Below are 57671 nucleotides of genomic sequence, written 5' to 3' on the forward strand. Positions count from 1 at the left end.
TCTCATTGATTGACGAGGCACTTAAGGCAATAGCCGTGGGCACTTCGTTTACATTATTAATCGAAACCGTGAATTCTTTTTCATAGTAAAGGCTGCCCTGATCAGTACTTCTGATGCGAACCAGATAACTGCTCTTGGTTTCAAAATCAGGACTTGGTGTTAGCTTTAAACTTGTCCCGTCAATCGTAAACGAAGCATTATCGGTGCTTCCAGTCCCGGTAACCAAAGTGTATGTAAACGTATTTGAAGCATCAGGATCAGTAGTACTTAAAGTCCCAATAGTTGAACCTGACGATTCATTCTCGTTGATGGACGAGGCACTTAAGGCAATAGCCGTGGGTGCTTCGTTTACATTATTAATTGAAACCGTAAACTCTTTATCATAGTAAAGGTTGCCCTGGTCAGTACTCCTGATGCGAACCAGATAAGTACTTTTGGTTTCAAAATCAGGGCTTGGGGTTAGCTTTAAACTTGTCCCGTCAATCGTAAATGAAGCATTATCGGTGCTCCCGGTTCCGGTAACCAAAGCATAGGTAAACGTATTTGAAGCATCAGGATCAGTAGTACTCAAAGTTCCAACTGTTGAACCTGCAGCTACATTCTCGTTGATGGATGAGGCACTTAAGGCGATAGCCGTGGGTGCTTCGTTTACATTATTAATCGAAACCGTGAATTCTTTTTCATAATAAAGGCTGCCCTGGTCAGTGGTTCTGATGCGAACCGAGTAATTGCTCTTGGTTTCATAATCAGGACTTGCTGTTAAGACCAGCTCGTTACCAGATATGCTGAAAGCTGAATTATCGGTACTTCCGGTCCCGGTAACCAGAGTATAGGTAAACGTATTTGAAGCATCAGGATCGGTAGTACTTAAGGTTCCAACTGTTGAACCTGCAGCTACATTTTCATTGATGGACGAGGCACTTAAGGCAATAGCAGTGGGTGCTTCATTGACATTGTTAATTGAAACCGTAAATTCTTTTTCATAATAAAGGTTGCCCTGGTCAGTAGTTCTGATACGAACCAAGTAACTGCTCTTGGTTTCAAAATCAGGACTTGGGGTTAGTTTTAAACTTGTCCCGTCAATCGTAAATGAGGCATTATCTGTGCTTCCGGTTCCGGTAACCAGAGTATAGGTAAACGTATTTGAAGCATCAGGATCAGTAGTGCTTAAAGTTCCAACTGTAGAACCTGCGTCGGCATTCTCGTTAATCGATGCAGCACCTAAGGCGATAGCGGTGGGTGCTTCGTTCACATTATTAATTGAAACCGTAAACTCTTTTTCATAGTAAAGGCTGCCCTGGTCAGTACTCCTGATGCGAACCAGATAACTGCTCTTGGTTTCATAATCAGGACTTGGGGTTAGTTTTAAACTTGTCCCGTCAATCGTAAATGAAGTATTATCGGTGCTTCCAGTCCCGGTAACCAGAGTATATGTAAAAGTATTTGAAGCATCAGGATCAGTAGTACTTAAGGTTCCAACTGTTGAGCCTGCGGCAACATTCTCGTTGATGGACGAGGCACTCAACGCGATAGTGGTGGGTGCTTCGTTCACATTGTTAATTGAAACCGTAAATTCTTTTTCATAGTAAAGGCTGCCCTGGTCAGTACTTCTGATGCGAACCAGATAACTGCTCTTGGTTTCATAATCAGGACTTGGGGTTAGCTTTAAACTTGTCCCGTCAATCGTAAACGAAGCATTATCTGTACTTCCGGTCCCGGTAACCAAAGTGTATGTAAACGTATTTGAAGCATCAGGATCAGTAGTACTTAAAGTTCCAACTGTAGAACCTGCTGCTACATTCTCATTGATTGACGAGGCACTCAAAGCGATAGCTGTAGGTGTTTCATTGACATTAGTAACTGAAACCGTAAACTCTTTTTCGAAATAAAGACTGCCCTGGTCAGTACTTCTGATACGAACTGAGTAGCTACTTTTTGTTTCAAAATTTGGACTTGGGGTTAGCTTTAAACTTGTCCCGTCAATCGTAAATGAAGCATTATCGGTGCTTCCAGTCCCGCTAACCAGAGTATAGGTAAACGTATTTGAGGCATCAGGATCAGTGGTGCTTAAAGTTCCAACTGTTGAACCTGCGGCAGCATTCTCATTAATGGACGCAGCACTTAAGGCTATAGCTGTAGGGGCTTGATTGGCACTACTAACTGTCCCTGTGCCACCTAAATCAATCAAGCTGCAACTATTTGTAGGTCCTCTTTGCCAACCACCATTTGTTAATCCTGCGTAACTTTTAGAAGGCGGATTAACTGACGTTACATTAGTGTTAAAAAACCAAAGTTCGTTATCACTATCCAACATCTCCCAGCGGTTATTTGTGGCATTAAATCTTAAATAAACCGAATAACTAGGGTTATCAACATACCTATAGCTATTTTTCCCATCTACCGTACCATTCAGGCTAAGTGTAAATTGATTTCCACAGTTATCATTAAATTGGATATCCTGAGCATACAGACTGGCACCGCCGATTACAAAAAAGAAGAGAAAAAAAAGTAAAGATTTACCCATGTTTTTAAAAAAAATAAATTTTATTATCCAGGAGAGGGATAATTCCCATATGCACAAATGATGAAATTGAGTCCCAGGCTAGGTTGAATATTTGAAATGAGATCGGGATCCGCTGTACCTTCTGGCTGAATACAATCACTGTTCATCTTTGTATTAATTGCTGTGGGATTCACAATCATATTCACATAATCCCTATCTGCATTTGCACGGTTTGCAAAAATACGATCCGTAGGATCCGAACTGGTACCAGCCACAGTTGATGCTTTTAACAAATGGCTATGGCCCGGCAATTGGTGATAATCTAACTTATTAGATACCGATCCGCCTGCATCAGGGAATTTTCGTGGTGTCAGATTTGGGCCATCTCCCTTACCCATAGGTATTAACCCGCCAGTAAAATCAGGGAGTTTAAACGTGCGCTTAACGGGGTCACCTCCATAGGTCATCCCTAATACGCCAAATAACGGTTGATAAACTGATGAAGATAATTCCTGTCCCTGACAGAAAAACCAGTTCAATGGTGCAAAAGTTCCAGTAAATATTCTTATTTCTCCTACGTATGCTTCCATATGCTTTTAATTTTAATAGTTAATTATTGATAATTGTGTTGATTAAGGTTTTTGTGGGTAAATGCCAGATGTAGCAATGATAAAATTTATCCCCAAATAAGGCATTAGATTAGCTATTGGATCTGAAATACCAGCTTCAGCTATTGTTTTCAGACTCATAGTCACTAGCGCAGGACTTTGACCCTGGGGATAGGTAAAATAATCTTTATCTGCATCACCGGTATCTCCAAAAATATTATTGTCGGGGTTACCTGATCCAAGCGAACCCGGTAATGTTGAAGCATTCAATTGATGGTTATGCAAAGGCATTTGTTTATATGTAAGTTTAATGGATGCCGAACCTATTGATTGGCCTTGTTTGATGTTTACATTATCATTAACCATAGGTACGCGTCCCCTTAGGTCGGGTAAAGCAAAGTTGTTGACCCCATCGCCGCCAAACTGTATACCGATCAGAGAAAAAAGATCTTTTGTGTCTTTATTAAGAGTTAACACCTGCCCGTTGCAAAAGGCCCAGCCTTTAGGAGCGTAATGAAAAGAGATCATTTTGATCTCTGCAAGAAATGGTTCCATAAAATTAAGTTTATTTGGTTAAGGCATTGAAGGATATATACCTTTCAGAGCAATGATAAATCCCATTGTAAAAAAAGGCTGTACATTGTTTACGGGTAAGTTTTTGGAATCATTGGAACTGATGGCACCTCTATTTATAGCCGCATTAATTAAAGTATCTTCAACGTATTCTTTATCAGGTTCGGTTTCTGTTCCAGTATTTGCAAAAATGGCATTGGTCGGAATGTTTGCATTACCAGCCGCATTGGTTGCATACATCTTATGACCATGGGGAGGCAGATTACTTTCTTTCAACACGTTCGTTTCTGTTCCTCCACGCTGCCCCAGATTGATATTTGGCAAAGTCGCACTACCGACTGCATGTATCGGAACCCGGCCACGCAGGTCGGGCAATGCAAAAGTAGTCTGACCATCACCACCATAATTGGTACCGATTACATTAAAGAGCATATCATATTCATAAGTTTTCAACAACTGTCCTTCACAAAAGTCCCAGTTTTCTGGTGGTCTCTGACCGGTAAACATTCTTATTTCTCCTATATAATTATCCATATATTATTTATTTTAATTGTTATACGTTCGCGTGATTATAAGACAGCACCTCTTATGAGTACAATGATTTTCATTACAATTGGTTGGTTTGCTGATCTATTAAAAGCCTGTGTTTTTACTGGTTAAACAGAATTACATGCAGCTAAAAAATATTCCTAAAAGTAGTAACAGATACGCGCTAAGTAGCAAGTCGCATCATATGCGGATGTCCTGTTTTGATGAAACAGGACATTAAACTAAATTACCGGCCCTTTAGAGACCGGCAAGCAGGTATTATTTTAAAGAAATATAAAAATCCAGAATCTTATTGCACAGATTATTGCTGTTGTCTCAAATATTCAGATGGAGATAAACCAGTGCATTTTTTGAATGCATTGAAAAAGTTACTTCTGGAGGTGAATCCTGCTTCAGTGGCAAGGCCCTCAAAAGTATACTCTTTCCAATTCTCACTTTTTAATCGCCTTTTAATAAAGTCTATCCGGTGGTCATTGATAAAGTCAGAAAAACGTTTATTGTAGGAGTGGTTAAGCAAATAAGAAAGGTGATACAATGGCATATCTAATTGTCTGGCTAAATCGCTAATGGTAAGTCCTTGTATTTTAAATGGCTCATACGTGCTAACATATTCGTCAAGCCTGGTAGTGTATTCCACAATCAATTCCTTACTAAATGGAACTTCCCGGACCAATGTCTCCGGACTAAGAGTTGCATCATTTTCAATGCCCTTCTGGTTTACATGATCAGAATATTTTCGCTTTTTAAAAAGAAATATTGCAGTTATAAAGAAGGTAAAAACACCTACTATTATGAGCAGATCATAAAACTCCATACCTGATTTCCATTATTTGAGACGTATTAATTTAATCTTATTATGTCATAAGAATAATTTCTTATCCAACATTAATAATACAGATGCAAATTAATAAATAATTAACAGAAACTAAAGATTATGCAGTTATATTTTCAACGAATTATTATATCATGAAACATAAAGAATTCTCTTGAATAATCATTATCTCTAAATCAGAATTGTTATTGATTCTATTCCATTTACTTTCCAAGATATTGTGGTTCGTTAAGTTAGATCTGTGTTCGACAACTGTAATACTAGATTACTTACTACAAGTCGTGATTCATAACTTTTTTTTGTGTCTGCTATTGCTTTGTATTTCTATATCAAAATAGCTAATCAAAGGGAATATTAATTTCTTTGAGATCTGTTCCATCTAAATTTATGGATTGAATAGTATATTCATCATCGGATTTCATGAAAAATATTCTGTTCAATTTCTTATTATAACGACGCGCAGTAAACTGTCTGCCATTAGATGGCAGAATTAACTTTTCATACTTTGAAAGCAAATCTATTGTGACTAACTCATAATACGAACTACATATAATATGATTTTGATCTATGAAAGCAGGGTCGAAATATCCAGTGGAATTTGTCAGAGTGTCGTTTTTTGTAACTAATCTATTTAATACCCCCGACCTTTTTCCATAAAAGAATATTCCTCCTTCTTTATCTCCCATATTAAATACCATAGTAAGACTATCAACATCCGTTATATGATAGATAGAATAGGCTTTCAAATTAGTCACTTTTGCTATTTTATTGTTGTGAAGATCCAGGCTATAGACATCAAATTTATGTGGTGCAGCTCTGGCAATTGGAGAATAAGCTTTAAATTCATCAGCTAGTGTATAATATATATTCTTTTTATCATTAGAAAAGATTGCTTCCATTTTTAAGCTATTGGTATCTGTCAATTGCTTTAAATTGTCACCATTTATACTAACTCTCCAAATGGAACTTTTAAAACTTTTACCCGCATACCCAATAAATACAATTTCCTCACCATCTGGCGAAAACCTTGGAGATTTACAATCTAGATCTATAGTAGTGTCTACCAGTAATTTGATATCTGTACCATCAATATTAGCTTTGTAGAGCATTATTTTTCCATTAAAAAATCTTGAAAAAACGATATGCTTTCCATCTGCAGTTATATCGAATGAATCTAATCTATTTTCTTTAGCATGTTTTTCGCTGCTATTGATACACATTGAAAAAAGTAAACAGATAATAAACAAAGTAAGTATTTTTAACTATATTCTACTTAAGAACATATATCTATCATTAATGCCTTCCAGGTAAATTTAATTTAAAGCTACTATAAGAAGATCCAATTTTCATGATTAAATTAATAGACAATTAATTACACCAGCTCATATTAATTTAATAATCAAAGCCTAATTTTAATTAGCTATTAACTCACTAACTAATTCCGCCAGATTTCCAAGTAGCATAGCCTCTTCACTCATCGGATTGTCTCCAAATGAATTTAAAAATTCATTTACTTCATTAAAATGTGGACTTACTTCATTTACCAATTTTTTCTTTTGCTTTTCACTCATTGCATCAATAAGTTCGGTTCTTTCATCGTCATCTGAAATGCCCCACTTCTTTATTAAGGGTATCAAATGCCGCAATTTTTCAGGGATGTTTTTTTTATAAAATCTGGGCTCCATTATCCCTTTAAAAAAAATCTCCTCATTACTTTCAATAGTATTGATAATATACTCCAAATCCCCGACTAAGTTTCGTTCGTAATTTAATCCGAAACAAATCACATTTCTATAAAGAAAAACACTTTCTATATTTGATAACCCTAAGCCGCTTATTTTATCAAAGAATGAAATTCTAAAATTTTCTATAAAATTTTTAACAGTATACTGTCTAGCCTCTGATATATATACTTTATAAGGATAATTTTTTAAGGTTATTGGAGTTTTATAATTAAATATTTCGTCAGGATTATTTATAGAAAATGCCCAATCTGACTCTATTTTTATGTTAATTGACAACAAATCATTATATATATCAAGTTGAACTTTATAATTTCTATAATTATTAATCACAATTTTCTTTAATGATTTCCCATTAAAATTTGCATTAAAAAGATTTTGTGATGAGACCTTCCCATTTAATCTCTTTGTAATTTCTTCTAAGCTTGTCTTCATATTTTTTTAACCGTCATACCAATAAGCCATTATATACATGACCATTAACATAGTAAGATAATTTAAACATTAATCATTTAAAAGTTAGTCAAATGGAACATTAATCTCTTTAAGGCCTGTTCCATCTACATTGATGGATCGAATAAGAAATTCGTTATCTTCTTTCATGAAAAATATTCTATTCAATTTCTTATTAAATCGAAGTGCGATAAACTGACCTCCATCAGATGACAGAATTGACTTCTCGTACTTTGAAAGCAAATGTATAGTGACTAATTTATAATTCGAATTGCATATGATATGATTTCGATCTATAAAAGCAGGTTCTGAGTATAAAGTTGAGTTTGCTAAAGTATCATTTTTAGTGACAAGTCTATTTAAAACTTCTGATCTTTTTTCATAAAAGTATATTCCTCGTTCTTTATCTCCCATATTAAAAGCCATAGTAAGGCTATCGATATCCGTTAAATAGTAGATAGAATATGCTTTCAGATTGGTAATTTTTGTTATTTTATTGCTATTAAGTTCCAGTTTATAAATATCAAATTTATGCGGAGCTGCTACACCAATTGGAGAATAAGCGGCGTATTCATCAGCTCGTGTATAATAAATATTCTTTTTATCGTTAGAAAAAATTGCTTCCATTTTTAAGCTATTGGTATCCGTTACCTGCTTTAAATTGCCGCCATCAGATTCTATTTTAATTGTTCCCTGAGAAAAAAGGAGTGGCTCATTTCTCTTTGGTAAAAAATGTGCTAAATCTTCTGCAAGCATTTTATAGTACATAAAATCATTCAATGCTCCTATCAGAAGATAGCTGACAAAACCAGATGAAAACAAAATAAAAAAACAGTAATCCAAACAGTAAATGGACTTAGACGAGATTAAATTAATAGAAGAATTAACTATCTTCTATTAATTTATCTTTGGGTAAATGGAACATTTGCCCTTAGAATTCAGAAGAGTTCTCAACTGATAAAATGGCTTTGTCCATTGCTTCTTCTTTTATTCCTGGAATATTAACCCCTTCAACGCGAAAGAGGGTTATGTCGGTCATTCCTATAAAGCCCAGCATAGCCTTTAGGTAGGTACTTACAAAATCATAAGGCTGATAAGGTCCTTCGGAGTATACCGCACCTGATGACATGGCAATATAAACCTTCTTTCCATTAACCAATCCTTGAACTCCCTGTTCATTGTAACTAAATGTCTTTCCTGCCCTTGCAATATGGTCAATCCATGCTTTAAGAGATGAATGAATACCAAAGTTATAAAGCGGTGCCCCGATCACAATGATATCTGCAGCCATCAATTGACTAATTGCCCCATCAGAATAGCGTATAGCATCCTGATCTTCAGCCGTTAATTGCTCTTGTGGCGTAAAGAAAGAACGCAGGTGTGCTGTATCAAGGTGCGGAACATTGCTTTCAATCAGGTTTGCAACCTCAACGCTACTGTTTGGATATTGATCCTGAAGTTTCGCAATAATAGCATTGGCCAGTTTTATGCTGAAAGACTCATCTCCGCGGGGACTTGAAATTAAATGAAGAATACGTTTCATAATTTTAAATGATTTAGTTGTTATGGGTTCTTAATATTTATGTACCAGCAAAACTACCTTATGGAAGTATAGAAAAGATACTAGTTACCTAAAGGAAAGCGGTATCTTAGAGGAAAGTGAGTACCTTTACGTTCATGAAATCGATTGTGGATGAGGATATTCCTACAAAGGAGGAATGCGTTTCAAAGGTTAGCTACATTAGCGATGCTTTGTATGTTCTAAATGGCAAATGGAAGCTCCCGCTGATCTTTACGCTTAGGGAAAACCCAAGACGTTTTAATGAAATGCTAAAATTAATTGAAGGCATTACACCTAAGGTGCTGGCCAAAGAACTCCGTGATCTGGAACTTAATGAATTTATTGTTAGAAAGGTCTATCCTACTACCCCGGTTACTGTCATTTATGAAACTACTGCTTATAGTGATACGCTGAAAAATGTTTTACATGAGTTGGGCGATTGGGGCGAACAGCACCGCGAGAAGATCAAGCAAAGTATTCGAGATAAGAATTCTATATCACCTATATAAATGTTGATTATTTACTACACCTCAGCTAAATTGGCACAAAGCTAGTTTAAAACTGGAAGTATCCAGTCTGCCTTTAACTTAAGGAAGAATAATTCAGAGTGGATTCCCGATGACTTCGCAATCTATTTGCGGTCTAAGACCGCAAATCCACCGGAAATAAAGCGCGAATAGGTCTTACACTTGCAATTAACAATAAGGCAACTACACAAACAGTCAAGCTTCGTTTCTGCTACATCATTCTCCGTTTTGGCTACAACAGGCCTCTGTATGGTGCTGATATTTGTATCAATCCTAACAGCATTAAAAACATAGACAATGAAAACAATTTTTATTACCGGTGCTTCAGCCGGACTCGGTAAATCCACTGCAAAATTATTCCAGGCCAATGGCTGGAAAGTTATCGCAACTATGCGTACTCCTGAAAAAGAAATAGAACTTAATCAACTTGAAAACGTAACCCTGTTACCGCTCGATGTAACCAATATCGCGCAGATCAATACAACTGTACAAGCAGCAATCAACATGGGAAACATTGATGTCGTGTTTAACAATGCAGGCTACGGGTTAATTGGTCCGCTTGAATCCTATACCGAGGCAGAAATCAGAAGTCAGTTTGAAACGAACTTTTTCGGCGTCATTTGGGTTACCCAGGCATTTATTCCCTACTTCAAAGAAAAACGAGCCGGACTGTTCATTACCACTACATCCCTATGCGGATTAACCAGCTATCCGCTTTCTTCTATATACAATGCAAGCAAGTGGGCTTTAGAGGGCTGGAGCGAGAGTATGTCATATGATTTGGCACAACATCACATCGGCATTAAGACAGTGGCTCCTGGAGGCATCAAAAGCAATTACATGAATGTGATGGAAGTAGCACAGGATAAATCGTATGATACACTGATGCAGCGGCTAACGGAAGGATTTACAGATGGGACCTTGATGGAATTCTCTGAACCAGAAACCATCGCTGATGTGGTATACCGGGCAGCTACAGACGAAAAAGACCAGGTTCGTTACCCTGCCGGAAATGATGCCGTAAGAATCTATGCCAATAGACTTGAAGTTGGTCCTGAAGCACAGCGAATTGCGACAACAAAATACCTGAACCTGCAAAGTCCGTATAGTCCGTCCATTTAAAATTGATAATTTGCATGAAAATATGAAGACAGAGGAAAAAGGCCCGTATCTATTCAACTCTATATCTGAACTGCACCAGGCATTGGGTTTACCCAAACCACTGCATCCGCTAGTGAGCCTTGTAGACTATAGCACCATCACGGTGGATACAGCTGACCTTGAAAAGGGAATGGTCTTTAATTTTTATAAGGTCTCCTATAAAAAGAACTTTAAGGGCAAGGTTAAATATGGGCAAAGCCATTACGACTTTGATGAAGGCGGATTATCCTTTGTTTCGCCAAATCAACTGATCTCTGCAGGCGATGATGAGGCCGATTATGGCGGCTTTACCCTGCTCTTTCATCCCGATTTTATCAGAAGCTATCCGTTGGGCAAGAACATAGCAAATTATGGTTTCTTCTCTTACTCGGTTTCTGAGGCATTATATCTTTCAGAAAAAGAGAAAAACATCATTACAGGTATCTTCAAAAATATAGAGATGGAACTGGAAAGTGCGATAGATCATTCCAGCCAGGATGTGATGATCTCGCAGATCGAACTGCTGTTAAATTACAGCAAGCGTTTTTACGGCAGACAGTTCATTACCCGTAAGTCGGCCAATAGCGATCTGTTAACGAAGTTTGAAGATTTACTTTCTGCATCTGTTAACTCTGAAAAAGCATTGCTAACCGGTCTGCCAACCGTCCAGGAGTTTGCAGACCAGCTTAATGTAACCCCGCATTACCTCAGTGACATGCTCCGCTCCCTTACCGGACAAAATACCAGGCAGCACATTCATAACCGGATCATCGAAAAAGCGAAAGTCATGTTGAGTACCACGAATCTTTCTATTGCGGAAGTGGCTTATCAACTCGGGTTCGAACATCCGCAATCATTCAACAAGCTCTTTAAACTCAAAACTAAATTGTCGCCAGTCGCATTCAGACAATCTTTTAATTAATTACCTTTAATACTTCTTAACTTTACTATATGTCCTATTGCAGCGCTATTGAATTCATGCCCCAAGAAAGAAAGGCTTTACATAAATCGTATCACGACAACTATTACGGATTTCCTATACATAACGACAATGAGCTATTTTGCAGGCTGGTTTTGGAAATTAACCAGGCCGGACTGAGCTGGGAAACCATTTTAAAAAAGGAAGCTACATTTAGAAAAGCGTACGACAATTTCGACATTCAAACCGTAGCTGTATATACTGAAGCCGACCGGGAACGGTTACTTGCTGATCCTGGCATTATCCGCAACCGTCTTAAGGTAAATGCAGCAATAGAAAATGCGAAGACAATCATCCAGCTGCAGAAAGAATATGGTTCTTTTGAGAAGTGGCTGGAGCTGAATCATCCTAAGACCATTGCAGAATGGGTTAAATTGTTTAAAAAGACATTTAAATTTACCGGCGGCGAGATTGTCAATGAGTTTTTAATGAGTATAGGTTATCTGAATGGTGCCCATGATGCAAGTTGTGCGGTCTATAAAAAGATACTTGATGCAGATCCGCTTTGGAACAGGAAATAGTTATTTCCTAACTTGCTTAAATAGCCATTCAGGCAATGCTTCACCAATGTATAATCCGGGAAATATTTCATGTTCAAGTTTATCGATTTCCCAATAGCGGATTTGTACAACCTTTTTAGATCTAAGTTTTTCAAAGAGCAACGAATCACTGCCAATTGGATTTTCAGGATCTTTATTTCCATGAATAAACCAGGTTGGAGTCTTAGATAAAGCATCAATATGATTAAAGTCAGGGATCCCAGATACAGAAACAGCGGCAGCAAATAGATCAGGCCGCAACCCAATTGAGTTGATCGTACTGGATGCTCCCATAGAATGACCGATCACATAGATTTTTCGGCCATTTACCGGCAGCACTTTTTTTAATGAATCGATAAGTTCAAGCGCAGTATTTAGGCATTCATCTGGTGAAGAGCTAAGCACCTTATGACCGGCGTCCGCGATATAATTGGATGATCGTACCGGAAATTGCGGAACAACAATATAGGCAGGATATTTTTCCCGGATATTATCCTTTGCCCAAAGCTTGGCCAGGATACCCAACTGGGTTACATTGTCAGTACCCACCGCATGGGATCCATGTAATACCAATACCAAAGGATAGCTGGAATTTGTGCTAACATCAACAGGGGCTAATAAGCGGTAATTTATTGCTGTATGATTAGCTCCTGTAAATTGGAAAGGCTTAAATACGTCATTACTAATATCATTGATTTGTTTTCTGTAGCTATTGATTGAATCTCTGGTAAGCTTGGTTTCTGTTTTAAAATAGGTTGATCCCTTTTCTAAATTTGCACAGCCTATAATCAGAGATGTAAAAAGAGACAGGAATAACAGCGGGATAATACTTTTCATTTTGAATGTATACGGATTATATAGATAAAGTGTAAGGATATACTTATTGCAAAAGTCAGCAAAAGTCAGCAAAATTTAACCGGATATAACCGGATAACATCAAATACTTCTAGAATATTATCCTCATATTTATAGTGCGAGACCTTTCTGGGGGAAACCATATTCAGAAAACATGCAGCATTTAAAATTACAAAATACGATTTCAACCCACAAGATTGAAGCCGTTCAAACCAGAATTCCAACAAAGCATTGCACATGCGGTTCTTGTGATCTTCCAAAGCCTAAACTTCCAATAGGTACCCGGCGTATTAAAATACAGCCAAAATATATAGCTGGTGCTAAAGGTGGCAAGCTTGTACCTGTTATTAGGTTGCAGGGCGCATGGTTACGAAAAACTGGTTTTGAATGTGATAGTTATGTGATTATTTCTAAAAAGAAAGGTCAGTTGATTATACAGATGGATAACCCCAGGTGATTTTAATCAAACAATAACATTTGCTGTTGGTTTAGATTACATGATCAATATTACTGCAATGATCGAATGCCCTAAAGGCAGCAATCATAAATATGACTATGACCCTGAGAAAAGGCAATTCACCTTAAGCAAAATTTTGCCTGCTGGATTGTCATTTCCCTTTGATTTTGGTTCTATACCAGGAACCGTTGGCGGTGATGGCGACCCCCTGGATATTATCGTTATTTCAGAGATCACCGGATTTCCCGGCTGCCTGATCAATTGCAGGATTATTGGTGTTTTGCAAGTAGAGCAAACGGAACGTGACGGTGAGACCATGCGAAACGACCGCTATATTGGTATACCAGACGTAAGCCAGTTATTTTCCGAAACCAATGATTTGTCTGATCTGCCTGAGGCGATATTAAATCAACTAGAAGCATTCTTTAAAAATTACAATGAGCAGGCCGGAAAAGAATTCAGAGTAATCAAACGATTAAATGCTAAAGAAGCAGCATCAGTAATAAAACCTTTATTGGCCAATCATAAAGTTTAAACAGCAATATTTTATCTGGAATTTTGTACCGACTTTTGAATCCTATATTCAGATACCCTATGGAAAATTCAAAACCTGCTCCACTGGTAACCGGAGTTACGGAAGGACAGCGCATTTCAATGGCAGGCAATACTTACCGGATGCTGGTAACAGGTAAAGAAACCAATGGCGAATTCGCTATAATGGAATTTTTAATCCCTCCTGGCGGCGGCCCTGGCCCTCATGCCCATCCAGATTTTCAGGAATCCTTTTATGTTACAGAAGGTGAGATCGAATTGAAATCGGAAGCTGGAACCTATATTGCAAAGAAAGGTTCAATTGTTACCATCCCTAAAGGAGGAATTGTTCATCAGTTTAAAAACAAAACAGATAAGTTCGCACAAATAATTTGTACTGTTGTACCATCTGGCCTGGAAGAATTCTTTATGGAAGCTGGTCAACCTGTCGAAAATGATGTCTTGTTTTCGCCATCTGCACCTGACGAAGAAACCATAAAAAAGATGGAAATGCTCGCAAATAAGTATGGCCAGCAATTATTTCCACCTGATTACCTTGAAAACAAATTAAGTACTCGGTAAAGCAAAAGACACGCCCTGGCACGCTGTTCTTAAGGGTAGCGTGGCATGTACTGTCATTACAAATATAGGTATTTTATTAATTAATGAAATAATTAGCACCAATCTTACTAAATAATGGCCCAGAATAAGCTCAAATATAGAACTCGAATTTTTGGAACAATAGAGTTACCAAATTATTAACTGGTAGATATTTCAGTAAATAAAATTAGATCTTTATCATTCGAAAAGAAGTAATGATACTTATATTGCTACCATAACCCAAATCAAATGGAGATCATTCCAGTCAACAGTATTAAATCAGTTTTACCAACGGATAATAATGACGAAAAACTCATGATTATTGAAGTTATCCTTATTAAAAACTATGAGGACAATAAGTCAAATCATGACGAAATTGGTAGTCATACATTATGGTTGGTGCAAAGTAACAGGGCGGAAATTTATATTTGTAACTATTACAAGCTACCTGAAAAAATGCATTATGATAGCAACCGGACCACCATGGATGATAGTCTTAAAATTTTTAGTGAAAAAAATAGGATATTATCTTATGGCTACAGAAATGGTACACTCATTGATAAACGTGTATTTATTAATGGGGAATCTGAAGAAAAAGAAAACTTAAGCATTGAAGTCACTATGACAGCGCCTCCTCCTCTTGATGCTGATTAATATAAATACTATTATTAATACAAAATTAGACTTTCATATACCCCCACTACCAAACTCCTTATATATTCTTTACAACGAAGTTATAATGACCTTATATACGCAGGCCTAATCATGGCCTGCTTAAAGTGTTAGCAGGGATGTATGCCCTCCAACCCCTAACTAATACTTAACCGATGCCCCATAGATACCGAATAAATTAACTTGTTTCTAACCGGATTGTAAGGTCGTTGAGGCACCTTTATAAGAAGGGATGCTGAAAGGTATCAATTTAAAACTTATCGGAATACGATAGTTCTTTTAAATTTAAAAATAACATTTTATTTTTGTTCTGAGGGATTAAATAAAACAGTGTAAAAACTGTTTAAACCCGCACTGTGGGAGGTGCGGGTATTTTTTTTGTCCAAAAACTATTTGATGGTATTTAATATCGGTGTACCGATTGCCTCTAAAGAATTGTGCTGAGGTTTAATCAGTTCCAGCACTGTTATCTCATTCTTACCTTTTTTAAGCCATTCCTTTGGAACATATAAGGTCTGCTGCGGACCAATAGACCAATATTTACCAAGATTATGTCCGTTAAGCCACACCACTCCTTTACCCCAATTGCTCATATCCAGGTAGGTATCTCCTACCGTGCTGATTGTAAATGATCCCTTTTGAATAACAGGACCTTCTCCTGTTGCTGTGCCAGGTATCTTGTTGGCAATAACCTTAGCAATTGAATTAAAGGGCAAGCTGTACATCTGCCAATTTTTAACTTCTACACCTGCAAATAAAACGCGTTCTGTAATTCCCTTCTTATTTTCAAGCAGGTACTTACCAAAGTTTACCCTGCCCATATTTTCTACAAAGATATCAAGTTCCACCTCTCCTTCAGGTAATTGGATTTCCAAACTGTCCTGGTTAAGTCTCCGGTCTAAAATGCCTGCCCTTTTTTGATTGATAAATATCAGCGCATAATCACGCAGCTGCTTAATTTGAAGCATCCCCCTTTTTCCACCTTTAATTTTAGTGCGGTATAGCATGTATCCATAATCCTGCTTTAGATCTTCAAAGGTTAATGGATTCTCACTCTTAACAGCATCAGGCAGGCAATTGAATACTGCAAATTTCTCAACTAACCGGAACGGCTTGATCGTAATGGTAGGCTTATCTGCTGGAATTGCCGGTAGCTGTGTTCCTTTTGGAAGGTTTTTTTGAATGACTGATCTAAACTGCCTGAATTTTTCTGTTGCATTTCCCGCTTCATTTAAAGGCGCATCGTAATCATAACTGCTCGTTTGTGGCTCATATGGCGAGATATCCTTGTAGTTTGCCCCATTCATAAAGTCGCGGGTGCTGCCGCCATGAAACATGTACATATTGATAGAGATTCCCGCAGCCAATACAGAATCCAACCTTTTCGTATACTTTTCTGCCGGAACCGTATGGTGCGGTGTTCCCCACCAATCAAACCATGCCGGGTACCATTCTGCAATAAAATAAGGGCCTTTTCCATTATGGTATTTTCCGATCAGCTGTTTAACCTTTTCCGGATTATCCTGTCCATTTATAGCCGGCAACAGTCCTTCTAAATATCCTTTTTGGAGATCGTTCTCCGGATCGCAGGTATACAGCAGCCCATCAAAACCGGCCTCAATGAACATCTCTTTGTTGATGTTTAAATACTCCTTATCTGCGGCATACGATCCATACTCGTTCTCTACCTGCACCATCAGGATATTCCCTCCATGGTTAATCTGTAATGGTGCCAGCTGTTTACCCACCTCGTTGATGTATTTCCGGTACTCTTCCAGGTACTGCTTTTCTTTACTCCTTACAATGAGCCCTTTTTCATTTTGAAGCCAGTATGGATAGCCACCAAATTCCCATTCCGCACAAACGTATGGACTTGGCCTTAAAATTACCCACAACCCTTCTTCCTGGGCTATGCGGACAAACCCGGCTATATCGTTGTTACCTGAAAAGTCGAACGTTCCTTTTTGTGGTTCATGTAAATTCCAAAACACATACGTTCCGATGGTATTCAATCCCATAGCTTTCGCCATTTTCATGCGGTCACGCCAGGCTTCTTTAGGTACTCTTGGATAATGGATCTCGCCAGATATGATCTGAAAAGGTTTTCCATCGAGCAAAAAATCTGATTCTCCCAATTTGAAGGTATGCTTTACCTGTCTGCTAAAGGCATTTAGTGAAATACACAAACACAACAGCACCATTAATTTCTTTTTCATGTTTCTTTTTTAATTATTGATCAACGGCTTTTCTAGCAAAAGGAATCCATAGTGCGTCATTTTCACGCAGTTCATCAATTCAGTTAGGTATAAAAATTTAGTTCTCTTTTTTTTATTTGAACACGCTGAGATCCCATTGGTCATGCCAGGGAATTTTTACTATATCGTCTTCAAACTGGATGGGCAGCCATAAGTACCTGCCATCTATCGCATTTTTGGGCTCCCACTTATCGGCCATAAAAATAAAGCTTCCTTTTTTCCCCGAAGCGGGAAGTACGTGTGTACTTTGTCCGCCATAGGTTAGGTCTGCTCCCGGACTTGTGCATGGATTACCCATATATTTCCAGGCCCCGAAGAGGGATGCTGCTTTAAACCAGCGGGCAGCATTGGGTGCCCATCCGGTACATCCGGAACCGATCATATAGTAAGTGCCGTCCTTTTTAAATAATGCTGGCGCTTCTGTTTGCTGCCCCACATAGATCCGTATAAACTTCCCGGTGTGATTTAAATAATCCGGACTCAACTCTGCAAGGTGCAGGGTGAAGTTTTCTTCTGATGAGAAGATGTGATATGCTTTTCCATCATCATCCACAAAAACCGTCATGTCTCTCGCCATTTGTCCGCCAGGCAGATCACGACAAAAAAAGCCATCGCTTTTATTGGCTGGCTTATCGCAGTTTACCTTTTCTTGCCCTGGTGTTCCTTCCGGGTAATAAGGCATCTTTTCCGGGTTTGGCCGATAGCTTTTAATAAATGTGTAGGGTCCGCCTGGTTTATCTGCTACTGCTACGCCTGCACGTGCTGCTGCATATCCCTTGCCTAGAAGTTCGAGGTGAAACCACATCACAAACTTCTTCGTCTTTTTATTATATACTACTTTCGGCCGTTCTAAAATACAGCCTTTGGCGATGTCACTTTTCAAATCTTCAGAAACAGACAGTGCTATGCCTTCATCTTTCCAATTGTACAGATCTTTAGAAGCGTAAACGTGTACGCCAACCTGTGCCGAGTTTCCCTTTGGCCCGGCAATTTTATGCTCACCAAACCAGTAGTAAACCCCTTTGTGTTCCATTATTCCACCACCGTGGGCATTGATGTGAACCCCATTATTGTCGTTCCATATTTTTCCGGGTGTAAAATTTGCGTATCGCTGCTGTGAAAAAACCGGGCTGACGACCAGAAAACTCAGAACAATTAAACTGCTGATAAAATGGCATTGTCTGTTCATAGGGCTGTTGAAGATATTAATGGAGAATATAGTGATTATTTTTATGACCATCTGTTTTAAGGTACAAACCGGGCCATCCGAAGACAGCCCGGCAGACTAACCAAAAGTTTTTAATTGTAGCCGGGATTTTGTGTGAGCACGGCATCTTTGTTGAGTTGGATCTCGTTTAACGGAATCGGCAGCAGCAGGTGCGTATTGGTCAACCCCGTGATCGGTTTTACCGCATCATTAGAATTCAGACGAATGGCACGTTCTACCAATGTTCCTGTACGCATGAGCGTCATGCGCCGGTTCTCTTCTCCAATCAGTTCCCTTACGCGTTCATCCAGGATAAAGTCCAACGTCATTTGCCCGGATACCACCTGATCGGCGTTGGCCCTTGTTCTAAGTGCGTTGATGGTTATTGCGGCCTCTCCCGTTTTTCCTTGCTTCACTTGTGCTTCGGCAAGCAGCAAATACGTTTCACCCAATCTCATGAGGATAAAATCTTTGATCATGGCATAGCCAAAGGTATCGTTCGGATCAAAAGCAGCCCATTTGGTGGTACTTGGGCAGATGTTCTGCAAGGTATCCGGACCTGTAAAGGGCACTGGTTTTCCATAGCGACTGGCATATGCCGGCGCCGGATCGTTATAATAGTACCTTCTGCGGATGTTGTATTTTGAATTTCGGACATCTGTTCCGCTGTACAACCGGTAAAGCACCCAATTGCTTAACCGCAGTCTGCCTATAGACCTTCCGCCTAATGAATCGGCCAATGCCATACCAGCGATATTATAATATGCTGCGCCCCATACCCTGCGTTGTTGGGGGTTGTCGGTAATCCCTCCTACTACACTGGCTGGGTTTTCCTGCTCCAGTACCCAGATGGCTTCAGTATTGCCCTGAATTCTGCGCTGGTTACCGTATTGGAACATATCGGAATAGTAATCTCCAGGCAGACTGGTTTTTACGCCATACCTGTTGCGGACCAGGCTAAATTTACCACTGTTTATAATGGCCTGTGCCTGCTGTTCGGCAAGATCGGGCTTATTCATACGCAGGTATACTTCGGCAAGCAGCTGCATCGCCATAAACTTGTTTGCCCGGCCATACATCTTTCCTTTGGTATTGGTTTTTACAGCCTCTATATCAGGAAGGTTCTCTACGGCATACTGCAGATCTGCCACAATAAAATTGTTTACATCGGCTATTGGTGCCCGGACAAAATCCGTTTTAGGACCAGTTAACGCGTGGGTAATCAGCGGTACACCGCCAAAACAGGTAGACAGGTTATTATAGGCATAAGCCCTGAAAAACTTGGCTTCTGCATTGATCAGGCTTTTTCCTTTTGCACTTAAACTGGTTACAGAAGGACTCTCAATACCGTCTACAATGATATTGGTAAGGTTTATCAGGATGTAATTCCGGTTCCAGGTTCTGGACGCGCCATTATCAGTTGGTGTTAGGGTGGCATAATTGTAATACGGTATTTCTACACCCTGCTGGTTGTTTGTAGCGTTGGCCACATCTGTTCCTACCTGCCAAACGCTTGGCCAGCCTTGCTGATCAGACCAGGAAAATATGGTGCTGACATGGTTGTACAATCCAATTAAAGACGCTTCAAAGCCAAGGGAGTCTGTTAATGTTAGCGGGGTATAGGAAGAATAGGGCTTTTCATCCAGAAAGGCCTTCTTACACGATGAAACGGAGCAGAACATTACGGAAAGCACTGCGATTATGATGGAATATTTTTTCATGATGATGATCATTTAACGTAATGAAATGTTTAAACCCAATATGAATGTGCGCGTTAAGGGATAATTATTTGTCCAGTCGCCGGAGCCCCTTGGCGAATAATTATTTTCAGGATCCCAACCCACCCAATCCGTAAACGTATGGAGGTTACGTCCGCTTGCATAAACGGTTAGGCTGCCCAGATGAAGTTTATCCAGCATGGTCTGTGAAAATACATAGCTTAAGGTCACGTCCTTGATCCGCGTATAACTTGCATTGGATGCATAGCCGTAACCCAGCGTATTGTTGTATGATAATGCCGGCCTGGTATTGCTGCTGTTTTCCGGTGTCCAATATCCAATTTCTGCTGGTGTATTCCTTCTGCCGGTTTCATCTCCATAGGTCAGATCCACATTGTTCTTTGTCATTCCCTGTGCAGTTTGGATAAAAACGCTTAGGTTCAGGTTTTTATAGTGAACTGTATTGGTTATCCCTCCCGTCCACTTAGGGGTGGTCTGTCCGAGGATCATGCGGTCGCCATCTCCGGTAATTTTTTGATCACCGTTTAGATCGGCAAACTTTAAACTTCCTGGTCTTGCCGTTGGATCTTGTGTAGATACATCTTCACCTGTTTGCCAAATTCCGGTCATTTTGTAATCATAGATGACACTGATCGGGCGACCCAAAAACCACCGGTTTCCTAAATCATCACGTCCGTCGCCATACAGATCGGTGATCTTGTTTCTATTGGTTGCAAAGACGATCATGGTTTCCCAGCGAAAATCTGTTCCATCTACATTCCGTGTGTTTAAGGTCACTTCCAACCCGCGGTTAGATGTTTTGCCAATATTGTCGTATACATTGTTGTAACCTGTTATGATTGGCAAGCTTCTTAGTAAAAGTAATCCGCTTGTTTTATTCTGGTACGCCTCTACGCTACCGCTAATCCTGCTGTTAAGTACAGCAAAGTCGAGCCCAATATTGGTTGTTTTGGTTGTTTCCCATTGTAAGGATGTATTTCCGAGGTTACCGGCAAGAACGCCGATGGTACTGATGCCGTTAAACGGAGAACGTGCTGTTCCATCTGTGGTGATGGTGCGGTACACCGGAATGGCCTCATTACCGGTTTTACCATAGGACACCCTTAGTTTTAAGTTGTTGACCAGGGAAACATTTTTCATGAAGCTTTCATTGCTGATGTTCCAGCCGATGGCTGCTGAGGGAAATACCCCATATTTAGAAGTATTGGCCCCAAAAACAGATGATCCATCCCGACGTGCAGTTAAGGTTAATAAGTAACGGCTGTCATACGAGTAGAACAACCTGCCCATTTGCGAGTTCAGGCCATAGCGGTCGCGGTAAGAACCGCTGGTTTGTGTTGCTCCGGCACCGATGTTATCGCTGCCCAGCTCATCATTGATAAAGCCACTTGCTCCTGCTGTTGTTGAACTGTATTTACGTTCCTGCGCACTATACAAAGCGGTAAAATCAAAATGATGTTTCTCTATGTCTTTAGAATACGTTAAGATATTTTCAAGTGTATAGCTGTTTGTAGATGCATTGAAATTGCTGGCTGTACCGATCATATCGTTGGCCAGCCTTCCAGTATAGCTTGCCCTTCGTTCTGGAAAAAAGGTGTATCCAGCATTGAGGCGGTATTTTAACCCGGTAAGTACACCCGGAAATTTGATCTCTGCATAACCATTGCCGTTGATGTTTGTGGTTCTGCTCAGCTGGTTTGTTGTTAAACCTAAAAGTGGGTTTACGTACAGCTGTTCCGGGTTCATGGGGTAAATGGTATAGGTTCCGTTTGCATTGTACAACTGTCCGTACGGACTCATCGCGGTTGCAAGCAATAGGTTGGCCCTGCCACCGTCATAATTGTTGCTCGTTAAAAATAAGGAGGTCCCTAAGGTTAAAAAGCTGGTTACATTTACGTCCAGGTTAGAGCGCAGACCGATCCGTTTAAACTGATAGCCTTTAATCACACCTTTTTGATCCAGGTAATCTCCGGAAATGAAATAGTTTACGTCTGGCGATCCGCCGGATACACTGAGATTATGGTCCTGAATGATGCCCTGCTGGGTGGCTTCTTTTACCCAGTCGGTCGTTGTGCCGGCTGTGTACGCTGGCAGCTCACCGATATTTGGTACCGGCCGGGTTTGCGTCTGACCAGTTTGCTTGAGGTAATCGGCATATTTCTGCACATAGGCCTCACCGTTTCGCGGTTCTAAGATATGCGCCAGTTCATCCGTACCGGCATAACCGCTGTACCGGATTACTGGTTTTCCGGAAGTTCCTCTTTTTGTGGTGATCAGGATTACCCCATTTGATCCGTTGGTACCGTAAATGGCGGTTGCACTTGCATCTTTAAGGATCTCGACCGATGCAATGTCATTGGGATTGATGTCGTTTAACGAACCACCTGTTTTACTTAAGGGCACACCATCCACAACCACATAAGGTCCAGAATTTGCATTGATTGAATTTTGTCCGCGGATCAAGGCTGCCGGCTGGCTTCCGGGAACGGAAGAAGTAGTGGTAATGTTTACCCCTGCTACTGCACCTTCAATAGATTGCAGCACATTGGTAACCGGAAGTTGTGATAACCTGGATTTGGGTACAGATACAACCGACCCTGTTACATCAGATCTTTTTTGTGATCCATACCCTACAACGACTACCTCGTTGAGGTTTTTGTCTGCATCTTCAGCCAGCATGATGTTTAACTGAGTTTGTGTACCAACAGTAATGGTTTTTGTGGTATAGCCTACAAAGCTAAAGACCAGTTTTTCTCCATTGGATGCAGCGATGCGGTATCTTCCGTTGCCATCAGAAACGGTCACTTTAGCGGTCGACTCGTTCTTTACTGTAGCGCCTGGGATGGGGATATTTTTAGCATCCAGAATAACCCCTGTCAAATCTGCTTTGTTGGTTTGTGCGTAAAGCTGGCCCGTGCTTGCGGCAGCAAACAGAAATAGAATCAATAGTGCCAACACACACCGGAGTGCTGAAAGTAATTTTTTGTTCATACGTTTTTTGTTATTTGGTTGAACAAATTAACCACAAAATTGAGGGTGACCGTGAGGGGTAATTTGGTAAATAAAGGGGGGCGAAATCGTTTTCTGGTCTATTTAATACCTGTTGTAGTATTTATGAAACGTTTTACGGTGTTTTTTTACAAAGTCTGACGGTGTTAGCCTGAAGAGCTTTTGAAATTGTTCTCTAAAATACTTGATGTCGTTCATACCTACCCTGAATGCAGCTTCGTTTATATTCAGATTGGTATTGATCAGCAGTTCTGCTGCCTTTCTTAAGCGGATAAAACGCACGAAGCCATTTACAGATTGTCCGGATGTTGATTTTATTCTTTTGTATAAATTGGAATGGCTCATTCCCAGATCAGAGGCAAGTGTTTTTACACTAAATCCATCTACCAGCAGATTGTCTTCAATGCGTGCAATGCATTTTTGTAAAAAGCCTTTATCCTCCTGTGACACCTTATGTGCGCCAGATTTCAACGTAATCTCATTATAGAAATAGGTTTGGAGGTTGGTCCGGTTCTTAATGATGCCGTTAATTTTGGCAGTGAACAACTCGCGGTCGAACGGCTTACTGATAAAATCATAGGCACCTGCTTCAATTCCCATTAAGCGCAATTCCGGACTTGGATCGGCAGTGAGCAGGATTACCGGGATGTGGTTTAATGAGGTATCCTCTTTAACTGCAATGCACAGTTCAATGCCATTGAGTCCTTCCATATTGATATCTGAGATCACAATATCAGGAAGGAGTTCTTTGCATAAGGCTAAGCCTTCGAGGCCATTTTCTGCTTTATAAATTTTAAAATGATCTTGAAAGATCTGCCGGATATAGTCGGTGATCTCTGTATTGTCGTCGATTACGAGAATAGAATTGATATCGGAAATAAGCAGTTCGAGGTTACCAAAATTATCGGTTTCCGGCACCTCTTCTTCCTGCCCTTCATAGGTCATCAGTTCATTTACATACGTGAGTTCATTCTGAGCGGGTTCATTTAAAGCAACATTGTTTTCTTCTTGTTCCAGTGGTTCCCCAACAGGCATTTCTATGAAGAAAGTAGTTCCATTGCCATTATTGGATAAGAAATTGATCTTGCCTTTATGCAGTTCTACAAAGCTTTTAACGAGATAAAGCCCTATTCCGAAACCCATTTTTAAAGACTTCTTGTTCATCACCTTATAAAACTTATCAAAAAGCTTTTCTCCAATGCCATCCGGAATACCCGGGCCACTGTCACTGACCTCAATTTTCACATCATGATCTATTATAGAGATACTAAATTTCACAAAACCACCTTTCGGCGTAAATTTTAGCGCATTTGACAGAAGGTTAAATAAAACAATCTCCAGTTTATCCTTATCTCCATAGATGATCAGTTCAACCTGTCCACATTCAAAGGTGTAGTCGATATTGTTGTTTTTAGCGAGGTAGGAGAAGCATAAAAAGATGTCCATGGCAAATTTAACAAGATCAATTTTAACAAGGTTCAGCACGTCGTTCTCACTTTCTGTTTTTCTAAACAACAGCAGCTGGTCTACCAGGCTAAGTAACCGTCTTGAGTTGCGGTATACCACATTTAAGTCGTTCTTTTCCTGCCCGGGTTCTTTATAATTTAAAATGTCTTTAATTGGATTTACGATCAGCGTTAACGGGGTCCGGAGTTCGTGTGAAATGTTGGTAAAGAAGTTCAGCTTCTTTTCATTCAGATCTTTTTCCCGTTCCATTTTAAGGTTAGCGATCTCTACTTCATGTTTTAGGTTCCTTTGGCGATTCCTATAGGTTTGAAATATGTAGAAGGCTGCAGAAAAAAGGGCTGCATAAATAACGTATGCCCACCACGTTCTGTACCATGGAGGCAATATTTCAATCAGGAGAATCCGTTCATTCTTACTCCATGCCCCTTCAGTGTCTGTACTTTTAATGTGCAGTTTATAGTGGCCTTCATTCAGCCTGGAATAATAGGCGGTACTGAGTTTATTTACATCATTCCAATCGCGGTCCCAACCTTCCAGGTAATAAGCATAGGAGATCTGATCCTGAAAGGAAAACTCTATGGCTGCATAGTTAACCGATATAACTGCTGAATTGAAGGGTATGGAAATTTTCTCCAGGTTGACTACTGACAGGTCTTTGTACCTTGGATCCTGATCAAGCGAAACGTTATTGATCCTGAAATCCGTTAATACGATCTTTGGGATGCGTTTATTTTCCTGTATGCGATCGGGATCGAACAGGTTGAAGCCATTTATACCACCAAATAAGAAGGCTCCATCTTTCAGCTTTAAGGCTGCATTGTAATTGAACTGGTTGCTTTGTAAACCATCTGAAGTGTAGTAATTTTTGATTTTTCCGGTTTTGGTATTAAATTTTGACAAACCGTTATAGGTGCTGCACCACAGGTTATCTTTTTCATCCATCAGAATATTCAGGATCGAGTTGCTGGGCAGTCCGTCACTCTGGAGATATCTTTTAATCTTATAAGTTTCCGGATCAAATTTTAATAGCCCGCCTCCTTCTGTTCCGATCCAGATCTGCTGATTTGAATCTTCATTGATTGCCCGGATGGCGTAATTGATTATAATGGACCGATGTTGTTTTTTAGTGCGGTCTATCTGAATCAATTCGGTATAATTACCGGCCCAAAGCCTGCCCTTTGAATCCTGGAACAGGGTATGAATGTCCTTGAGGTTTGCATCAAACAGTTCGAATTTATCTGTCGCTTTATTGTATTTGTAGAGTGCACCTCCTCTTGTGGTTCCGGCCCAAAGGTTTTTATCTTTATCCTGATACAGTTTCCAAAGGTTTACTTCTTCTATCTTTTTTACGGTATTGTAACAGCTGTAATGAATAAACCGCTGACTTTTCTTGTTAAAACAATCAATACCGCCGCTAAAGCTGGCAATCCAGGTGTTGTGATCCGTATCGTTTAAGATGCTGGTTATAAAATTGCTTTGGAGTGAACCGGGACCATTGGTTTTGATGTAATTGGTAAACGCATTTGTTTTGCGGTTCCATACGCTCAATCCGCCACCGTCTGTTCCGATCCATATGTTGTTATTTTCATCCTCACTAAAAGAAAGGACAAAATTATTAATGAGGGAATTGTATTTTAAAGGGTCTTTACGGATGGTTTCGAATTGGGCACTTTGCTGGTCTATAATATTAACGCCGCCTCTTAGCGTGGCTATCCATTTTCGGGATTCATGGTCTTCATAAACCTGCGCAACGGAATTACTGCTCAGCAAGCCTTTTTCTTTGCCTGCAGGCAGATAATTTACTGCTTTAGTTTTTGTATCGTAAATGACAATACCACCTCCATCTGTTGAGATCCACAGTTTTTGCTGTTTATCGAGCATGAGACCCATGATATTTTCTGTGTCTTTGTATTTTTCCAGATTAGACAGGTTGCCGGCTTTTTTATCGTATTGATAGAGGCCGCGTTCAGTACCAATCCAAAGGATGTTGTTTTGCCCGCTAATGATGCTGGTTACGTTTTTTATTTCGGACTTAACCAGGCTTACCTTTCTTTTTAGCGGATCATACCGGCAAAGACCTGCATCTTTTATAAACAGCCAAAGGATTCCGTCTTGATCGGCACATAAAGCCTTGATGGTAGCGCTCTTATATTTTTGGGGAAGAATTCTTTCAGCTATAGTTCTTCCTTTTTGGAGTTCAAAAAGTCCCTTCTCGTCGGTTGCAATAAATACAGATGATGATTTACTGACGGCAATGGAAGTAACCGAAGCCATTAAGCTGATTTGCATTCCGTTGTCAGTATAGATGAACTGGTGGAATTTAGAATCGGCATAACTGTAGTAAGACGCACCCTTTTGCGTACCGATCCAGATCCTGTTTTGGCTGTCGCCGTTTAAAACGGTGATGTGGTTGTTGACCAGGGAATGTTCTGTTCCCCAATTGTTTCTAAAAACCCTAAAATTATAGCCATCGTACCGGTTTAGGCCGTCGTATGTCCCCATCCACATAAAGCCAAAATGGTCAAGATATAAGGAGTTGACGATGTTGTTAGAAAGGCCTTTTTCTACGCCGAGATATTTAATGGAGAATGATGGCGTTTGGGCAATGCAGGGATGTACAGCAAGTAATATACAGGTGATAAAATAGGTAAAGATCTTATGAAAGGCGTACATAAAAAATCAGCTGGAAATATTTGGTCTAAACGAATATACATCTTTTTAGCCAATGATAATTGCCGATCATTTAGATACCAGAATAGGTCTAAATTAAATTTTTAGTGATTAGGTGGAGCGGCTATACCTTGTAATTTTACATAATCATCGGACAAATGATCTGTTCCAATTTCTGAATCCGTTCTTTTTACAAATCCCATTCTACCATTTTTCGAACTGTAAAGATAAACCAGTTTTTCAGATGGAAAATGGTAGTCGTATTTTTTAATGGTGATGGTGATCCCTCCGGTACCGGTTAAGAGAAATTTAAATTCACCTTCGGACTTGATCTTATTGCGGTTGTCTATTATTTTTTTAGGAAAAATGAGTTCTACCATTTTTTTGCCTTTACTGTTAAGGCGATAGAGTACATATTCTTCACCTGAAGCTCCAGAACCATAATCCATTAATATTTTCCTGTCGCTTACTACGATAGGAAAATCCGGATTTTCTGCAGGTAGTTCAGCTTCTTTAATATGTTCATTAATGCCTTTTATGTAAAGCTGGTAGGTAACCCCTTTAATTTTATCTGTTCGTAACATTCGATAGGATGATCCTTCACTGGCTGCAGTTTTGGTTTGCTGTGCCATAGCAGCATTTATATAAAATATGGTGATCAGCAGCGTAATGTATTTTTTCATGTGTAGGGATCTTAGCATTTGAGATAATCAATATTTCCCAATCAAAATTTAGACCATTAATAAATCATATAATTACTTCATTAAAAAAGGTTCTTACTGATGTCCTATAAAAGGTATGCTGAAATTAATTTAGTAATGCAACCACACACCATAAAACTGGTGCTTGTCCATGCATATCTCCCGTGAGTTTCTTCCTGTCCAGGTAATATTGGCGGCTGTTTTCTTTGTTGGTACCCTGACAGACGTCCCGGACATCTCCATTCTTCCCGATATATTTGGTAAGCGCGATCCAGCCTTTTCTCGCTACTGGTCCAAATTCCTTTTCATCCAGCCAGCCATTTTTTACGCCGGAGATCATTGCAAAGGTAAACATGCCCGTTCCGGAAGTTTCCGGCCATGAGGCTTTGTCATCCACCAGCTGCAGCCACATGCCTTCTTCGTTTTGGTATTGCTTTAGACTGGTCATCATGGTTTGAAAGGCTTTCAGTATCCTTGGCCTGTCTTTATTGTCTTTCGGAAGGGAAATCAACATTTCAGTCATTCCAGCAGCCATCCAGCCATTGCCCCTGCCCCAGAAGTATGGAACATCGGGAGCATGATAGAACAGTCCGTTTGGTTGTTCCAACTTCCTTCGGATCGCTACCCGCCGGCCAGTTCTTCAATTGACCAGATACATTAAAGCTCATGGCACTTGCAATTACCATAGCGACTAAAGTGATTATGGGGTTGTTCTTAATGCTCATTATTTTATAGATCAAGGGTTAAACGCTGTTTCTGTTTTAACAATAGTTTCTGCAATTCCGTATAGTTCACCTTTTGCACGGTAGTACGGTGGTCTATGGCTAGTGATGCCGCTGTAGCTGCTGATTCGCCCAGTATCATAAAAACGGGTTCCATACGTACTGAGCCATAGGCTATATGAGAAATAGAAAGACAAACTGGAACCAATAAATTTGTACACTCCCCAGGCTTTGGGACTATTGTATGATAAGAGATCCCGTAAGGCTTTGGTGCTTTTACACCGATGTCTCCTTCATTCTGTACAAATCCATCTGTTGTAATATAGCGCTGTGTATTGTGAGAATCCAGGGCATAAGAACCCATGCCAATGGAATGCGCTACCTTTTTTTTACCCAACACCTCATTTTCAGACATGACATAGTCACTCACCATCCTCCTGGCTTCCCGTACATAGATCTGATGCGGCCATCCCCCGTTGTCTTTAAACTCGTCTTTCGCTAATCCCCAGGTACCCATTCTTTTGCGTACGTCTTCGGGTACTTTCGGATCATTGGCCATATAGTACATCAATCCTTTCTGATAATCTTCATGCTGTTTGATAATCACCCGGCGCTCTTCATAGGATGCCTCTGGATAACCATAATTCATACCAATGAAATCGGTACTGAACGGGCCATGATTATTGGTGTCTGTTTTCCGGTTGGGTACCGGATCAAACTTATTGAATACTTCCTTCCAGCCTGCAGCGAAAACCCGGGCAAGCAACTCGTAATTTGCAGGATTATAGTTGTCAGGCTTAGGAAAAGTGATCTTATTATCAGGATGGCTGGACAAGCACATCCTAAAGCAATAGGCCTGCAGTTTATTGTCGCCAGCTCCTTTTTTTCCCGGATCTGCAGAAGAAATACCTGCAAGCAGGCCGCTGCTTTTGTCGCCGGGAATGACATATGGATCTATTGCGCTGGTAAAATGATGCCCGTGTTGAAATACTTCCGTCTGGATCCCATTCCATTGTTCTCCATATTGTGTGTTAGGTTCGCGCCCAACATGGTAACTGACCTTAGCTGCCGCCATCAGGTCTCCCTCATATGTTGCATCTATAAATACCTTGCCTTTAAATACTTTTCCGCTTAGCATAGTGATGCTTATGATTTTGCCAGACTTCATTTTTACACCTTTCTTTCGGTCGAGCCATTCTTTCCGGTACACCGGGATCTGATGTTCTTTCACAAAATCTTCCATGATGCGTTCTGCAACATGCGGTTCGAAGATCCACATTGTCCGGTCAGTACCATCTATGGCGGGCGTTCCCTGTCCTTTATTGCCATATTCGGCCTGTCTTTGCCACTTCCAGGCAGTATCGGCCTGGTAGTGAACATATACCCTGTGGTAAAACTCCCTGGCCAGGCCACCGATCACTTCTTTGTTTCCAGTATCGGTAAAGCCCAAACCGCCTGAAGATAGTCCGCCAAGGTGAACATCCGGCGAAACCACAATCACTTTCTTACCGAGTTTAGCAGACTGTACAGCGGCAGTGATGGCCGCTGATGTGCCCCCGTAAATGACAATATCGGCTTCATGTACTCCGGAAACATCCTGTGCCCTAGCCGCTGCTGTAAACAGGATCAGTACTGTTAAAAAAAAGATATACAGTCTCTTCATATTTTGATAGATCATGATGTTGATAATAATTTTTTCAGGTAAGCCGGATAACTGTCGCGCTCAATGCTTCCATCGCCCTTGGTAATGCTATCTCCAAAACAAACGATTCCAGATTGAGGTAGTTTGTGCGAGGTAATGTGATCATATACCGACAGTCCAATAAAACGATATCCATTAGCTGTTGGATGGATGCCGTCCCGCTTATTACTGTTGGCTTCATTTTGGATCAGGGAATCTTTACCTGCGCCTATTTTTCCTATGGCCTCAAAACGGAGCCCCAGATCCAGAAGCCCGGCCTTATGTCTTTTAGCTACCCGCTTAATGGCATCGTTTACCTGCTTTCTTCTGCCAGAAACTCCATCTGGCTCATAAAAAGCAGCAGGATGCCTCGTCAGCAGATCTGGCTCATAAGCAGGAAGGATGGTCATCATCAGCAATTTACTCCGGCTGCGTATGATCATCTGTGCCATGGTATCTAAATTCTTTTCATAGTCGCCTAATGGAATATGCTTTACACTGTTCATGTCATTTGTACCTGCCATAAGTATCGTCAATTTCGGTTTTAACGACAAACAATCTTTTTCGATCCGGCCGAGCAGATCTGCTGTATTGTTTCCGCCCACTCCGGCATTAGATACAGTTATCTTTTCTTCATCAGGCTGCAGCACTGAATTGTCTTCCGCTGAGCTGGCAAGCAAATCCTTTGAGCCGAGTATAACTGCCGATGCCAGCAAACCGAGCCTTAAAAATCCTCTTCTGTGCGTGTTCATGTGTTTTCATTTAAAAAACTCCATATGGCACCCTGCTCAAACCTAACTTTGAAGCAAAGCACCAAAGGAGTAATAAAAAATAATTATTAACTACTTAATAAGCCAGAACCTCTGGTTTGGAATAAAAAGTATCAATTGCATTTTTTGGAAGATAGGCCGTTTTAATGGTCATATTTCCTCCTGTTAACGCATTTGTTAATATGGTAGTGTCTCTGAGCCGCCTGGTAAAGATCACCCCGGTGCCGCCCGTCTTTAATGGATAACTAACCCTTACACCGGCCATAGCAGACGCCGTATCAGTTTCCGAATACCAGGAAACTGCTTTTTCTGTACCTACGGTGATCTTTGCTTTCAGTACCCTGTTGAACAAGGTACTCAGGTAATTGTCGCCCAGAATAGAACCTGTCTTCGCCAGTACAACGGAACGTCGTCCGCTTGCATCGAAAGTAACGGCTTCAAAAGTATAAACTCCTTCCGGGACAGCTGCAAGATCAACCAGCTTGCTCTTTGCCAGATCTGCCGGGGTAATGTCTGTGTCAATGGAGTCCCGCCGGTTATTCCAGTAGAGGCGCATTCTTACTACCCTTGGATCCGGACTCATCAGTGCACTGATCTGCGCCCTGTTGTATCCCTGAAAAACGGTGAGCGATTTTGGTTTACCAGGAAATACCTTTTCTGCCTGATCGAGATATTTATCATAGTCGCCGGCATTCTTTTCACATCCGCTAATGGCCATTCCTAAAATGCAGCAACTGAATATAAATGTCAATATGTTCTTTTTCATCGTTTGATTTTTAATTATAAAGCGCCATAAAAAGTCAGTTCTGAAAGCTGCAGGTATGGCACGCTACCCCAGGTAGAAACGGTTTTAAACCTCCAGTATCTAAAATTACCGGCATTACCTTCAACTTCAAACTCTTCCCCATTCTTTGCCTGTGCAATGTCTTCTGCGGTGACTACGCCCAGCGGACTTCCTGAAGGTTTTACAGATTTGAATGAGCCTACCAGTGTCCAGCTATCGAAACTTGCTGCAGGACTGTTACTTCCCCACAATTCAAATTCCAAAGGTTGTCCGCCAATAAAGACATTCCGGTCTGATATTGGAACATCGGCATAGAGGATAAAGCGGCTCAATCTAAATGGTTGGATCATGTCAAATGTAAACCACTGCGGCATTACCGACGAAGGCTTGGTCTGGAAGATGGTACTGTTTTGTGCATGGAGACCGTCAAACAGGATTACCAAAGGTCTTGCCCTACCCTGACCGGTATGGTACTCCCAGGTATCGTTGGACAGCGTAAGTGCCGCAAACTTTGTGGTGATCAGGGCTTCTTTAAATGGTGTTAAGGTTAGGGAGGCTGTATCACTTCTGTTGTTCCAGCGATCGGTTACATATACTGCAAAGTCCCGTGCAACAGGTTCCAGTCCGCGGGTACGGATGCGGCCGATCTTTGCACTTGAATAGGCCGTTTGAATTTCCTGCCATTTATCTGCTGCATCTTTGGCCAGTACATGAAAGACCACGCTGCTTCCTGTATAATTCTTGAAATCAACATTTAAACCACCAAAGGCTGCATACATGGAACCGTTTAGTTTAACGCTGTCGATCAGCAATTTATGTGATGGACGGAGTGCTTTGATCTTAGCCATGATCGGTTCAGACTCTACGTCGCCGAGCCCAACCGCTCTGAGCTGAATGTCATATTCTCCCTCGCTTGCAAACCCATCTACCTGGATGGTATTTTTATAGACCGTAGATTTTGATTCCCGTACTTGTCCGGAATTTAGGGTATAAGTGGCTTTCACATATCTAAGATCACTACCTTCTGGCAGGTCATAAGTAATGATGGCTCCCCCTGGAATGGACTCGTAAGTATAATTTTTAACTGGCCCCGGAGTTTCTCCGGTCTTTAGTGCTTTTGGAACCAGATCTTTTTCGCAAGATGCTGCTGCCATAAGCACTACGGCCAACAATGCGATATGTATTTTCTGTATGATTTTCATATCCATATTTTTAAATGATTTTACCAACCTGGATTTTGAGTTAATTTTGAGTTACGCCGCATTTCTCCTAAACTGAGCGGCCACAGGTAGTCACGGGTACTAAAGGTGCGGCTGAACAAGTTTACCTGCCTGTAGAACAGCTGTGGATCTTTTTCTTTTACGCTCCAGCCGGTAATATTGGTATTTAATGCCTGCTGCGCCGTTTTCCAGCGGCGAAGGTCCCAGAATCTCTTTCCTTCAAACATCAATTCTATTGCACGCTCCCTGCGGATGATCTCCTGGAGGCCTAAATAGTTTGCCGGCTTGGCTGGGTTACGGGAATACTGCGACCAGGAAGCTACAACGCCCCCTAAACCACTACGCTGGCGCACGAGGTCTACCAGCCGGTACACATCTGTTCCCGGACCGTTAGCTTCATTTAATGCCTCTGCATAGAGCAGATAAAGATCTGCCAGGCGCATCATCGGATAGGCATACTCATATACAGAATATGAACTTGAAGCTCCTGCCACATTGCGGTAACTTACCAGCTTTTTGGGCGTATAGCCTGTAGCTGAAAATCCAGATACGCTTACCGGAGCTGCATTGCCTCCCGGTTTATAATTGGTACTAAAAGCAAGATCATCATTGGTCTGTGAACTCATAAAATACCGGCCGCCATCAAATGAAAGCGATGCATAAAAGCGGTCTTCCCTATCAAAGTGCAGACCGATCGTGGTATAATTGGCGGTCAGTTTGTATTTATACTCATTGGTATTGGGTACAACCTTCAATATAAACCTGTTGCCGTATTCATAACCCAGGTCTTCTTCAATCGGCACCCCATTTTTACTGTAAAAAAGCAATGCCATATTCAAGGTCGGTGCCAGATAACCGCCCAGTGAACTATTGTCTACAAAAGCCGGGTCATAGCTCCTTACCGTAGCTGCTGCCTGAAGTGCGTTAGTGGCTCTTGAGGTATTGTTTACCCAAATCTGTTCCGGATTATTCTGACGTTCGGCCAATGCTTCGCGATAGCTCATTTGATTGATTGTAGTAGTCTGTGGTACTACGGTCATATTAGCTGGTGCCTGCCACTTGTATAAAGAACGACCTGTCATTTCTGCGAGTTCTACAGCAGTTTTACATGCGGCGGCGGCGGCTATCCATTTCTCTTTACTTACTGTTGGATTAAAGAATGGCTGATTCCTGGAATTGACAAAGCCTGAATAGTCTGCGTTGCCATTAAATAGCGGACTTGCCGCAGTGACCAATATTTCTGCCTTCATTGAATAGGCTACCAATTTGCTGATCCGTCCATTTTCGGTGATCACTGTAATGTCATCCGGCAGATCCGGAATTGCGCTATCGATCAAATTAACGATGTAAGTTACACACTCATCAACTGGTGAGCGTTCCTGCTGTGTTTCCAGCGGATCTATAGTAACCGGAAGGTTTACATCCTGGATCAGGATAGGCCCATACATACGCATGAGGTAATAGTGGTAGTAAGCTTTGAGGAACTTTACTTCTGCTGCCCACCTTTTGATCTCAAATTCGTCCATATCGGGTACTTTTCCAATATTTTCAAGGAATACGTTGCAGTCGCGGATACCCCTCCAAAGGTTTTTTGCCTGGTTGGCACCGTCCCAATAGTTGTTTAGCGGGCTATTTGAATTCTGGTTGCCCTTGGCAATCTTCCAGTTGTTATAGCCCGTATTTTGATCATAGGTGGAGTTTAGCCACATTTCATCGCCTGCAAACAATGCAGGATTGGATTCCAGATCGAACCCTCCGGGCAGCCAGCTGTAACAGGTTACCAGATAACGCTCTGCCATCACCCTGGATGCAAAAGCATTGGACAGCTCAGGCACATTGTCCGGTACAATATCCATGTACTTATTACAGGAATAGAAACTGCCTGCAACGAATAGTAATACGATTATGATATATCTTTTCATCTTCTGTTATAGATCTAGTTTTAACCCAAAATTGAATACACGCTGAAGCGGATAAGCCAGTCCGTTGCCACCCATTTCCGGGTCCCATAGGTTGAAGGAACTGACCTTAAATAAGTTGGTACCACTCACATACAATCTAAGCGCGTCCACTTTGATCCTCCTGGTAAAACTTTTGTTGAGGGTGTAACCCAGTTCTACCTGCTTTAAACGCAGGAATGAACCATTCCTTAACCAATAGGTACTGGTCTGGGTGTTGTTATTCATTGCTGTTGTGCTTAAACGGGGCCAAAGGGCGTATACATTCTGGTTTTCTTCGGTCCAGTGACTATCGGCAATGGCCTGAAGCACTGCCTTTGGCGTTGTAATGTTACCAAATGGGGCGATCCCCTGGGTAGCATCGCCGGGCTGAGACGAAACCGGCGAAATGAACAGTGAAGTATTGGCTACACCGGAGAAAAAGAAAGAGAAGTCAAAATTTTTAAAGCCGGTAGATAAGCCGAACCCATAATTGATTTCTGGGGTGGTAGGATAACCGATAGGCACCATATCATCTGCATTCACTTTTCCATCTCCGTTAACATCTACATACTTAATGTCTCCACCTCTTACTATAGATCCGAAGGACTGTTCCGGGCTGTTGGCAACTTCATCATCGTCTACAAACAATCGCTCTGCAATATAGCCGCGCTGCTGACTGGAGGCAAGTCCGATCCTGCTCAGGTATGGATACGTGTAATAAGGTTCTTCATATTCAATATATTTACCCTGGGCAATGGTAAATGTACCTCTTCCCTGAAACCAAAGATCGCCGTTCACGATCTTGTTGAAGGAAGCTTCCATATCCAGACCCTGACTTCTGTATTTACCAAGGTTTACCAATGGTGAATTGACCAGCCCCAGTGAAGATGGCAGTGATGCCCGCGACTGTACAATGTCTTTACGGTCCTGACGATAAACATCAGCAGTAACGGTTAGTGCACCTTTGAACATTCCAAGATCTACACCTAAGTTTGTCTGTCTGGAGCGCTCCCAGCGCACTGTAGGATTCTCATAGCGGTTGGTAGAGATCCCGTTAACCGTTGTCAGGTTTCCAGGTGTACCGAACGAGAAACCGAAGTTGGGATTGTTCAGGTTAACATCTGACAGGTAGAAAAAACGTTCATCGGAGATGGCATCGTTTCCGACCATACCATGGGTTAGCCTTAACCTTAAGGTATTGATCAGGTCTTTAACCGGCTCCATGAACTTCTCATTGTTGATGGTCCAGGCCAGGCCTCCTGAGGGGAAGAAACCCCATCTGTATTTATCTGAGAAGCGTTCAGAGCCATTGTAACCAAATGCAAACTGCGCATGGAAACGGTTATCATAAGCGTAGGTAAAGCTTCCGGAAAAACTAACGTTCCTGAACGGCAGGGTATTTAACAGGGTGAAATTATCATCACTCGGCTGGGTAATGTTGTTTCTAAGGGTATTGATGACCATACCGGTTACACCATGTTTGTTGAAGGTACGGTTATAAGAAAAGGCATTTTCCATGTAGAACAACGCAACCAGTCCTCTTCCGCTTGGCTCAAAATTCAGGGTTTCTGTTCCTGTATTCGGGTTAAGGTTGGTATAGGTATATGCTCCCGTATTTGGATCTATCGCACCGGGGGTATAGTAAAAAGGATTGTACTGTCTTACAATACGGTATTCTGATTTGCGTGTTAGGTTGGCCAGACTCCGGAAGCTGAATCCTTCGGTAATAAAGGAAGACAGGTCCTGTCTTAGTTCTACCTGGGCCTGCATGTTGTTTGAATTGCGTTCCTGGTAACCCCTTACGACATTGGCATAAGGATTCCTGAAGGTTCCATTGCTGAAATTACCAAACATCGGATGATCGATATAACTTTGCTGGGGACCAGGGGTATACACGGGCTGAAACATAACCGGGTTAGATGTTAGTGCCTGTGCATAGGCTTCACTGCCAGTTACCGGCGGACCAGAATAGATTTGGAAGTTACCGATGGTCCTTACCATTAGCTGTGTAGACTTAGTCAGGTTAAAGTTGATGTTGCTTCTTAAGTTATAAGTTTTAAAATCTACATTGGTGTTGAAGTTATTGATCGGATTTACCTTTAAAAGTCCATTGTCCTGGGTTAGGCTACCGCTTACGGCGTAGGTAGCCAGATTCCCTCCCCCGCTGATGCTGAGGCTATAATTTTGTGTAGTGGTATGATCTTTAGTCAGCATATCCAGCCAGTTTACTGCTGGATACAGGAGTGGATTGGCACCGGCTGCTGTCATCGCGATCTTCTCATCCGAATAAAAGGGAACATCTGGCTGACGCGTCATGATCGCTTCATTGCTCATTTTCATAAAGGTTACCGGATCTGCGATCTGTAAGTCTTGTGTAGCCACCGAAAGCCTTTGTTCAGCACGAAAGCTTAGCCTTGCCGGACCGGAAGTTCCTTGTTTTGTGGTGACTACGATCACTCCATTTGCGCCCCTTGATCCGTATACGGCCGATGAGGTTGCATCTTTCAGAATAGAAAAACTTGCGATATCATCTGGCGGGATCCTTGCCAGTTCATCTGTGGTGACCTCCATATTATCGATCAGGATCAATGGTTTCTTGTTGACCCCAAAAGAACCTACTCCACGGATAAAGAAATCGGCATTGTCCAATCCTGGCTCCCCGCTTCTCTGAAATGAAACGAGTCCGCCAATCCTGCCCTGCAATGCAGCGGTAAGGTTACTGGATGGGATCTTGAGGTCTTTTGGAGAAATGCTGCTTACGGCCCCGATTAAGTCACTCTTCCTTTGAAGATTTCCAAAGGCGGTTACCACAACCTCATCCAGAACGTCATCAGATTCCCTCAAGGTAACATTGATGATCCTGTTCTTGCCTACCGGGACTTCCTGTACCTTAAAACTAATCATGGAAAAGACCAGTGTGGAACCATCGGGAACGCTCAGGATATAGCGGCCGTTTAAATCCGTTGCTGTTCCAATACTGGGTTTACTCTTTACGGTAACCGATACCCCCGGTAAGATCGCTCCGGTGGTATCTTTCACGATTCCGGAAACCTGAATGTCCTGCTGCACTACGGGTGCCGGTACCGGAACTGCGGGTGCTGTTCCTTTTTTTATGACAATTATATTTTCATTTAGTGTCCAGCTGAGGTTTTGTCCTTTAAAGAACTTATCCAGCACCGCTTTAATATCGGCCTGCTTAAAATTTACATCCAGCACGGGTGCATGATCTATCAGATCGCCATCGCAAACTACCTGGTAAGAAGTTTGCCTGGTTATTTCTTTAAATACGGTCTTAATGGATGCGCTTTTTTGGTTAAATGTAATTTTCTGAGCAAAACCGGCTGCACTGATCTTAAGACAGAGCACAACGATTAGAAAAAAAGTTACTTTCATTATACGCGAGATTTGATAATTAGGCATAAAGAGGACAAAGTCCTGCCTAATAAATTCGTGAAAATTCATACATTTGGTTATTTGGTTTATTTCTCTGTTGTAACTGGAGTTATTTCGTTTGGTAAACTGATGTAAATACCGGGGGTGTTTCGAGCACCTCTGGTATTATTTTTATTTTGAAGTAGCACTATTTCATCACAATGATCCTCCTTCCTGCTACTTTAAAGTGTATATCGCCGGTTAGCTCCAGTATTTCCAGTACTTTAGAGATTTCACTAAACCTGGTCATTGAGCCCCATACTTTTTTATCACTTACATTATCTTCATATACAATTTCTACGTTGTACCATCTGGCCACTTGTCTCATGCAATTCTCAATGGGTTCATTTTCAAAAAAGAACAGGTTATTTTTCCAGGCCACTTCGGTCTGTACGTCAACATTTGCTACGCGAAAGTTCTCTGCGCGATGTCCTGTAATGGCCTGCTCTCCAGGTTTCAGCAATACTTGCGTGGCGCCTTTTAACAGTATGCTCCCCTCTAACAGCGTTGTACGGATCTGTGGCTCATCTTCATAACTATTGACGTTAAAACGTGTTCCCAATACCTGTACGGTCTGCTTGCCAGAGACTACGCGAAATGGTTTTTTTGCATCTTTGGCCACTTCAAAATAGGCTTCACCCTCCAATTCAACCCTGCGTTCGGTTTCGGAAAAGATAATGGGAAATTTAATTTTAGAGGCGGCGTTTAGGGTTACCAATGTTCCGTCTGGCAGTGCGATATCATACCGACCGCCATTGGGGGTCTTTATGGTATTGTAGGCATCTACGGATTTACCGGTTGCCGTATTGACATAGACCAGTTTACCATCGGCAGTTTTGCTGACCTTTACCCCATGCTGGTTGATGGTACCCATCTTTGTGGCTGTATCCAGCAGCACAGTGGTTCCATCTGAGAGTGTAAGCGTTGCCTGATTTCTTCCAGGTACGATCTTGGCAGCCGCAAGCTCAATGGCATTCCCTTCTGATGAGTTTTTTTTTATGAAATAAAACGAAATTCCCATCGCTAAAACCAATATGGCGGCGGTACAGATGCGAATAAATAATTTACCAGACTGAGGCCGCCCGGGCAGTGCTGACCTGATCAGCGACAGATCTTCCAGAAATTCCTTCTCCGAAAGATCAAAAGCACCTGGTTTCCAGTTAAGGTACCAGCGCTCTATATACGCCTGCTCCTTTTCTGTGCATTCACCCCGTTCGTACCTTTCCAATAATTCCTGTAATTCCCTTTTTTCCATAATTACCTGACGATATGAATTCGCTTACGATAGAAAGACGAGCAACTGCCGCCGATAGAGTAGATAAATATTCAATTATTTTATTTTTGCAGGATCACCTCCTGATCTGCACCATTAAATCCTCCGGTAAACAACCTGATCACCTTGTTTTGGATCAGATCTGCAGGAATCTCGATTTGTACCATTTTCTGTTCGCCCGGCAGCAGATTAAAAAAGTTATCGCTGTAAAATGCAGGCTTAATACTTTTCCCATCCTGGTCTGCCAGCCTGAGCTGGGTAAAGAACGACAGGGAAGTGCCGGTATTTTTCACATTGGCTTTGATGGTTATTTTTTCTGCTGACCTGGTTTGACTGGCCTGTGTATTAAGGGTTGTTTTATTTAACTGGTTGATTTCCTGGAATCCGGATACTGCAGGACCTGTCATGGTCCATGCCCCTTTGTATTCGTCATTTGAGCGCCAATAGAATGCATCAGCAACGAACTTGCCTGAATTATCTGTAAGCACCAGCTTGATGAAATGTACCTGTGTGATATTTTTTGGAAAGGTTATTTTAAATACATCCTTATTCAGTCCGTCAGCGGGGATGTTGATGGTACTGTCCATGGTTAGCATTTCCTTACTATCCATGTTATACACGGTCGCCTTCAGTTTATATCCTTTAAAGGCACGTCTGTAATCGTTATATACTGAAACGGTATTTTTGAAGTAATCGAATTGCGGATGCAGCGGGGCCAGGCCGTTTTGAGTGTAATACAAGCCTGCAGTGGGTTCTAAAAACCAGTCGTAAAACCTTGCTGAAGTTTGTGGAACAGGGCTGTTGTGGTACCAAAATAAAAGGCCGGAGGCAAACCTGTCCCCATAGCCAAATTTATTATAATTCCATACTTCCCAGATCGCCCTGAAGTTCATAGCCCCAACAAACTGTGCCTTTTTAGCATAATCGTCAAGCGATCCGGGCTTTCCAAATTGCTCCACGGCTTCTCTGTATTTGGTTGTCATTTGATGAAAACCACCTCCATCCAGATAGCTCCATACGGCATTATTAGCGGGCCAAAGATCCTTCTCCGGCATCAGTTCCTTTAATGAAGATAGTATGGGCAGTATTGGTGCCCCATATTCTGGATTAAAACCATCGACCCTGCTTCCTCTCTTAGATGCGGTATTTTCGAAATACTGCATTGGATTTTCATATTTATATGGACTACCATCATGAATTCCGCAGCATTCGGATTGTGGTTGATACCCTTTTGTGGGATCCAGCCTGTGAATGAGTTCGGCTGCCCCCTTTATTTCTGTTGATTCATTTGCTGATACATAATACGCAGAGGAAGCATGGTTTCTGATCCTTTTCACCGTACTTTCCAGGTTTGCAAAGTACAATGCAGTATCTGTAGGGAAACGGGTATCTCCAGTTATCCAGAATTCACTCCAAACCAATATTCCGAATTCATCACACAACTGGTAAAAATAATCAGACTCTGCGATGCCCCCACCCCACAACCTTAAAAAATTAATACCTGCCTGCCGGGTGTATCTCAATTCTGCGTAAGTACGGCTCACTGAATTCCTTAGCATCGCTTCCGGCACCCAGTTGGATCCGCGGATGAAAACCGGATGCCCGTTTACGAGGAACCTTCTTGATCGGTCAGGGGTTTGTTGATCTGTGCTGATTTCGCGGATACCAAAGCGCGTGGAAGCTACTGTACCCGCACTCGACGCGCCATCTGCAGTAAATTTCAAATCCAGGCGATAGAGGTGCTGGTTGCCTTTATTAAGGGGCCACCAAAGTTTCGGTACCCTGATGCGAAGCTGTTTAAACTCGTTTGGCGTTAGTGTAATTGATCTTCTTTCACCGGCCTTTAAGGTAACTGCTTTGCTAAAACTGATTCCAGCATCTTTAACCTGAACAGACAAAACCCCTCTTTGCTGCCTGTTGGTGCTGTTAACCAGATCCAACTTTATTGTTTCTTCGGCAGAGGTGGTGTCTGGCAAGGGGAGCTTGGACATTACAAAAACATGCTCGATTAAAACCGGGCCGCTGGCAAAAAGTTCTACCTCTCTCCAGATACCGGTGTTTCTATCGCGGATGCCATCGGGAGCGGTAAAGTCCCAGCCAACAGACATCAGCATGCTCACATTTTTACCCATCTCTCCATCACCACCGTTGGCATTTTCACCAACTGCACCTGCCCTCACGTTTTTAGAGCGGTTGCTTGAGCCTGGTATATCTACAGGTTTTACTTTAACGGCCAGGATGTTCTTGCCCTTACGGTTTGCCAATTCTGTAATATCAAACTGCCGGGAATTGAACATGCCAGCCATGGTGCCAATATTTTTACCATTGAGCCATATTTCAGACCTATAATTGATGCCGTTAAATTTCAACCATATTTTCTTATCGCGAAAGTTGGCCGGGATATCAAATTCTGTTCTAAACCAATAATGGTAAAATTCTACACCTGCATCATTCAGATCCGGTATGATTCCCCGCTCCTTTCTATTGTTATCGCCGAAATACGGATCTGGGTAGACCTTATTGGCGACCAGGCTATTTAAAACAGTTCCTGGCACAACAGCGGGCATCCAGTCTGCTGCAGTATATCCGGCAGATGATAACTTTTCCGGGCTCACTTGTATTTCACTTACTTTCTTAAATTTCCAGGAGTAATTTGTTTTGGAGATATGATCCGCACTCAGAAATACAGATTGGCTGGATGATCTTGTACTTAAAGATCCGTGTTGTGCGAAAACAAATGCTGTGCAGCAAATAAAAAAAAGAGAAAAGTATACAAATTTCATATCGTTGGTTATTGTCAATCATCATCAAGACGATTAACACGAACGTATAGAGTAGAAGAATAGTTAAAATATCAGCATTAAAAACCTGGATAGTTTAGGTTTTAATATTTTTAATGCGTTATTGATCTGTTTTCTGACGGTTAGCTCAGAGATCTCTAGTTTATCAGAAATTTCCTTGTGGCTGAGGTAGCCTTTCCTGCTGAGGTTAAAAACAATTTTCATCTTTTCGGGCAGGGCTTCTATCTCTTTATTGATCAGCCTGTGGAGGTCACTTTGTCTCACTGCATGGTCTGTATTACCTGTAGCGGATTCCCAATCTTCATCTAAAGAATTTGCATACATGATTTCGCGTTTTTTACGCATCACCAGATCGATTATGCGGTTTCTAACTGCCTTATACAAATAAGAAGAAAGCGCAGTTTTTATGGTCATCTGGTCCCGCTTAACCCACAAGGTGGTAAACAATTCATGAATGAGGTCTCTTGCTTCGTCCCTGTCCTTTAAACGACGGTAAGCATGAATATACAACAGCCCGCTATACCTGTTATATATTTCAGTATAGGCACCGTGGTCACCGTTACAGAGTAACGCAAACAATTCATCGTCTGAGTACAGTTGATAGCTAGGCATATTTGGATGAACTAAGATATACATTTTTAGCAAACCCAATTATATCATTGTTGTAATTTATTATTATATATGTTTACGTAGCTAAATAATTACGCAATGAATTTAAGAAGCGGCATATTTCAGGCTTTCCATTTTATTTTTTGTACTGTTCCAGAATTTTCTCAAGCAAAGCCCTGGTCTTTCTAATGCCTTCTTCTTCCGAAAAACCATTTCCCTCCCATTCAATTCCTACTATCCCCCTGAATTTTGCGTCATGAATGATCTTGAACATACGTGTATAGTCGATATCCGGCTCATTGCCCTGCTCATCAAACCTGAAGGTCTTTGCGCTGATGCCTTTAGCAAAAGGCATCAGTTCTTTTACACCCTGATAAATGTCATATTGCTGAGTATCGCTGATCTTAAAATTTCCAAAATCTGGCAGGGTACCGCAATACGGACTGTTTACACCTTTCATCACATCAGATAACCATTTACCATTGGACGAGTAACTGCCATGGTTTTCTACAACGATGTTGATCTTATTCTTCTTCCCGTATTCTGTTAGCCGGCCGAGTCCGTCAATCACTGCCGTTTTCACATCACTTTCCGGGCCTTTCCCTAAAGCATTAACCCTTAACGTAAGGCAGCCCAGTGTTTTTGCTGCATCTACCCATTTATAATGGTTCTCCACCGCTTTGATCCGCTCCTTTTCATCCAGGTTACCTAAATCACCTTCATGATCTACCATGATCAGGTGGTTCTGTATCCCTTCATTTTTGGTTATGGTCAGCAATTCCCTGAGATAGGCCTGATCGGTTTCTTTGTTGTTGAAAAAACGACTTACATATTCTACGATATCAATTCCAAAGTCCTTTTTGGCTTTTAGCGGAAATTCCAAATTGGTCATCTTTCCAGCAAATAATGCCTTGTGGAAAGAATACTGTGCGAGGGAGATTCGGAAGAAGTCTTTTTTTTCCATTGCCAATACATCTAATGGTAATATAGTGCTCATACTTGTTGCTGCAGTGATTAAGCTCATATCCCTGATAAAGCTTCTGCGGTCCTGTATTTTCATAATTTTAATATTATTATATGCCCAGCATGTTGATGAATGATATTTTTTGGTCTTTTTCTGTAAAGACCAGCCAAAGGTTATGCTTGCCTTTTGTTTCCTTCAAGCCGGCAATAGAAGAACCGTTTGTAGTCTTTCCGATTATTGGTCCTGCTGGCGAATCCAGATGGACCTCTATGGCACTGGTGCTATTTCCTGCCATCACAAACTCCATCCCTTTCAATTCTGTCAGGTCAATTTCCTTTAGCTGAAGAAAAGCTCCAGCTATTTTAGCACTGGCAACGGTCCTATCTTTGTTAAAGTTCATTTGATTGGAACCATCGGTATTATTTACCGGGATATTCGGGTTTTTCAGCACCACAATATGTTCTCCAAATTGCGCCGGGGCGAATTTTGTTCCCCGGTCTTTATATGCTGCGCGGAAGATGAAGGTACCTTTATTGGTTTGTCCTTGTTTTACATTTGTTGTATACGTTCCCTTAACCGGAAGGTTTTTCCCTACAGGGTTCTTTTTACTGAGGCTCAGGATATACTTAATGATAGAATTGACTTCAGTTTGCGACATGGAAGAATGCGCAGGCATCATGGCATCACCCCACACTCCCGAGCCTCCGCTGATCACTTTTTTAGCCAATACTGCTTCCGCAGTTTTGCTGCCCTGGTATTTTAAGGCTACCTGTTTGAAGGATGGCCCGAGTGATTTGGTATCCAGCGCATGACAAGCATTGCAGTCGCTTTTCTTAATCAGACCCTTTGCAGACGCAAATTGTGCGCTGACATCAAATGTTTTTTGCTGTTGGGCGATCACGGTCATGTCATATCCTTCTGAAAGGTAATTTATGGATACGGCGACCTGTGGAGAAAGGATCCGCTTGCTGGCCAGACTTCCATCCTCTTTATCGGTTACACTTACCGCATATCTGATGGTCTTGCCTGGGAAATAAAAGCTGGAATTTCCACTGATAAAATCAAACTTCACAACCGGAACCGCATTTCCTGCTGCAATCTCTACTGTTTTACTATTTTTTGCTCCGCCAGGATCCGTTACGGTAAGCACGGCTTTATAGATACCTGGTGTATTGAGCAAGAGTTCTGGATTGGCTAACTGGCTCCTGTAGCGTACTACGCCTGCCCTGCTGATCTTCCAATCATATTTTAATGAATCTCCATCGGCATCTGCAGTACCTGCGGAGGATAGGTTCACTTTCAAGGGTAAGGCTCCGGCAGTTTTACTGGCTGCTACCTGTACCGCTGGTTTCCGGTTGCCGCCATTGAATTCTATGCGGATCAGTTCAGCCTCGGGATTGTCTTTGAAATAACCATTTCCATATTCCAATACATACAGGCTGCCATCCGGGCCGAATTTCATGTCTATGGCCCCGTATAGTTTGAGATCAGGGAGAAAACGCTCCATTGATTTATAATTACCCAATTCATCGAGTGTTACAGACAGGATCCAGCCCCGTACCCAATCGGTGATCAGCCATTTGCCTTCATAGTAGGCAGGAAAAACCCTGGCCCCATTTTTAAAATCAGACTTGTGAAAGACCGGACCGCCAACTGCACTTCTTCCGCCGCTCCCCATTTCAGGAAATTCCGGGCTGATCACATATGGATACCAGATCATTGCGCCTATTGCCGGCGGCAGCATTTGCTGCCCTGTATTGTTCGGTGATTTGTTCAATGGTTTAAGCGGATCATACAGCTCACCTGATTTTTTTGTAGCAAAATCATAGTTCCGATAGGCCTGGTTATCCCCTACAAAATATGGCCAGCCATAATTACCTGCCTTTTTAGCCATGTTAAACTCATCATAGGACCTTGGACCTCTACTTTCCGATCCATTTGAACCATCAGGACCTACTTCTCCCCAGTAAAGCCAGTTCGTTTTACTGTCAACCGTTAGCCGCCACGGATTTCTGTTGCCCATGGTATAGATCTCTGGTCTTGTGTTCGGTGTTCCTTCAGGGAAAAGATTGCCCGCGGGTATGGTATAGGTGCCATCCGCTTCGGGATGGATCCTCAGGATCTTACCCCGCAGGTCGTTGGTATTACCTGATGATTTCTGTGCATCCCTGGGGGCTGCTCCCGGGCGTTCATCTATTGGTGTGAAGCCATCTGAGGATTTGGAGTAAGTATTGTCTCCCGTGCTTAACAGCAAGTTCTTGTCTTTATCGAATACCATACCGCCACCGACATGACAGCATTCTTCGCGCTGCACGATCACATCGAGGACTTTTTTTTCAGTTGACAGGTTCAGCCTTCCACCTTTCCAGGTAAAGCGCGACAGCCGGTTGACCGATTCATTTTTAGGTGAATAGAAGATGTATATCCAGTGGTTGATGGCATAGTCAGGATCGAGGATCACTCCCTGAAGTCCATCTTCCCCTTCGCTGCTTTCACCGCTTTTTTTCAGGTATTCCCGGCTTACCTGTAAATCGGCTATGACTTCCATCTTATTGGTTGCCGGGTCATAAAGTTTTAGCTTACCCTTCCGTTCTGCATACAACACCTTTCCGCCATCCATAATCTGGAACTGCATCGGTTCTTCCAGCTTTTGAGCCAGTACAACCTTCGTAAACCTGTTGGTTTCAGGTTTACCTTCTTGTGCAACAACAGGCAACTGCAACAAAAGCAGTAACAAAAGGCTAAGCCCTTTAAGACCAATAATTTGATTCATTCTCATTTTTAACTTACTATTTATGCTGTAATTTACTTCTAAAAGTTTAGATGTACACCAGAGACAGAGAGCTTGCACATGCTGGTTGCCTTTACACGTGGTCGCCCATCACTCAATTGGTTCTCTTAAATGCTTTTATTTCATAATTTCCAGGCAGCAGCATAGATCTGCTTATCCTGAACAAGACGATTGGCTTTCCTTCATAGAGTAGATAAAATTAAGAATTATTTGCGTAGTTAAATAACTACACGTATACTTGTAGTCAAATAGCTACATAATGAATTTAAGAAGAGATGTATTTCAGGCCATAGCAGATCCCACCAGGAGGGCGATACTCCTGCTGGTTGCTTCGCAATCAATGACTGCTGGTGCCATTGCCGCCAACTTTGACACGGCCAGACCAACTGTTTCCAAGCATCTGCAGATCCTTACCGAATGTGAATTGCTGAAGCAGGAGCAAAATGGCAGGGAGATCCATTACTATATCAACGCTAAAAAAATGAAAGCGGTAGCTGAATTTATTGAACCCTTCCGTCAGATGTGGGACGACAGATTCAATAAACTGGAAGCCATTATGAAAAATTACAAACCTGACCAATAGAAAACCTATGGAAAACAAGACCAAGATCAATGCTGAAGATGGTAAACAAGACCTGGTGATTACCAGGGAATTTGACCTGCCTCTGGAATTGCTGTTTAAAGCCTATGTAGAGCCCGAAATTGTGGAACAATGGATGGGAACGAAAGTGCTGCTGCTTGAAAGTAAAAAATACGGCAGTTATCAATTTGAAACAACCGATCCCACTGGAAACAAACATGGTTTTAATGGGGTGATCCATGATTTTATTCTGAATGAAAAGATCACGCGGACATTTGAAATGGAGAACACCCCATTTCCAGTATGGCTGGAATATCTCGAATTTGAAAGACTAAGTTCGGATACCAGCAAACTTACCATGCATGTGGTATATAAATCGGCTGCGCTGAGAGATCAGCTGCTGCAGCTGCCTTTTGCCCAGGGCATAAACTGGGCACATAACCGACTGCAAGAAATTGTAACCAAACTAAAATAACCAACCATGACCACAAAGACTATCAAAATTATCTATTGGATTGCCACCATCTGGCTCGCGCTGGGCATGACCTCAACTGGAATTGTGCAATTGTTAAAGTTGAAAGACGAAGCCGACATGATGAAAAGCCTGGGTTATCCGCTCTATTTTCTAACCCTGCTGGGTGCTTGGAAAATTCTGGGCGTTGTAGCGGTGTTAATCCCCAGGTTTCCATTGCTGAAAGAATGGGCCTATGCAGGCTTTTTCTTTACGATGACTGGTGCGATCTTTTCTCACTTTGCTATTGGTGATGATGCCATATCATTTTTTGGACCCGTGCTGTTATTAGTGCTGACTGTTGTATCATGGTATTTCAGGCCGGAGGGTAGAAAAATTGGCTGCCCCATTATTTGATCCACTCTTCGAACTTGAATCAGAAATAGATCAAACTTATCATACTACAATGATTGACGGCTATAAAAAATAAACTTATTTTTAACGGTGCTCCTGTCTTTTTTCAGGAGCAACTCAGCCGCTGTCCTTCCCATGGCTGCGAAGTCTGTGCTTACCACCGTGATTCCTAAAAGTTCCTTCCAGGCTGTTTCATTAAAAGACAGCAGCCCAATATCGTGTCCCATGATCAGTTTTGATGTTTTGATCTTTTTGACTGCTATTCCAAGTTCATCGTCTGTAAGCACAATATAAGCGGTTCCCTCTTTCATTACAACATCGCTTATATCTTCTGTTAGTATAAATTCTTTATTCTGGCTATGACAGAAAGCCCTGATCCCGGACACAATTTCTATGGATTGGTTACTTTGTTCAGCTAAAATGAGATTGACGGCATCATATTTATCGAATGCATCTTTTCCGTTCATCAGTGCATCAAAGATATCGTGTTCAAAATCCTGATAAACATTGATTACCTCCCTTTCCAATTGGACCTGTTCGTCCAGAACAACTAGCTTAGAAGCGGTAACTGTATTCAACAAGTGGACATAAGCCGAACTTTGATTGCCTTTTAAGCCTTGTGGCATCACTACAAAGTAGTGGTATAGGTCTCTGTTTGCTTCAATGATATCCTTAAATATCTCGATACTGTTATGAAAGATCTGAATGTCTACTTTCGAATTTTGACCCAAACCATGAACAAATGATTCGTACACCTCCTTTTTATAATCATTAAGCTCGTTCAAGATCATTAAAACCCTGATTTCCTTCAGGGCTCCCCTGACTACATAAAACCCTTTTCCCGCTACACTGACTATATACCCCTGACTACGCAGCAAATTATAGCCATTTTCAACCGTCTCCTTAGCAATCTTATGATTTTTGCTGAATTCCCTGATCGATGGCAAACAAGAATTGACTGGCAGAATTCCCGCTTCTATATCAATCATGATTGACCTGGCCATCTGTTGATGCTTAGCAACCTTTGAATGCTTATCTATAAAAATTTCGTATGGCATAATTATGCGTTATTTTCTTCCTACTAAAGGAAATTGAGAGATCCGAAGCGTAGTACAGCCGTAAGGCACTAAGGTAACTTCTTCCTCTTCTCTTTCACTTTCCAGACCATAGATGTGGCTATATGGAATTGGTCCGGCCATTTCATTGTACAGGTTCCAGGAAGGAATTCGCTTTGCCTTTGTCTTAATCTGTATGGGTGCATTTTCGAGGTTCCATGGATAATTGGTGTTCTTACCGGTAATTTCTATTTTAAAATTATCCTTTAGTTTGTCCTCGCTCATGTCAAACAATCCATAATTCCATGGTGTAGTTGGGCGGACCTCGGTATAAGATGTACCATATTCAAGCGGATCTTTGGTGTTCTCTACAACTTTCACGTCCTCTCCTATTTTTAAAGCGTAGGTAATTGGCCCGCGTTCTACAGACATAGAATTCTCATACCATTTACTTTTGAAAATGTGCATGGGCAACTGAAGTTCAATCACATCGCCAGACTTCCATAACCGGTTAACTTTAACGATCTGGTTGCCTTTTGATTCGAGAATGGTCTCTCCATTTACTTTTATTACCCCTTTTTTGCACCACTCTGGTATGCGCAGGTGCATAGGAAATTCAACTGATTTTTTTGTTTTCAATGTGAATCTGATGCTTTCTTCGAAGGGATAATTGGTCTCCTCTAAAATGGTAACCTCTATTCCGCCGGCAACTTTGGTGGTTACTTCACTTGGTGAATATACGAGTGCTGCTATTCCCTTATCGGCTGTGGTATAAAATAGATTTTGCGCAAACTTTGGCCAGCCCTGGTGCATGTTCGATGCACAACAAGGATAGCCGGTGAGTAATCCATAACAAACATCTGTACCGCCGTGATTGTCTCCGAAATTATGCATCTGCCTGGTCAGCATCACCTGGTTGGCCTGTTGAAAGTATTGATGGGTTTGAAAGTCATCAGAAATCTGCGTGGGCAGTGCATTAAAAGCAATTTTCTCCAGCTGATCTGCATAGTTGACATCGCCTGTGATCTCTAATCCTGATTCCAGTGTGAACATCATTTCTACAGCAGTACAAAGTTCAGATCCTTGTGTTGGATTGTTACCATGTAAGGCTTCATCTCCTCCGTATAATCCATGAGCCATGCCATTATACTTTCTAAGATCCTGGAAGCCCTTTTTCATCGCATCAAGATAGTTTTGTTCGGGATGATGCTGATAATAAATAAATGGGGCTTTCATTCCCTGTGCCAGATTTACAGTATGAATACTGCCCATTTTGCTGAGCATATCTGTATTTAAAAAGGCATTGGAAAAGTCAAAACTCTGCTTGTAAATTAAGTCGCCCAGTTCCAGTAAAAATTGATCCCCGGTGATGTTGTAAAGCCAGTAAACCACCATCAGGTTATCCCCTGCCCGGTACTTAGCCCAATAGGTCCAGTTGTCTAAAGGCTTCGACGGCAATTCTTTCAATTGGTATTTGAAATAATTAGTCATCAATGTGATCACCCTTTTATCGCTTGTAGCTGAATAATATTGCTTCAGGATCTTTAGCATCACCATTTTAGGCCACCAATCCCTGCTGTTGTCCCTTTGAATACCTCTTTCACCAGGATAGTCTTTTGAGGGGCCAAAATATCCGTCAGCGGTCTGGCTTTTAATAGACCATTCTACCCAGGGCTTTACTTTTGCAATCAGTTCCTTGTCTTTTAACAGGTAAGCCAATGGCAACAGTCCATCAACCCAGTATGGTCCACGCTCCCATTGGTCACCATCACCGCCGAGCCATCCGTTCCGTTCGTTCATTACCGCAGGGTACAATTTATCGAGCTGGCCTGTAGATCCATTCTTTTGTCGCACCAACATTTCCAGAAGCCAGCCCTGAGGTTTTATTGCACCTAATGGCAATTCCTTATAAGGTGTTTCTATAAGTCCCGGTCTCGGGTTTGTTTGTTGCGAAAAAGCAGTAGCGGCAAGTAAAAGAGCTGGTAGTAAAAGGCTAAATTTTATTTTCATCATGTATATCTATCTTGGCAGACCGTGTTATTTTATTGCATTTTGATCATATCTTTTAAGCAGGTCCGGGAACACAGTGAGCCGCAATTCCGTTGTACCCATTGGCACAAGCGTCATTTTCTGCTCCTTACCCAGATCAATTACTGAAGGCAGCTGAGGCGTATATGTTTCCCGGTATAATGACCAGTTCTTTATAGCTACGGCATCTAAAGTTAATTTTACCGGTGTTGTGTCAGGATTCCAGGGATCAGAAAAATCTGAGGTCTGTACAACTTCCACGTTGCTTTTTCCCAGCGGTGCTAAATTCCATGCCGATACCGGCGTTTTAAAAGTTGAATTAAACACCACATTCTCATTGGTTTTGCTGCCTTTAATTTCAGTTTTAGCATCAATTGACAGTGAATATACCAATGGGCCTCTTTCAAATGCAATCCCGTTTTCAGGCAAATATACTGGTTTAACTGTCATTGGCAGCAATAAGTCTATCACATCTCCATTGTTAAATAACCGGTCTAGCTTAGCAAAAGTACCTGCATCACATTTAAGATCTGACGGCTTGCCATTAATGAGCACTTTTGCGCTGTCACACCAGGATGGGATTCTAAAAGACAGCGTAAAGTTTGCCTTTTTATCCAACGCAATACGGAAGCGTACATTCTGATCAAAAGGATAATTGGTTTCTTCCTTAATGGTAACCTCACCTTTTACACCTTTCAGTTTGGTGTTATAAACCGATGCGGAGTAGAGCGCAGCCACGATACCTGTATCGCCACTTTTCATCCACATGCGTGAACAAAAAACAGGCAGCATCCGGTTCACATTTCCTCCGCAGCAAGACGGACGGTGGTTTATTTTAAACGCGGATCGGTCACGACTGGTCATATACCAGGGTTCATGATCATTCCAGTGACTGGACAGCCCATCTGCGATAACCTGATTTGGACCTGAGTAGTACTGGTACGACTTGAAGTCTTTTGTTACCGATCCCATTCCGGCATTGAAGCATATTTTTTCAATTAAGTCGCCCCATTGCGCATCACCGGTAGCCTGCAGCAAATAGCCGAGTGCCCATTGCATATCGCTCACTGTACAGGTTTCATGTACCTCGTTGCTGAAATTACCATCATGTAATTCATTTCCAGAGGTTAAGCCATCTACCAAACCGTGATATTTATATAACTTATGAACGCCTTTTAGCGCCGCGTCCAGATATTCCTTTTTACCAGTACTGATGTAAAGGATGATTGGGATTTTAAGATTTTCACTATAGCTTACTGAATGTGAACGGGGAACATCATCGGCATTCATGGCTTGTATTGAATACTGACCGCCTGAAGCGTTGAATGCTTTATAGGCATCTTCAGATTTCTGAATAAAGAAGCTTTCGCCTGTTTGCTGATAGATCCAGCATAGCATTTCAATATGCAGAATAAGACGGTCTTTAAAAAAGTCGTCCTGACCTGGTGCGCCGCTCAGGCTTACATATTTAGGAGAATGGTAATTGCGTTTTAGTGCATTGATGATTTTTTTATCTCCTGTTGCCTCATATTCTGCCATCACAGCCCGGAAGAAAACGACTTCCGGCCACAAGAAGCTGATATCTTTAGGTCCGATAAAGCCGGTACTATCCGGGTTATTGATTTGAAAGCGGATCCATTCTCTCACTTTTTCCTGAAGTGCTTTATCGCCTATCAGATACCCGCAACGAAGGGCACCGTCTGCCCAGTATCCTGTCTGCTCATATTGTGCCCAGTCGTTCATTTTCTTATTTTCGGCGTATCCCCAGCCTTCTTTATCAAATGGGTCTCCGGCAACCGCAATGTGACCGGTTAGTCCATCCCGTTGTCTCTCAAGCATATTTCGCATCCAGCCCTTGGGCGTCAGCGAATTTACCGGCGTTTCCTGAAAAACTGCGAAATTATTCTGCGCACCGGCACTTAAACATCCAAGTGACAGGCATAGCAACGTTGTAATTATTCTTTGCATATTCTTATTGAAAAATGGCGTCGCAAGCACATGCAAGCGACACCAATGAAATATATTAATTGAATTAAAGGGCAGGTTTAAGTTCTTCATACTTTACCGTCCAGGAACCATCCTTAGGAAAGCCGGGTGCTGATCCGTTTGAACCATCCCATCCGGCAGCCATCATGGCTACTGCGTAAAGCAATCCGCCATTACTTGGAAAATAAGGGTATGGTGATACACCTCCGCCAGAAAGGCCATGCTCATCCCAGGTAAAGCTTGGGTAGTTCAGCAGGTAATCAAGCGCTTTATCCGGATGTCCCAAACGTGCTTCCGTCATGGCCAGCATTGGAAAGTCCCATCCCCAGGTATGCTCAAATTTCCATTTCTGTCCAACCGCAGCCATTGTTCTTTCCATAGTTGGTATATCTACACCATCTCCGGGAAGCACTCCAAAAGCACCGATAAGGGCAGGGTGTTCAAAGTTGTACACGGTCCACATTTTATGGATATTTTCCCAGGATTCGTACATACCATCTTTTTGTGGCAGGTCTGATAACTTTGCGAGCACATCTTTATATTTTTTGTTCTCAGCAAGTCCCATGCGTTTTCTCCATTCTTGTGCTAAACGCAGTCCTGTTCTCCAGTAACTTAATTCGAATACCGGGTTGATGGTTGAACGCTGGTCTGCATTTTCAGACACTACCTGTAATGGATAACCCAGGATGTACCGGTTTTCACGCCTGTTATAAACAGGAAATGAAGCCATAAAGTCGGCAGTCTTCAAAACCACATCTTTCCATTTATCAATTGTTGCCTGTGTTGGGTTGCTGCGGTATTCCAGCTCTGCAAAGAAGATCGGGTGCGGTTGCTGCCAGATAAGCAGCGGGTTGGTTTCATTCGGCCATTCCCAGCGTTCGCGGTCTCCCAGTGTTTTTGGCCAGCGTACTCCGTCATAACCTTGTTCTTTTGCTTTTGGTATGTAGTAGGACAGATCAGTACGGTAAATACTGGTTAATCCATCCATTTTCGACATACGTCCCCACAATGCGTAATGCGCAGCATGCCACCATAACATTTCCATATGGTATTTGCCATACCATCCGTTATTTACCAAACCACTTTCTTGCGGAGGCAGTTGTCCGGCTTCGTTCACTTCCATCAGGTATTGAGATAATACCACACGACGTTCCAGTTCTTTCCAGCGCGGATCTTTACTTTGCGAAAGATCGATAGCGCCTCCGGTGTTCCAGAAAGTCTTCCATTTTTGTACACTGGCTTGTCTTGTTACTGCGAATCCAGGCAACTGTAAGGTTGTGCCCTGATCGCGGAACCCTAATGCGACTTCAATAGATGATCCACCTGTTGGTGAGAGCTGATAGGTGTGCATATCTTTGCTTTCCAGTTTCCCACCGCCTTTCCATTCCAGCAATACATCAAAACGTGTGGAATCGAGTTTACGCTCAAAAACAGCTTTATCATTTCCAATAGTTGCCGTAGTGATGTGCTTGTTTGGATAACGCCAGTCGCCCGCATTACTGAATTCGTCATTTGATGCATACGGGAATTCTAACTGCAAAATGATCTTACCGTCATTTAGCTTCGGGGCCTCTACTTTTACCGAGATCGCGTCCTTTTCAGGATGGCATATGGTAGTTACTGTTACTTTTTTTCCGGCAACTTCATAGCTGCTTACGGAGATGCCCGTCCAGAGGTCGAGATCCTGTACCGGTGATTTTATATCCTGTAGTGTAAGTATCTTTCCATCATTGCCTTTAAAGACAAATTTTAATCTGCCCAGGTTAAGACGTTGTGGGTTGGCCCGCATCCAGTAGTACAGATCACGTTCCTTTTCATTGTGAACGTCATAGCGAATTGTTTTGTCCTGGGTATTCCATTCGCTTCCTTTATATTTATAGGGGTCTTTTCCACCAGGTACGGGAAATTTGTGCCAGCCCCAGTCTGACAGGGTATTGGCATCGTTGTTAAAGGTTTGCAGCCCCGTAGCATCAAAGCCGAAGGCGAAATGTCCGTTACCTACCTGTGTTGGCCCTCTCAGATCATTTTTTGTGAGGTGAAGGTTGTGACGGCTCACCACTGCCTTACGGTCAATTTTCTGGGCATTGACAGTTTCCGTGCAACTGAGTATCACAACTGCAATCAGACTGCATTTAAACAGCTTAAAAAGCCTTCTGTTCCTGATACCTCTAATTTTTTTTAATGAATTCTCAATTCTCATTGTGTGTATGTGTAGTTTGTTTTTATATTCAAAAGATGCCAGTGGGAAACTACCCCACTGGCAAAACCAAATTAACCTTTATTAAATTAAGCAAGCCAAACAGCTATGAGGCCTATTACAAATTTACTTTTGGCATTAGTTTCCAGGTTGTAAAAAAACCTGAATTTGTAGTATTTTTTGGCATATTAACCCTGTATGTAATACTGATCTTCAGGCTAAGCTGACTTTGGTTAGAAGCCATATGCACTAATTTCACCAAGGGTCATGAACTGGGCGTTACCCGTTGCAGGTGTAAGTCCAACCAACCTGAAATACCTGCCCCTGGGCAGATTTGGAATCTGGATAGCCTGCTCACCGTTAAGCTCATTGTTAAACGGATAAGTACCGGCGTCAGTCCAGGTTACGTTGTCTTTACTGACCAGGAACTGAATCCTGATTGGTGCGCGGTTATCGCCGTTCGCTGTGGCGTAAGTGGTTCGCCAAACGCCAAATTTCACAATAGACCGTTCTACTCCCATATCAATGGTTACAAAATGCGGATAGGCCGCTCCACTGGTATGCCAGCGGTCACCAGCCGTTCCGGTGATCACATTTGCAGCAGCATTGTCGGCTCCGGAGTATTGGTCAGAAAAAGCGGTTACTTTCCAGTCCTTTTTATCAAAGGTGTAGAAGTCGCCATTGCTGTAACCGGTATAAAAATTATCAATGCTCAGGGAATCTGGCTTGAACAGTGTTCTGAACTGATAATTGGTGTTTGCTTTCATATCGGTAATTACTGAGGTAGGCGATGTTGCCGGAAAGGTGACTACCTTCACCGCACCATTTACATCGGTGTATTTAACTTCCGAACCGATGGCACCGTTAGAAATATCTGCACTTCCCCACTCAATTGTGATTTTCCCCTGGGCATCCAGAAGGGTTGAGTTAATCGGTCTGGTTAACAATTGTGCCTGATATTTTTCTCCATATGCGGCACCAAAAACTTCAGCTGGTATAGACGCGTTTCCTTTTACATCAAATGTTTTAATCACAAACGAGTAGCTTTTCTCCACAAGATTGTCAATAACCACGCTAATGGTGTCCTGACCTGCCGGGACTGGTACGGCTACCGAGTCTGCGTAATTGTTCCAGTAAACGGTGGCCTTAATTACGCTGGGATCAGATCCGCGCAGCCATGCTATTTTTACCCGGTTAAGTCCTGGATAAACCGCAGGTGATGTCGCTTTCCCTGCGTAAGTTAAACCGCCAGGCACAACGAACTCGTCGTACACACTTTCCATTTTGGTACAGGCTGTCAGGATACCTGTTAACAGGAAAAGATATATTTTGTATTGATTTATTTTCTTCATGGTGTTTTAATTTTTAATAATCAATAAACTTATGGTATGATCTGTCCCCAAAATGACAGTTCCCTGATCACTACCTGCCCTGTACTACTGTACGTTTCAAGCGACTTTAAGCGTAAGTAACGTACAGGTTCAGGATCAACGTCGAAAGTGAAATCGGCGCCAAGAATTGCACCATAATTAATATCTTCAGCGGTGGTTTGACCTAACGGCAAGCCGGAAGGCTTTAGTGTGTTAAACCTTCCAAGCAATGTCCACCGTGTCCAGCCGCCATCTGCATCGGGGTTATTAGAACCCCAAAGTTCGAAGGTTTTTAAACCAGATGCTGTATAACAGTGACTGTATTGTTCCATGTATTGTTTAAATCTGCTCAGCAGGACTTTTTTGCCAAGATCGATTGTAATCCACTGTGGCAAAGAAGAAGCATTTGATGACGCATAAATTTCATTGCCTGC

The 57671-nt window shown here is 41.8% G+C and carries 45 protein-coding genes (1 of these 45 cut by a window edge); 11 read left to right on the top strand and 34 right to left on the bottom strand.

Features of this window, described 5'->3' with window-relative positions:
• The 9 genes from ATK78_RS22765 to ATK78_RS12500 all read right to left on the bottom strand — a co-directional run.
• The coding region (locus ATK78_RS22765) for a cadherin repeat domain-containing protein (protein ID WP_166664870.1) at positions 1–2524 on the bottom strand (2524 nt) is incomplete at its 3' end.
• A gap of 23 nt (positions 2525–2547) precedes the next feature.
• Positions 2548–3093, bottom strand: coding sequence for a phage tail protein (locus ATK78_RS12465; RefSeq protein WP_133576462.1), 546 nt, complete (start codon positions 3091–3093; stop codon positions 2548–2550).
• A gap of 42 nt (positions 3094–3135) precedes the next feature.
• Positions 3136–3666 (bottom strand): phage tail protein, encoded by a 531-nt coding sequence (locus ATK78_RS12470; protein ID WP_133576463.1) that lies wholly within the window; start codon positions 3664–3666, stop codon positions 3136–3138.
• 18 nt (positions 3667–3684) lie between these two features.
• Positions 3685–4218 carry a phage tail protein gene (locus ATK78_RS12475; RefSeq protein ID WP_133576464.1) on the bottom strand — a complete coding sequence of 178 codons (534 nt, stop codon included), beginning with the start codon at positions 4216–4218 and terminating at the stop codon, positions 3685–3687.
• A 316-nt stretch (positions 4219–4534) separates the two neighbouring features.
• Positions 4535–5047 (bottom strand): helix-turn-helix domain-containing protein, encoded by a 513-nt coding sequence (locus ATK78_RS12480; protein WP_133576465.1) that lies wholly within the window; start codon positions 5045–5047, stop codon positions 4535–4537.
• A 356-nt stretch (positions 5048–5403) separates the two neighbouring features.
• Positions 5404–6285 (bottom strand): TolB-like translocation protein, encoded by an 882-nt coding sequence (locus ATK78_RS12485; RefSeq protein ID WP_133576466.1) that lies wholly within the window; start codon positions 6283–6285, stop codon positions 5404–5406.
• A gap of 192 nt (positions 6286–6477) precedes the next feature.
• Positions 6478–7242, bottom strand: a complete 765-nt coding sequence (locus tag ATK78_RS12490) for a hypothetical protein (protein ID WP_133576467.1) — start codon at positions 7240–7242, stop codon at positions 6478–6480.
• An 84-nt stretch (positions 7243–7326) separates the two neighbouring features.
• Entirely contained in the window at positions 7327–8016 is a 690-nt protein-coding gene (locus ATK78_RS12495) for a TolB-like translocation protein (protein WP_133576468.1), read from the bottom strand.
• Positions 8017–8191: 175 nt separating this feature from the next.
• Positions 8192–8803, bottom strand: coding sequence for an FMN-dependent NADH-azoreductase (locus ATK78_RS12500; RefSeq protein WP_133576469.1), 612 nt, complete (start codon positions 8801–8803; stop codon positions 8192–8194).
• A 134-nt stretch (positions 8804–8937) separates the two neighbouring features.
• Between ATK78_RS12500 and ATK78_RS12505 the strand changes: the two genes are divergently transcribed.
• From ATK78_RS12505 to ATK78_RS12520, 4 genes are all read left to right on the top strand, one after another.
• Positions 8938–9330: a winged helix-turn-helix transcriptional regulator gene (locus ATK78_RS12505; protein WP_133576470.1), complete on the top strand. Its 393-nt coding sequence runs from the start codon at positions 8938–8940 to the stop codon at positions 9328–9330.
• Positions 9331–9645: 315 nt separating this feature from the next.
• A complete protein-coding gene (locus ATK78_RS12510) occupies positions 9646–10470 on the top strand; it encodes an SDR family oxidoreductase (RefSeq protein ID WP_133576471.1) in 825 nt (274 codons plus the stop codon).
• 22 nt (positions 10471–10492) lie between these two features.
• Complete coding sequence (locus tag ATK78_RS12515; RefSeq protein WP_133576472.1) at positions 10493–11410, top strand: helix-turn-helix domain-containing protein; 918 nt, start codon at positions 10493–10495, stop codon at positions 11408–11410.
• Between the two features lie 56 nt (positions 11411–11466).
• Positions 11467–11988, top strand: a complete 522-nt coding sequence (locus tag ATK78_RS12520; RefSeq protein ID WP_243732515.1) for a DNA-3-methyladenine glycosylase I — start codon at positions 11467–11469, stop codon at positions 11986–11988.
• On the opposite strand, the gene ATK78_RS12525 is transcribed toward ATK78_RS12520, so the two are convergent.
• Positions 11989–12843: a carboxylesterase family protein gene (locus ATK78_RS12525; protein ID WP_133576474.1), complete on the bottom strand. Its 855-nt coding sequence runs from the start codon at positions 12841–12843 to the stop codon at positions 11989–11991. It abuts the gene before it with no gap.
• Between the two features lie 172 nt (positions 12844–13015).
• On the opposite strand from ATK78_RS12525, the gene ATK78_RS12530 reads away from it, so the two are divergent.
• The 4 genes from ATK78_RS12530 to ATK78_RS12545 all read left to right on the top strand — a co-directional run bounded on the left by ATK78_RS12530 (position 13016) and on the right by ATK78_RS12545 (position 15103).
• Complete coding sequence (locus tag ATK78_RS12530) at positions 13016–13318, top strand: SymE family type I addiction module toxin (protein WP_133576475.1); 303 nt, start codon at positions 13016–13018, stop codon at positions 13316–13318.
• Between the two features lie 40 nt (positions 13319–13358).
• Positions 13359–13853, top strand: coding sequence for an inorganic diphosphatase (locus ATK78_RS12535; protein ID WP_133576476.1), 495 nt, complete (start codon positions 13359–13361; stop codon positions 13851–13853).
• 59 nt (positions 13854–13912) lie between these two features.
• Positions 13913–14431 (top strand): cupin domain-containing protein, encoded by a 519-nt coding sequence (locus ATK78_RS12540; RefSeq protein WP_133576477.1) that lies wholly within the window; start codon positions 13913–13915, stop codon positions 14429–14431.
• A gap of 267 nt (positions 14432–14698) precedes the next feature.
• Complete coding sequence (locus tag ATK78_RS12545; protein ID WP_133576478.1) at positions 14699–15103, top strand: hypothetical protein; 405 nt, start codon at positions 14699–14701, stop codon at positions 15101–15103.
• Positions 15104–15510: 407 nt separating this feature from the next.
• On the opposite strand, the gene ATK78_RS12550 is transcribed toward ATK78_RS12545, so the two are convergent.
• The 18 genes from ATK78_RS12550 to ATK78_RS12635 all read right to left on the bottom strand — a co-directional run bounded on the left by ATK78_RS12550 (position 15511) and on the right by ATK78_RS12635 (position 47138).
• Positions 15511–17337: a glycoside hydrolase family 35 protein gene (locus ATK78_RS12550; protein WP_133576479.1), complete on the bottom strand. Its 1827-nt coding sequence runs from the start codon at positions 17335–17337 to the stop codon at positions 15511–15513.
• 112 nt (positions 17338–17449) lie between these two features.
• Positions 17450–18565 carry a glycoside hydrolase family 43 protein gene (locus ATK78_RS12555; RefSeq protein WP_133576480.1) on the bottom strand — a complete coding sequence of 372 codons (1116 nt, stop codon included), beginning with the start codon at positions 18563–18565 and terminating at the stop codon, positions 17450–17452.
• A gap of 110 nt (positions 18566–18675) precedes the next feature.
• Positions 18676–20304, bottom strand: coding sequence for a RagB/SusD family nutrient uptake outer membrane protein (locus tag ATK78_RS12560; RefSeq protein ID WP_133576481.1), 1629 nt, complete (start codon positions 20302–20304; stop codon positions 18676–18678).
• Between the two features lie 12 nt (positions 20305–20316).
• Complete coding sequence (locus ATK78_RS12565) at positions 20317–23313, bottom strand: SusC/RagA family TonB-linked outer membrane protein (protein WP_133576482.1); 2997 nt, start codon at positions 23311–23313, stop codon at positions 20317–20319.
• A 102-nt stretch (positions 23314–23415) separates the two neighbouring features.
• On the bottom strand, positions 23416–27471 hold the full coding sequence (locus tag ATK78_RS12570; RefSeq protein ID WP_133576483.1) for a hybrid sensor histidine kinase/response regulator transcription factor: 4056 nt from the start codon (positions 27469–27471) through the stop codon (positions 23416–23418).
• A gap of 101 nt (positions 27472–27572) precedes the next feature.
• Complete coding sequence (locus ATK78_RS12575) at positions 27573–28151, bottom strand: hypothetical protein (protein WP_133576484.1); 579 nt, start codon at positions 28149–28151, stop codon at positions 27573–27575.
• A gap of 124 nt (positions 28152–28275) precedes the next feature.
• Positions 28276–28776 (bottom strand): glycoside hydrolase family 88 protein, encoded by a 501-nt coding sequence (locus ATK78_RS12580; RefSeq protein WP_243732516.1) that lies wholly within the window; start codon positions 28774–28776, stop codon positions 28276–28278.
• Between the two features lie 122 nt (positions 28777–28898).
• Positions 28899–30554, bottom strand: a complete 1656-nt coding sequence (locus ATK78_RS12585) for an FAD-dependent oxidoreductase (protein WP_133576486.1) — start codon at positions 30552–30554, stop codon at positions 28899–28901.
• An 11-nt stretch (positions 30555–30565) separates the two neighbouring features.
• Positions 30566–31324: an SGNH/GDSL hydrolase family protein gene (locus ATK78_RS12590; protein WP_133576487.1), complete on the bottom strand. Its 759-nt coding sequence runs from the start codon at positions 31322–31324 to the stop codon at positions 30566–30568.
• Between the two features lie 94 nt (positions 31325–31418).
• On the bottom strand, positions 31419–32108 hold the full coding sequence (locus tag ATK78_RS12595) for a DUF4998 domain-containing protein (protein ID WP_133576488.1): 690 nt from the start codon (positions 32106–32108) through the stop codon (positions 31419–31421).
• Between the two features lie 14 nt (positions 32109–32122).
• Positions 32123–33328 (bottom strand): DUF5000 domain-containing lipoprotein, encoded by a 1206-nt coding sequence (locus ATK78_RS12600; protein ID WP_166664871.1) that lies wholly within the window; start codon positions 33326–33328, stop codon positions 32123–32125.
• Between the two features lie 20 nt (positions 33329–33348).
• Positions 33349–35268 (bottom strand): RagB/SusD family nutrient uptake outer membrane protein, encoded by a 1920-nt coding sequence (locus ATK78_RS12605; protein ID WP_133576490.1) that lies wholly within the window; start codon positions 35266–35268, stop codon positions 33349–33351.
• Between the two features lie 6 nt (positions 35269–35274).
• Positions 35275–38679: a TonB-dependent receptor gene (locus ATK78_RS12610; protein ID WP_166664872.1), complete on the bottom strand. Its 3405-nt coding sequence runs from the start codon at positions 38677–38679 to the stop codon at positions 35275–35277.
• A 187-nt stretch (positions 38680–38866) separates the two neighbouring features.
• Complete coding sequence (locus tag ATK78_RS12615) at positions 38867–39973, bottom strand: FecR family protein (protein ID WP_133576492.1); 1107 nt, start codon at positions 39971–39973, stop codon at positions 38867–38869.
• A gap of 80 nt (positions 39974–40053) precedes the next feature.
• Positions 40054–42774 carry a glycosyl hydrolase 2 galactose-binding domain-containing protein gene (locus ATK78_RS12620; protein WP_133576493.1) on the bottom strand — a complete coding sequence of 907 codons (2721 nt, stop codon included), beginning with the start codon at positions 42772–42774 and terminating at the stop codon, positions 40054–40056.
• 63 nt (positions 42775–42837) lie between these two features.
• Positions 42838–43404, bottom strand: a complete 567-nt coding sequence (locus ATK78_RS12625) for an RNA polymerase sigma factor (RefSeq protein ID WP_133576494.1) — start codon at positions 43402–43404, stop codon at positions 42838–42840.
• Between the two features lie 133 nt (positions 43405–43537).
• Positions 43538–44461 (bottom strand): sugar phosphate isomerase/epimerase family protein, encoded by a 924-nt coding sequence (locus ATK78_RS12630; RefSeq protein ID WP_133576495.1) that lies wholly within the window; start codon positions 44459–44461, stop codon positions 43538–43540.
• A 13-nt stretch (positions 44462–44474) separates the two neighbouring features.
• Positions 44475–47138: a PQQ-dependent sugar dehydrogenase gene (locus ATK78_RS12635; RefSeq protein WP_166664873.1), complete on the bottom strand. Its 2664-nt coding sequence runs from the start codon at positions 47136–47138 to the stop codon at positions 44475–44477.
• A 277-nt stretch (positions 47139–47415) separates the two neighbouring features.
• On the opposite strand from ATK78_RS12635, the gene ATK78_RS12640 reads away from it, so the two are divergent.
• From ATK78_RS12640 to ATK78_RS12650, 3 genes are read left to right on the top strand one after another with little or no spacing between them, the layout of a single operon-like run.
• Positions 47416–47739 carry an ArsR/SmtB family transcription factor gene (locus ATK78_RS12640; protein WP_133576497.1) on the top strand — a complete coding sequence of 108 codons (324 nt, stop codon included), beginning with the start codon at positions 47416–47418 and terminating at the stop codon, positions 47737–47739.
• A 7-nt stretch (positions 47740–47746) separates the two neighbouring features.
• The gene (locus ATK78_RS12645; protein WP_133576498.1) at positions 47747–48211 is read left to right on the top strand and encodes an SRPBCC domain-containing protein; all 465 of its coding nucleotides are present in this window, start codon (positions 47747–47749) and stop codon (positions 48209–48211) included.
• Between the two features lie 6 nt (positions 48212–48217).
• Positions 48218–48604: a DoxX family protein gene (locus ATK78_RS12650; protein ID WP_133576499.1), complete on the top strand. Its 387-nt coding sequence runs from the start codon at positions 48218–48220 to the stop codon at positions 48602–48604.
• A 44-nt stretch (positions 48605–48648) separates the two neighbouring features.
• Here ATK78_RS12650 and ATK78_RS12655 read toward each other — a convergent pair whose 3' ends face one another.
• The 6 genes from ATK78_RS12655 to ATK78_RS12680 form a co-directional block, all read right to left on the bottom strand.
• Positions 48649–49659: a type 1 periplasmic-binding domain-containing protein gene (locus ATK78_RS12655; protein WP_133576500.1), complete on the bottom strand. Its 1011-nt coding sequence runs from the start codon at positions 49657–49659 to the stop codon at positions 48649–48651.
• Positions 49660–49668: 9 nt separating this feature from the next.
• The gene (locus tag ATK78_RS12660; RefSeq protein WP_243732517.1) at positions 49669–51669 is read right to left on the bottom strand and encodes a beta-L-arabinofuranosidase domain-containing protein; all 2001 of its coding nucleotides are present in this window, start codon (positions 51667–51669) and stop codon (positions 49669–49671) included.
• A 24-nt stretch (positions 51670–51693) separates the two neighbouring features.
• Positions 51694–53652, bottom strand: a complete 1959-nt coding sequence (locus ATK78_RS12665) for a beta-L-arabinofuranosidase domain-containing protein (RefSeq protein WP_166664874.1) — start codon at positions 53650–53652, stop codon at positions 51694–51696.
• A gap of 64 nt (positions 53653–53716) precedes the next feature.
• The gene (locus ATK78_RS12670) at positions 53717–55870 is read right to left on the bottom strand and encodes a hypothetical protein (protein WP_133576502.1); all 2154 of its coding nucleotides are present in this window, start codon (positions 55868–55870) and stop codon (positions 53717–53719) included.
• Positions 55871–56100: 230 nt separating this feature from the next.
• Positions 56101–57219, bottom strand: a complete 1119-nt coding sequence (locus ATK78_RS12675; RefSeq protein WP_133576503.1) for a DUF4998 domain-containing protein — start codon at positions 57217–57219, stop codon at positions 56101–56103.
• 29 nt (positions 57220–57248) lie between these two features.
• Positions 57249–57671, bottom strand: partial view of a DUF5000 domain-containing lipoprotein gene (locus ATK78_RS12680; RefSeq protein ID WP_133576504.1) — the 3' portion only. The gene runs 762 nt beyond the window's last position; only the last 423 of its 1185 coding nucleotides appear in the window; the start codon falls outside the window, past its right edge — the gene reads right to left on this strand; it ends in the stop codon at positions 57249–57251.

It is taken from the genome of Pedobacter metabolipauper (assembly GCF_004362715.1).
Taxonomy (GTDB): domain Bacteria; phylum Bacteroidota; class Bacteroidia; order Sphingobacteriales; family Sphingobacteriaceae; genus Pedobacter; species Pedobacter metabolipauper.

Bases quoted from the DNA above. Each gene is read 5' to 3' on its own strand.
- ATK78_RS12465 (WP_133576462.1), bottom strand. From the start codon at position 3,093: ATGGAAGCATACGTAGGAGAAATAAGAATATTTACTGGAACTTTTGCA.
- ATK78_RS12470 (WP_133576463.1), bottom strand. From the start codon at position 3,666: ATGGAACCATTTCTTGCAGAGATCAAAATGATCTCTTTTCATTACGCT.
- ATK78_RS12475 (WP_133576464.1), bottom strand. From the start codon at position 4,218: ATGGATAATTATATAGGAGAAATAAGAATGTTTACCGGTCAGAGACCA.
- ATK78_RS12480 (WP_133576465.1), bottom strand. From the start codon at position 5,047: ATGGAGTTTTATGATCTGCTCATAATAGTAGGTGTTTTTACCTTCTTT.
- ATK78_RS12485 (WP_133576466.1), bottom strand. From the start codon at position 6,285: ATGTGTATCAATAGCAGCGAAAAACATGCTAAAGAAAATAGATTAGAT.
- ATK78_RS12490 (WP_133576467.1), bottom strand. From the start codon at position 7,242: ATGAAGACAAGCTTAGAAGAAATTACAAAGAGATTAAATGGGAAGGTC.
- ATK78_RS12495 (WP_133576468.1), bottom strand. From the start codon at position 8,016: ATGCTTGCAGAAGATTTAGCACATTTTTTACCAAAGAGAAATGAGCCA.
- ATK78_RS12500 (WP_133576469.1), bottom strand. From the start codon at position 8,803: ATGAAACGTATTCTTCATTTAATTTCAAGTCCCCGCGGAGATGAGTCT.
- ATK78_RS12505 (WP_133576470.1), top strand. From the start codon at position 8,938: ATGAAATCGATTGTGGATGAGGATATTCCTACAAAGGAGGAATGCGTT.
- ATK78_RS12510 (WP_133576471.1), top strand. From the start codon at position 9,646: ATGAAAACAATTTTTATTACCGGTGCTTCAGCCGGACTCGGTAAATCC.
- ATK78_RS12515 (WP_133576472.1), top strand. From the start codon at position 10,493: ATGAAGACAGAGGAAAAAGGCCCGTATCTATTCAACTCTATATCTGAA.
- ATK78_RS12520 (WP_243732515.1), top strand. From the start codon at position 11,467: ATGCCCCAAGAAAGAAAGGCTTTACATAAATCGTATCACGACAACTAT.
- ATK78_RS12525 (WP_133576474.1), bottom strand. From the start codon at position 12,843: ATGAAAAGTATTATCCCGCTGTTATTCCTGTCTCTTTTTACATCTCTG.
- ATK78_RS12530 (WP_133576475.1), top strand. From the start codon at position 13,016: ATGCAGCATTTAAAATTACAAAATACGATTTCAACCCACAAGATTGAA.
- ATK78_RS12535 (WP_133576476.1), top strand. From the start codon at position 13,359: ATGATCAATATTACTGCAATGATCGAATGCCCTAAAGGCAGCAATCAT.
- ATK78_RS12540 (WP_133576477.1), top strand. From the start codon at position 13,913: ATGGAAAATTCAAAACCTGCTCCACTGGTAACCGGAGTTACGGAAGGA.
- ATK78_RS12545 (WP_133576478.1), top strand. From the start codon at position 14,699: ATGGAGATCATTCCAGTCAACAGTATTAAATCAGTTTTACCAACGGAT.
- ATK78_RS12550 (WP_133576479.1), bottom strand. From the start codon at position 17,337: ATGAAAAAGAAATTAATGGTGCTGTTGTGTTTGTGTATTTCACTAAAT.
- ATK78_RS12555 (WP_133576480.1), bottom strand. From the start codon at position 18,565: ATGAACAGACAATGCCATTTTATCAGCAGTTTAATTGTTCTGAGTTTT.
- ATK78_RS12560 (WP_133576481.1), bottom strand. From the start codon at position 20,304: ATGAAAAAATATTCCATCATAATCGCAGTGCTTTCCGTAATGTTCTGC.
- ATK78_RS12565 (WP_133576482.1), bottom strand. From the start codon at position 23,313: ATGAACAAAAAATTACTTTCAGCACTCCGGTGTGTGTTGGCACTATTG.
- ATK78_RS12570 (WP_133576483.1), bottom strand. From the start codon at position 27,471: ATGTACGCCTTTCATAAGATCTTTACCTATTTTATCACCTGTATATTA.
- ATK78_RS12575 (WP_133576484.1), bottom strand. From the start codon at position 28,151: ATGAAAAAATACATTACGCTGCTGATCACCATATTTTATATAAATGCT.
- ATK78_RS12585 (WP_133576486.1), bottom strand. From the start codon at position 30,554: ATGAAGAGACTGTATATCTTTTTTTTAACAGTACTGATCCTGTTTACA.
- ATK78_RS12590 (WP_133576487.1), bottom strand. From the start codon at position 31,324: ATGAACACGCACAGAAGAGGATTTTTAAGGCTCGGTTTGCTGGCATCG.
- ATK78_RS12595 (WP_133576488.1), bottom strand. From the start codon at position 32,108: ATGAAAAAGAACATATTGACATTTATATTCAGTTGCTGCATTTTAGGA.
- ATK78_RS12600 (WP_166664871.1), bottom strand. From the start codon at position 33,328: ATGAAAATCATACAGAAAATACATATCGCATTGTTGGCCGTAGTGCTT.
- ATK78_RS12605 (WP_133576490.1), bottom strand. From the start codon at position 35,268: ATGAAAAGATATATCATAATCGTATTACTATTCGTTGCAGGCAGTTTC.
- ATK78_RS12610 (WP_166664872.1), bottom strand. From the start codon at position 38,679: ATGAAAGTAACTTTTTTTCTAATCGTTGTGCTCTGTCTTAAGATCAGT.
- ATK78_RS12615 (WP_133576492.1), bottom strand. From the start codon at position 39,973: ATGGAAAAAAGGGAATTACAGGAATTATTGGAAAGGTACGAACGGGGT.
- ATK78_RS12620 (WP_133576493.1), bottom strand. From the start codon at position 42,774: ATGAAATTTGTATACTTTTCTCTTTTTTTTATTTGCTGCACAGCATTT.
- ATK78_RS12625 (WP_133576494.1), bottom strand. From the start codon at position 43,404: ATGCCTAGCTATCAACTGTACTCAGACGATGAATTGTTTGCGTTACTC.
- ATK78_RS12630 (WP_133576495.1), bottom strand. From the start codon at position 44,461: ATGAAAATACAGGACCGCAGAAGCTTTATCAGGGATATGAGCTTAATC.
- ATK78_RS12635 (WP_166664873.1), bottom strand. From the start codon at position 47,138: ATGAATCAAATTATTGGTCTTAAAGGGCTTAGCCTTTTGTTACTGCTT.
- ATK78_RS12640 (WP_133576497.1), top strand. From the start codon at position 47,416: ATGAATTTAAGAAGAGATGTATTTCAGGCCATAGCAGATCCCACCAGG.
- ATK78_RS12645 (WP_133576498.1), top strand. From the start codon at position 47,747: ATGGAAAACAAGACCAAGATCAATGCTGAAGATGGTAAACAAGACCTG.
- ATK78_RS12650 (WP_133576499.1), top strand. From the start codon at position 48,218: ATGACCACAAAGACTATCAAAATTATCTATTGGATTGCCACCATCTGG.
- ATK78_RS12655 (WP_133576500.1), bottom strand. From the start codon at position 49,659: ATGCCATACGAAATTTTTATAGATAAGCATTCAAAGGTTGCTAAGCAT.
- ATK78_RS12660 (WP_243732517.1), bottom strand. From the start codon at position 51,669: ATGATGAAAATAAAATTTAGCCTTTTACTACCAGCTCTTTTACTTGCC.
- ATK78_RS12665 (WP_166664874.1), bottom strand. From the start codon at position 53,652: ATGCAAAGAATAATTACAACGTTGCTATGCCTGTCACTTGGATGTTTA.
- ATK78_RS12670 (WP_133576502.1), bottom strand. From the start codon at position 55,870: ATGAGAATTGAGAATTCATTAAAAAAAATTAGAGGTATCAGGAACAGA.
- ATK78_RS12675 (WP_133576503.1), bottom strand. From the start codon at position 57,219: ATGAAGAAAATAAATCAATACAAAATATATCTTTTCCTGTTAACAGGT.